The organism is Pantoea phosphatilytica, from assembly GCF_051025615.1.
Lineage (GTDB): Bacteria > Pseudomonadota > Gammaproteobacteria > Enterobacterales > Enterobacteriaceae > Pantoea.
Window position 1 is genome coordinate 168,824 of the sequence record NZ_JBPFDF010000006.1, and the last position, 57,453, is coordinate 226,276.

The following is a 57,453-nucleotide window of genomic DNA, read 5'->3' on the forward strand; positions in this document are numbered from 1 at the left end:
TCATGCGGCAGCCGGTAGCTGAGCACATAGGCGGTGTAGCCACTGGCGTTGAGCCAGCGCGCCACCGGCCAGGCTTCGCGTGCCATGCCGATCCAGCGATAGCCGCCGCCAGCGGCGATCAACACCGACTCGCCATTGGGATTCTCGGGCTTAAAACGCTGAATCGCCGGGCTGACGATATTCGACCATGAACCGGTACTGTTAATCCGCAGCTGACCCGATGGGCCGCCGCCGCCGGGCGGATCGTCCGGCCAGAGGGGAATAATGTCATCGCGGGCAAATAATTTGCCGGTGGTCATGGAGAGCCCAAGCGCTCCCGTGCCGAGAATAAAGCGTCGACGCGTAATCATAATGCCTGTTAAGTGATGCCAGAGTAATAAGCCAGCCGTTGCGGCGGGCTGAAGGAGAATCAACAGATGCAAGGCGGATGCCATGGCTGGCGATTATGTACGCAATGTCCCCTGAAAAGCCATAAAAAAACGCGCCCGGCAGGCGCGTTTTTCTCTGATGCAGCGCGGTTAATCTTCCTGCTGGAACTGCGCCATGACCGCCTGTTCACACTGCTGTTCATTGACGCGCAGTTTGGCGCGCTCATCGTCACCCAGCTGCAGCCAGGCGCTGGCGACTTCACGCGCCGACTCTTCATCAAATTCGGGCTGATTCATCGCCGACGGCGACTGGCTGCTCGCTACAGCCGACTTCATCTGTTCGACATAGTGATCCGCCGTCGCGACCTTTTTTTCGCCGCTGACGATGTGGCACAACTGGCTGGCATAGACATTCTGTTCTGTGTCAGCGTCGTCCGCCGCCAGCGCACTGCCGGACGCGAGGATGCTCAGCAGCACTATCTGAGTCACTTTCATTTTTTAACTCCTGTTCTTGCGGGTTAAGCCTTGCGCTGAAGGGCTTCAATGCGTTTCTGACGCCAGTTCAGCAGCGACGTCACGGTGGTGCCGTGGATCACCACGCTGCAGACCACCAGTGTTAACGCCATGTTCGTCATGATTTCCATCTGCGGGCCTTCCATGCCGTGCGTCCAGGCGTAGGCGATGTAGTTCAGGCTGCCTATCCCCCGGATGCCTAGCCAGCCGATCAGCAGGCGCTGCCCCAGCGGCAGCCCGGCGCGCAGCGTCACCAGCCAGACAGCCAGCGGCCGCACCACGACGAACAGCGCCAGCCCGAGCAGCACGCCGTAGAGATTCCAGTGCTGCGCCAGCGTCACGCCCAGCACCACCATCATGCCAGCCGCCAGCAGACGTTCAATAGTATCGCCAAAAGAGAGGGCGTCGCCTACCACAAACCCAATCGATTTCACCATATTGCTGTCGCCCTGATGCGCCAGCCGCTTGTTGGGATTGACCAGCGCCTCAGAGGGGAGCACCCGCTCGTCGTCGGAGAGATCGTCGGGCTGATGACGCCGGAAAACGCCCAGCTCCGCCCGGCGCAGCCCCAGCCCGGCGGCAAAGGCGGCCAGGAAGCCGGAAGCACCCAGCCACTCCACCAGCGAATAGCTCAGCGCGATCAGCGCCAGCGCCAGGAAATCGTTGGGGGCGACATCGCCATTGGCATTGCGCAGACGGGTCGCCAGCACGCCAATCAACTGCCCCAGCACAAACCCGATGATCAGCCCGCCGCCAATCGCCCAGATCACCTCGACCGCGCCCCAGTGCGCCAGCATCGCGCCGCTCAGGCTCTCGCCATTGAACAGCAGCAGCGCCAGCATCAGCAGCGGCAGCGCGGAGCCATCATTCATGCCCGCTTCGCTGGAGATCGCCACCCGCAGCGAATCATCATCCTGCGCATCATTCACCGAGATTAAGCTCGCCAGCACCGGATCGGTGGGCGCGACGATCGCCCCAAATGCCAGCGCGATCGGCCACGCTAATCCCACCACGTAGTGCGCCAGCAGGGTCATCGCCGCCACCGTCAGCAGCATGGCGGGAAATGCCAGCTTCAGCCCGGTGTGCCAGCAGTGATTCTGCAGCGGCAGGCGCAGCTTAAGGCCAGTAATGAACAGCGAGGCGGCCATGGTGATCTCGGTGATGTGCGCCACGGCTTCAGAGTGGGTAACGATATCGATATGGATAAGGTCAAAGCCCCACGGCCCGCAGAGTATCCCGGCGATAAGAAACAGGCCAAATGAGGTCACGGGTCCCCGGTGAATCCATCCGGAAGCCAGTGACATCAGCAGCAGAAGGCCGCCCGTCGCTGCTGTCCAGGCTAAAAAGTTCATAACACTCCAGATTATTTCGGGTTTATGAATAAGCCTGGCACATTTTTTGACGGGCGAGACGATCAGTTTTTCAGGTGACGACTGGCGAAACGCACCGCTACACTGGCGGCGCCGGCCAGGGTGGCGAGCGCAACCACTCCATTCCAGCCCCCGTGCGCCAGCGCCAGACTCCCGAGCGCGGCACCGCTGGCCATCCCGATAAACACTACGGTAAACAGCAGCGCGTTGAGACGGCTGCGTGCCTCAGGCGCCAGACCATAGACCAGCGTCTGATGTGCCACCAGCGTAGCCTGCACCCCTAAATCAAACCCGATGGCCGACAGGACGATCAGCGCCAGTTGCGCCGGCACCGGCAGCAGCGGCAGCAGAAACATCAGCGCAAAGGAGAGCGTCACCAGCCCTGCACCCACCAGCGTCACCCGCGCCGGGCCGATGCGGTCAGCGACACTGCCCGCCAGCGGTGCCGCCATTGCACCTGCTGCGCCCGCCAGGCCAAAGGCTCCGGCGATGGCACTGTCGAGATGAAAACGGTCGCTGAGCATCAGCGCCAGCGTTGACCAGAAGGCGCTGAAGGCGACGGAGAGCAGCCCCTGCGCCAGTGCGGCCCGGCGCAGCGTCTGGTGGTGACGCCAGAGATGCACCAGCGACAGCAGCAGACGCGGATAGCTCACCTGGGTGCCCGGCGCGAAGCGTGGCAGAATCCGCCGCAGCGTCAGCGTGATCAGCAGCACCGACAGCGCGGCGATCATATAGAGGGTGCGCCAGCCGAAATACTCCGCCACCACGCCGCTGACGACCCGCGACAGCAGGATCCCCACCAGCAGCCCGGTCATCACCGTACCGACTGTTTTCCCCCGGCTGCGTTCCGGTGCCAGCGCCGCCGAGGCGGGCACAATATCCTGTGCCACGGTGGCGGTCAGGCCGGTCACAAAGCTGGCGATCAGCAGCGCGCTGAGTCCGCCGGAAAAGCCGCACAGCAGCAGCGCCGCCACCAGCAGCAACCCCTTGATGAAGATGATGGTGCGCCGGTCATGACGGTCGCCCAGCGGGGCCAGCAGCAGAATACCCAGCGCATAGCCCGCCTGGGTCAGCATCGGCACCATGCCAACCGCGCCGATCCCCGCATTAAACTGCCGGTTGATGATCTCCAGCATCGGCTGGCTGTAGTAGATCGACGCGACGCTGAGTCCGGCCCCGGCGGCCAGGGTAAACACCAGCGGCGTGGCGAGCGGTTCATTGTGGGAGTGGGTCTGTATTGCTGACATGGTTCTGTTCCTCGCGATTTTCAGCCGCCATTAGAGCGCATCGCGTTTATACGCGGTAGACTGACATCAGGCAAAACCGTTATGCGTGGAGCGTATGAACAACCCGAACAGCAGCGATCGCATCGATCTGATGCAGACCTTTATCCGTATCGTCGAGAGCGGCAGCTTATCCGCCGCCGCCGCCCAGCTCGGCACTACGCAACCCACCGTCAGTCGTCGGCTGCAGTCCCTGGAGCAGCGGCTCGGCCTGAAGCTGATCCTGCGCACCACCCATGCCCTGAAGCTCACCGACGATGGCGAACGCTGCTACGCGCAGGCGCGGGAGCTGCTGGCAACCTGGCATGCGCTGGAGGATGCGCTGACCGATGCCAGTGCCGATCCGGTCGGAACGCTGCGGGTGCGCGCGCCGCACGCCTTTGGTCAGGATCAGCTGATCGCCCCGCTGGTGGATTACCTGAATCGCTATCCCCGGCTCAATATCGAGTGGATGCTGAATGACCGGACGCCGGACTTTATCGCGGAGAACGTTGACTGCGCGATTCAGGTGGGCGCACCAACCGATCCCTCCGTGGTGGCGATTCTGCTGGCCGAGGTGCCGCGCATCGTGGTGGCGGCCCCCTCGCTGCTGGCCCGACAGCCGCCGGTTGAAGCGGTCGGACAGCTGCGCGATCTGCCGTGGCTGGCCCTGACCAGTTTTTACCGCAATGAGGTGGCGCTACAGAGGATTGACGACGGCCAGCCAGTGAACCTGCCGATTACACCCCGGCTCGCCAGCGACAGCCTCTATGCGGTGCGCAAAGCGGCGCTGGCAGGCATGGGCGCGGCGATTGTCTCCTCCTGGGCGGTGCAGGCGGATCTGGCGGCGGGCAGCCTGGTACAGCTGGTCCCCGCCTGGCAGGCTCCGCCGCTGCCGGTGTGGCTGACCTATCCCTGGGCGAGTTACTACCCGGCCAGGCTGCAGCACTTTTTTTCCATGATCAAAGAGGTGATGCCGCAGCTGACAGGCACACGCCCGGCTTCGCCAGCGGGGTAATCAGAAAGGCAGGAAAACAGGGAGAGGCGGATAAAACAGGTGCCCGCGTCAGCGGGCTACCGGAGGCGTGAGGTTACTTTTTGTCGCTACGCGACAGCTTATCCAGCCAGCCCATCACAAAGGCGGAGAGCACAAAGGTCAGATGGATAATCACGTACCACATCAGCTTGCCGTTATCGACATTGCGCGCTTCCATAAACACCCGCAGCAGGTGAATCGAGGAGATCGCGACGATAGAGGCGGCCACTTTGTTCTTCAGCGAGCCGGAGTCCATCTTGCCCAGCCAGCTCAGCTTCTCTTTATCTTCGTCGATGTCGAGCTTAGAGATGAAGTTCTCATAGCCTGACAGCATCACCATCACCAGCAGGCCGCCCACCAGCGTCATATCCACCAGCGACAGCAGCAACAGGATCAGATCGTTTTCCGCAATGCTGAAAATGTTGGGCAGCAGGTGAAAAATTTCCTGGAAAAATTTAATGGTCAGCGCCAGCAATCCCAGCGAAAGTCCAATGTAAACCGGAGCCAGCAACCAGCGCGATGCATACATCAGGTTTTCGGTAAAACGTTCCATACAATCCCACACGTAATCAGACAGGTCCGGGAGTATAACCGATTCACTGTGAAGTTATTTCAGCCCTTCTTCAGAAATTTCAGGCGCGGGCGGCAGGGGCAGTGAGAGGCGGAAAGCCGCGCCGCCTTCGGCCCGGTTTTCCGCCCAGATCTGCCCGCCGTGGCTTTCGATAATGGTCTTACAGATCGCCAGCCCCAGGCCCACGCCCGGCACCGCCGACTCTTTATCACCGCGTGAGAACTTATCGAATATCCGGCTGAGATCCCCTTCCGCAATGCCCGGTCCGCCGTCCCAGACCGAAATCTCCAGCCGGGTGGCGGCGCGCCAGGCGCGGATACCACGCGGCGCGCAGTTACCGGCATACTTCAGGCTGTTCTCGATCAGATTGGTGAAGACCCGCTCCAGCAGCGTGCTGTCGCCCTTGATCAGCACAATGTCATCCGGCAGGTCGAGCTGAACCTCATGCCCTTTCAGCGACGGCGCCATACTGCTCAGCGCGCCGCCGATCACCTCCTCCAGCGCCAGCCACTCTTCCCGCAGATTCAGCCCGCCCGACTGAATGCGGGCCATATCCAGCATATTGCTGACCAGCCGGATCGTGCTCAGCGTCTGTTCGCGGATCTGACTCGCCTGCGGCACATACTTTGAGTTGTCACCGGCAAGGTCGAGCATCAGCATCTCCGCCTGACCAAACAGCACGGTCAGCGGCGTGCGCAGGTCGTGTGACAGCGCCGACAGCAGCGCGTTGCGCAGCTGTTCCCGCTCGGCCGCGAGCCGGGACGCCGCCTCGCTGTGCGACAGTGCCATCCGCTCCAGAGCGTTGGCGATCAGCACCGTGAAGGTTTCCACCAGCCGCTGCTGCTCGGGGATCATCAGCTGACGCAGGTTCTGCGGCTCCACCACCAGCAGGCCGCGGCAGTGCGCGCCGCTTTTCAGCGGCAGGATCTGATAAGGCACCGCCGGTAAGGTGTCGGTGCCCGCGCCCGCCGGCTGGCCTTTGCTGTAGCTCCATTTGGCAATCGCCCGATCCGGTTCGCTGGTGGGTAGCGCCTCGCCCACCGGCTGCAGCTCACCCTGCTCATCCGGCAGCAGCAGCAGGCAGCGCGCCTGCAGCGTGGCGTCGAGCACCCGCTGACTGGTGGCGGCGATATCCTGTGGCGTTAACGCACTACCCAGCGATTTCGCCATCTCATAGAGCTGACGCGCCCGCTGCTCACGGTAGCGGGCGACCCGCGCCTGATAGCGCACGCCCGCCGTCAGATTACCGACAATCACCCCTACCGCCAGCATCACACCGAAGGTCACCAGATATTGCAGGTCGGAGACCGCCACCGTGCCGGTCGGCGCGACAAAGAAGAGGTCAAAGGCGACGATATTCATCACCGTGGCGATTACCGAGGGCCAGCGGCCATAGCGCAGCGCCACGATCACCACCGCCAGCAGATAGATCATCACACAGTTGGCGGGATCGAAGTTGATCAGGACGGATTGCCCGGCGGCGGTAACGACGATGCAGAGCACCAGTGCCATCATCACGCCGCGCAGCTGCACCCGCCATTTTTCGCTGGTGGCACGGCCATCCGGCAGCGGATGCGGCGCATCCTTAAGCGGCTCATCCAGCGCCACCACCAGCAGATCAAGATCCGGCCCCAGCTGACCCAGCCGTTCGGCAAAACTGTCACGCCGCCAGCGCCGCAGCGGACGACGGCCGGTGACAATTTTGCCCAGGTTATGCTCGCGGGCGTAGCCCAGCACCGCCTCCGCCTCATCCGGTTCCGAGAGCGTAGCGGTTTCCGCGCCCAGCTCCTGCGCCAGCTGCAGGGTGCGCAGAATGGCCCGTCGCCGGGCTTCCGGCAGCCGATGCAGTCGGGGCGTTTCGACATAGACCGCGTGCCACTCGCTGCCGAGTCGGGCGGCCAGCCGGGCGGCGGTGCGCACCAGCTTTTCACTGCCACTGTCATCGCCAATGCAGAGCAGGATCGCGTCGCGGGTGTGCCAGACGCGATCCCGGCCCTGCTGGTCGCGCCAGGCACGCATCTGATCGTCCACCCGATCGGCCGTGCGGCGCAGAGCCAGCTCACGCAGGGCGAACAGGTTGCCTTTGCGGAAAAAGTTTTCGATGGCGCGTTCCGCGCGGTCGCCAATATAGACCTTGCCCTCTTTCAGCCGCTGACGCAGATCGTCGGGCGGCAGATCGACCAGCACCACCTCATCGGCGCTGTCGAAGAAAGGATCGGGCACGGTTTCACGCACCTGAATGCCGGTCACGCCGCCGACCACATCGTTGAGGCTTTCCAGATGCTGCACGTTCACGGTGGTCAGGACGTCGATGCCCGCTTCCAGCAGCTCTTCTATATCCTGCCAGCGTTTGGGATGGCGCGATCCCTGAACGTTGGTGTGCGCCAGCTCATCCATCAGGATTACGGCCGGATGGCGGGCCAGCGCGGCATCCAGATCGAACTCCGCATGGCGTGAACGCCCGGTCGCACGACGCGGCAGCAGGGTTAACCCTGTCAGCAGCTGGGCGGTTTCCGGTCGCTCATGGGTCTCAACCACCCCGATCAGGACATCCAGCCCCTGCGCACGCAGCCGCTGTGCCTCCTGCAGCATGGCGTAGGTTTTGCCCACGCCCGCACAGGCACCAAAGTAGATTTTCAGCCGTCCGCGATGCGTTTCGCGGTTAGCCTGCAGCAGCGCGTCAGGATCGGGACGCTGAGGTTCGTGGTTCATCGCTTTCTTAACACCCTTACAGTTCGTTGAGCGCCATATTCAGCTGCAATACGTTGACGGTCGGCGTCCCCAGGAAGGGCATCAGCGGACGGTGCGTCATCTTCTCAATCAGCGCCTCCACCTGCGGCAATGGCAGCTGGCGGCTGGCGGCGACACGGGGTGCCTGCCACAGGGCAGCCTGCGCCGAAATGTCGGGGTCCAGGCCGCTGGCGGAGGCGGTGACCAGCTCAACCGGCACCGCCGCAGACGCCTGCGGATTGGCGGCCCGCAGTGCTGCAACGCGCTCCGCCACCGCTTTATCTAGCGCCGGATTGCTGGCGGCCAGATTGCTGCCGCCGGAGGAGAGCGGGTTATAGGGCTTATCGCTGGTGGCGGAAGGACGGCCCCAGAAATCGCCGGGCCGGGTAAAGTTCTGGCCAATCAGCGCTGACCCGCGGGCGGCCCCCTCCTCTTCCAGCAGCGAGCCGCCAGCCTGGAAGGGAAACAGCCACTGCGCCAGTCCGGTAGTGAGGAAAGGATAAACCACACCGGTAACCAGTGTAAGCAGCAACAGCAGTAAAACGGCCGGACGTAACTGACTCATTTCTCTCTCCTCAGGCCATGCCTGATAACACTAACAGCAGATCGATCGCTTTGATGCCGACGAACGGCACCAGCAGACCACCCAGACCGTAAATCAGCAGATTGCGGCGCAACAGAGCGGCGGCGCTGAGCGGGCGATAGCTCACGCCTTTCAGGGCCAGCGGGATCAGGAAAACAATCACCAGCGCGTTAAAGATCACCGCCGACAGAATGGCGCTGGCGGGCGAGTGCAGCTGCATCACGTTGAGCATGTTGAGCTGCGGATAGGTCGCCGCAAAGGCCGCCGGAATAATGGCGAAATATTTCGCCACGTCATTGGCGATACTGAAGGTGGTCAGCGAACCGCGCGTCATCAGCATCTGTTTACCGATGTGCACCACCTCCAGCAGCTTGGTCGGGTTCGAGTCGAGATCAACCATGTTGCCCGCCTCTTTTGCCGCCTGCGTACCTGAGTTCATCGCCACCGCCACATCCGCCTGCGCCAGGGCTGGCGCATCGTTGGTGCCGTCACCGGTCATCGCCACTAACCGTCCCTCTGACTGATACTGACGAATCAGCGCCAGCTTCGCTTCCGGCGTCGCCTCAGAGAGGAAATCATCCACGCCCGCTTCTGCAGCAATCGCGGCGGCGGTCAGCGGGTTATCGCCGGTGATCATTACCGTTTTAATGCCCATTTTGCGCAGCTCGGCAAAGCGCTCTTTGATGCCGCCTTTCACAATATCTTTCAGCGCCACCACGCCCAGCACATTCGCGCCCTCGGCCACCACCAGCGGCGTTCCGCCGGTACGGGCGACCTCTTCCACCTGAGCGTTAACCTCGGCAGGGAAGCGGCCCTGATTCGCTTCGATGTGGCGACGCACCGCATCCACCGCGCCCTTGCGGATCAGGCGATCCTGCACGTTGACGCCGCTCATGCGGGTCTGGGCGGAGAACGGAATAAAGCTGGCCCCCATGCTGCTGAGATCGCGCTCGCGCAGATTAAACTGCTGTTTCGCCAGCACCACGATGCTGCGGCCTTCCGGCGTCTCATCGGCCAGCGAGGCGAGCTGCGCGGCGTCGGCCAGCTGCTCTTCGCTGACGCCCGGCGCGGGCAGGAACTGCGTTGCCTGACGGTTGCCGAGCGTGATGGTGCCGGTTTTATCCAGCATCAGAACATCCACATCCCCTGCGGCTTCGACCGCGCGGCCACTGGTGGCGATCACGTTGGCCCCCAGCATCCGGCTCATGCCCGCCACGCCAATCGCCGACAGCAGGCCCCCGATGGTGGTCGGGATCAGGCAGACCAGCAGCGCCACCAGCACCGTCACGCTGACCGGCGTGCCGCCCCAGGCTGAGAATGGCCAGAGCGTCACGGTCGCCAGCAGGAACACGATGGTCAGTGAGACCAGCAGAATGGTCAGGGCGATCTCATTGGGTGTTTTACGGCGTTTCGCGCCCTCGACCATCGCGATCATCCGGTCAAGGAAGGTTTCGCCCGGGTTGGCGCTACAGGTGATCACCAGCCAGTCTGAGAGAATACGGGTCCCGCCGGTGACGGAGGCGAAGTCCCCGCCCGATTCACGGATCACCGGTGCAGACTCACCGGTAATGGCGCTCTCATCTACCGAGGCGCCGCCCTCCACGACTTCACCGTCGCAGGGGATGATATCGCCCGCTTCCACCAGCACCGCGTCGCCTTTACGCAGCTGGTCGGCACCCACCTGCTGCCACTCAGCGCCATAGCGCGCCGCCGCAAGTTTTTTAGCAAAGCTGGTCTTTTTTACCCCTTTCAGGCTGCTGGCCTGGGCCTTACTGCGCCCTTCGGCCAGCGCCTCCGCCAGGTTGGCGAACAGCACGGTAAACCAGAGCCAGAGCGCGATCGCGCCGGTAAAGCTGGCGCTGCCGCCGACACGGCCAGCCAGCATCGCCAGCGCCAGCAGCGAGGTCAGAATGCTGCCGAGGTAGACCACAAACATCACCGGGTTACGAAACTGTACCCGCGGATCGAGCTTTTTCACCGCATCCCAGGCCGAGGTGCGCAGCAGGGCTGCGTCAAATAATGCCTGTTGTTGACGACTCATGAGGATTGTCCCTGAACAAGTTGCAGATGCTCAGCCACCGGGCCGAGGGCCAGAGCAGGAATAAAGGTCAGTGCACCCACCAGCAGAACGGTGCCGATCAGCAGCGCAATAAACAGCGGGCCGTGCGTCGGCAGCGTGCCGTTACCCACCGGCTGCACTTTTTTCACCGCCATCGCCCCGGCAATCGCCATCACCGGGATGATGATGCCGAAGCGGCCCAGCAGCATGCAGACGGCCAGTAACAGGTTCCAGAATGGGGTGTTAGCACTCAGTCCGGCAAAGGCACTGCCGTTGTTGTTGGCCGCCGAGGAGACCGCGTAGAGCACCTCGCTGAAGCCGTGAATGCCAGGATTCGCCATGGCGCTGCGTCCGGCGTCCGTCATCATCGCCAGCGCGGTGCCGATCAGCACCAGCGCCGGAGTGACCAGAATCGCCAGCGCGGTCATCTTCATCTCCCACACATCGACTTTTTTGCCCAGGAACTCCGGGGTTCGGCCAATCATCAGCCCGGCGATAAACACCGCCAGCAGCACAAACAGCAGCATCCCGTAGAGGCCCGCACCGACACCGCCAAATACCACCTCGCCCAGCTGCATCAGCCACATCGGCACCATCCCGCCCAGCGCGGTAAAGGAGTCGTGCATGGCGTTCACCGCGCCGCAGGAAGCTGCCGTCGTAATCACTGCAAACAGGCTGCTGTTGAGGATGCCGAAGCGCGTCTCTTTGCCTTCCATGTTGGCGGCGCTGTCTGCGCCCATCTGCAGGAAGTGCGGATTGCCCTGCAGTTCAGCCCACATCACCACCGCCACGGCCGCGACAAACATCAGCGTCATCGCCCAGAGCAGCATGTGGCCCTGACGGCGGTCACGCACGCTTTCACCGAACGCGAAGCAGAGCGCCGCCGGGATCAGAAAGATGCTGAGCATCTGCACCAGGTTAGTCAGCACGGTCGGGTTCTCAAACGGATGGGCAGAGTTGGCGTTGAAGAAGCCTCCTCCGTTGGTGCCCAGCATTTTGATCGCCTCCTGCGATGCCACCGGCCCCATCGACAGCGTCTGCTGCACCCCTTCCAGCGTGGTGAAGTTGTGGTAGGGCGCAAAGTTCTGAATGCTGCCCTGGCTGACAAAGAACAGCGCCATCAGCAGGCTGATGGGCAGTAAGACGTAGAGCGTGATGCGCGTCAGGTCGCGCCAGGCGTTACCCAGCGAAGCCGAGCTGCGATTCGCGAAGCCGCGGATCAGGGCAAACGCCACGGCGATACCGGTCGCGGCAGAGAGGAAGTTCTGCACCGTCAGGCCCACCATCTGACTGAAATAGCTCAGGGTGCTTTCGCCGCTGTAGGACTGCCAGTTGGTGTTGGTCACGAAGCTCACAGCGGTGTTCAGCGCCAGATGCCAGCTCAGGCCCGGCAGCTGCTGGGGATTCAGCGGCAGCGAACCCTGCATCAGGAGGATAGCCAGCAGCAGCACAAAGCCCAGCGCATTGAACAGCAGGATCGCCAGCAGATAGTGCGGCCAGCGCATCTCCGACTGCTGCGCGCCCAGCAGTCGCCACAGTGGCGCTTCCAGACGGGCAAAGAGCGGTTTGTCCGCCACCAGGGATGCCAGCCCCCGACCCAGCGGTTGCGCCAGCAGCATCAGCAGCACCAGATAGAATGCGATGAGTAAGAAAGCATTGGCCGCCATCAGAAGGCCTCCGCATTTAACAGGGCATAGATCAGATAGCCCAGTAACAACACCACCAGCACGATGCCGGTTATTACGCCCACGCTCACAGGAACCTCCAGAGGATTGGATTTATGGCTTAGCTTGCGCGGCGGCGTATAAAGAAGGGGTTAAAATGCAGCGGGCGGGCGTAAAAATAGTGTAAAAATGGCGAAAAATCAGGCGACTTCCAGCGCCCAGATGCGGTTCAGATCGACGTTGCTCCAGAGCGTGCTGTCTTCAGCGCCCACAATGCTGTCGGTGCAGAAACTGTCACCCAGGTCGAGCTCCTCCGGTTTCACCTCACGCTGAGCATGCAGCGACCAGAAGACATGCACACAGGGACGCATCAGCGACTTTTCACCCGCTTTCACCACCAGCGCCACCCGGCCGGAGGCCAGACGCACCAGCGAGCCCACCGGATAGATGCCGATAGTGCGGATAAAGGTGTGCAGCAGGCCCGGATCGAAGTGGCCGCGCCAGCTCAGCATCTGATGCATCGCCTCTGCCGGTGTCCAGCCGTTACGGTAGGCGCGGGTCGAGGTCACGGCATCATAGACGTCACACACCGCCGACATGCGGGCGTAGAGCGAAATCGCCTCACCTTTCAGCCCATGCGGATAGCCGCTGCCATCATATTTTTCATGATGATGCAGGGCGATATCGATCAGATCGCTGTCGGCGTTGCACTCGATCAGGATCTGCGCGCCCACCACCGGATGCTGACGCATCACTCTCAGCTCCTCTTCCTCCAGCCTGCCGGCTTTATTCAGGATCGCCAGCGGCACGGCGGCTTTACCGACGTCATGCAGTAAACCGCCCATGCCAACCCGGCGCAATGCACGCTCCTCCAGACCCAGTTTTTTACCCAGCGCAATCATGAGTCCGCAGACCGCCATCGAATGCAGATAGGTATAGTCATCATGATTTTTAAGCCGTGCCACGCTGAGCATGGCGGAGGGTTCACGCGTAATGGAACCGGCGATCTCATCCACCAGCTCCATCATGTAATCCAGCTTCAGGCTGTTGCCCAGCCGGGCCTCATTGAACATCGCCTGTATTTTGGGTTTGCCCTGCTGAAAGATCTGCTGTGCCAGATCCAGCTCCTGAAAAAATGGCGTCCGGGCGACAGGTTTCGTGGCGTTCGGGGTCGCGATCGGCGCCTGCACCGATCGATCGAGATCGATCCAGAGCTGACGGATCCCTTCATTGCGTAACAGGTCAATTTGTCGTGGATCGGCGATCAGCATCTGATTATGAATGCGCTGGTCCTTTATCCACCAGACTTCCAGCTTGTGGATAAACATACCCGGACGCAGTTCATCGATAGTAATCAGCTTTATCACGCTATCACTCCTTACTCTCTGCGGGTGGTAAGGTGATATCGGCAGCTGGACAAATTTTCTTCAGGCTGTTTTATGCGAAGCAGGTGGCCGGTTGTGTGGTCAGAGGAGCGCGCGCGTTGATTGACTGCTGTTGAGGTTTTGCGCTTCGTCCTGTGTTATTGCTGCGTAATCATCAGGCGTCACGGCAGAGCCCTGAGTAAGTAGTAGCGGAGGCCATAAATATTTAGATTACACGGATAGTTTTGATTATTTATTAACCGGCGTATGATGTTCTGGATTTAGCCACACTGAACAAAAGGAATTGTTATGGCATTAAAAGGAGCATTTCTCTATCACCTGGATAAAACTACCTGCGGCGGACGTATCATTGCTGGCGCACCTGATGAAACTTATGAAATCGGCGGCATTGTCCGGCAACAGGCCAGAGAAGGCGATCCCGTTACCTGCGGTGCTCATGAAGGCCGATTCCGCATCTGTGGTGGCATGGGCGACACCTACTCCTTTGACGGCGTTATAAAAGAGTGGGCAGGTTCTATTGAAAGTTACAGTTCCTGCCCATGCCGGGCAAGGTTTGTGCCTTCTGTCAGTACACACACCTATGACTACAACTGCAATACAGGCCTGGCAGCGATACGAGAGGAGACGAGGCGGAAGGAGAAGCTGATTGAGGCAAAAAAAGAGGGGCTTGAACCTCTAACTTTGCCCGTAATGATTTATAAGACAATCCGGCACATGAATGACTATCAGGCCAGTGATATGCACTATGGCGATATGGATATTCTGTCGTTGCGTAATCGAATGCGCATAAACGTGGATAATGTATCCGCCAGAGTGAATCCGTGCACGCTTGAGCTCAAGCCTGAACCATCGACAGCAACATTATATTCACCTTATGCGATGCAGAATCTTGATAAGCATATGTCTTTTGTCAGCCGGAATGAGAGTGCCGATATTATGTTTGATGAGTTCCGTGAACTGGCAAAAACGTATTCCTTCCACGGTCCGTATAAAAATGTCATCACTGAGATGATCACGCATATGCAGGAAAACAGTGGTACTCCCTACTCTAACCCTTTACTGGACAAAGCTCTGAAAGAGCAGATTCTGAGCGACCATTCAGAAAGAAGTTCTTTGCTGGTCATTAAAGATTTTATACGTCGGACAATAAACTATGAGTATGGCTTTATTGCATTAGAAAATAAGAGCGATTTCTTTGATGAAAACAATAATCTCAATGAGATCAGAAATACTATATTGCCTAAGTTTGATCGTCTCATTGATCGCATAAATGGGCTGGGAATCGCCATTCATGACACATGGGCTACGCATATTACACTGGAGTCGGTAAAATTATCCGGAGACAGCTATCAGGCAAGAGTGAATTATCGGGTTCAGGATCATTTTGGGCTGGATGAGGCTGACATTCAGCATAAAGTCTTTCGTCAGTTCCGTATATTCCGGCTGTGGTTTGTTTTGCAGCGCTGGCAAGAATATGGCTATAAGCCCTTCATAACAGAAATGAATGCCACCCTGGAAATCAGTGGTGAGCAAAGTGAATAAACGACTGATAGCCTGGTTGATTGCGGTTGCCACCAGTGGTTACGTGCTATGGCTGACTCTGACGCCAGTGAAGATTATGGCCGTACATGATGGTAATACGATACTTGTCAGGAATTTTCCTTATCTAAAAAATCGTCAGATTGCCTGGTGGGAAGCAAACCGAGGTATGATACAAGCTAAATATGGCATACCGCATAAAAATGGGAATGGCTATTATAGTGTGGTCATTATGGACTTTGGTGATGGGTATCATATTGACGATGGCAAAGAGCATGATTCAGATCTGCTTTGTTTTAACGAAATGGTCACTCACGCTCGCTGCATCAAAAAAAATCCTCTCCTGTGGATTATGTCCAGCCAAAACACCGGCCTTTTTTATCGGTAACCTTGCTTTAAGATCACTCTGGTTGTGATCTCTGAATGCAATTTCTCTTTGCCGCAGAATGTGTGTCATAGAATAGGCTTTACAGGCGGGGGGGATACCATGAGGCAGAGATGTGGTTAGACAAACCGAGCAGGTTCGGAACTTTATCAATGCTGACGAGGAGTCAACCAGATTGACTCCGTTAATACTCTTCCCTGACAAAACTGGCGCAGCAGCTGATGAAAGGTCAGAAGGTCGACTCACATCAATGGATCCCGTTTGAACTGGTCACGCCGCAGAACATGCAGCACTACAGCAGTCAGAAGCAGTCAGAATCCGTAGCACAATGCGGAGCGGCAGCGCCGCCGCTCCGTTTCTCATTTCTCGTGCAGCAGCTTCGCCATGATCACCACATCACGTAACTGACCATCGCGCAGGGCAGCCTCACGCATTACCCCTTCCCGCTCGAAGCCCAGCCGCTCATAGAGCCGCAGCGCCCGGTCGTTATCGTGAAATACCTCCAGCTCCATGCGGGTAATGCCCAGCCAGTTGCGGGCATAGTCGAGCGCGGTGCGGATCAGACGCTCACCAACGCCGCGTCCGGCAAAATCGGGATGCACACCCAGTCCGAAGCTGATGCAGTGACGGGTGCGCGGCTTGTTATTCACAAACAGCGTCAGCTCACCGGCCAGCGCGCCCTCGATCTCTGCAACGAAAGCGATAAACCCTTCGGCATCCATTCTGTCGAATTTTTTCTCCCAGGTGGCCACGCTGGGAAACGGCAGTTGCAGCGTCCAGGGATAGACATCGGGATGACTGTATAGCCGTTGATAGGCCGCTGCGTCCTGCGGTTCCCGTGCCCGAATGGTGATTTCCATATTTTCTCCTTTTAGCTCAACTGGGTTCATGCACTAAGCTGTAGCTCTTTACCGGACGGAAAGAGTATCGCTATGTTGTATCGCCGTTTTGAACGCTTTATCAATATTTTTCATGACGCGCCTACCGATTCGCCCCCTTCAACGGTCTGGTCGTTCTATTTCTACTATCTGCGGCAGGTCTGGCCGAGCTTTGCGGCCCTGCTGGTGGTGGGCCTGGCGTCAGCCCTGATCGAAGTGTCGCTGTTCAGCTATCTGAGCCGCATTATCGATATGGTCAATCACTCCACGCCCGCGACCCTGTTCCGGGATAACTGGCCGCTGCTGCTGTGGATGGCGGCGGTGGCGCTGATCCTGCGGCCGCTGTTTATCGGTCTGCATGACATGCTGGTTCACCAGAGCATCAGCCCCGGCATGACCAGCATGATCCGCTGGCAGCATCATAATTACGTGCTGCGCCAGAGCCTCAACTTCTTCCAGAGCGACTTTGCCGGGCGTATTGCGCAGCGCATTATGCAGACCGGTAATTCACTGCGCGACTCGGCGGTGCAGCTGGTGGACGCCATCTGGCATGTTCTGATCTACGCCGTCACCTCGCTGGTCCTCTTTGCCGGTGCCGACTGGCGACTGATGATCCCGCTGATTCTGTGGATGGTCGCCTACAGCGCCTCGCTGCGCTTCTTTGTGCCGCGCGTCAAGGCGCGCTCGGTGATCTCCTCGGAGGCCCGTTCCAGGCTAATGGGGACGATCGTGGATGGCTACACCAATATCGCCACCATCAAACTGTTTGCGCACAGCGACCTGGAACGTCAGTACGCCCGCCAGGCGATTCAGGAGCAGACCGATAAAACCCAGTACGCCAGCCGCATGGTCACCAGCATGGATCTGACGCTCTCGGCCCTGAACGGGCTGCTGATTGTCTCCACCTCCGGGCTGGCGCTGTGGCTGTGGAGCCAGTCGTTAATCAGCGTCGGCGCGATTGCGCTGGCAACCGGCCTGGTGATCCGCCTGGTCAACATGTCCGGCTGGATTATGTGGGTGGTCAATGGCATCTTCGAGAATATCGGCATGGTGCAGGATGGGCTGGAGACCATCGCGCAGCCGCTGAGCGTGCAGGATGCGCCACAGGCGACACAGCTTAAGGTCACGCGCGGCAATATCCGTTTTGAGGATGTGCGCTTCGATTATGGCGGCGGCCGTCAGGTAATCGACGGGTTTAACCTCGACATTAAACCTGGCGAGAAGATCGGTCTGATCGGGCCGTCGGGCGCCGGGAAATCGACGCTGGTTAACCTGCTGCTGCGGCTCTATGACCTGAACAGCGGGCGCATTGTGATCGACGATCAGGACATCGCCTCCGTGACGCAGGAGAGCCTGCGCAGTCAGATTGGCATGATCACCCAGGACACCTCGCTGCTGCACCGCTCCATCCGCGAAAACCTGCTCTACGGACGTCCTGACGCCAGCGATGAGGCGCTGCAACTGGCGATGAAACGCGCCCGCGCCGATGAGTTTATTCCGTTGCTCTCCGACTCGCAGGGCCGCACCGGGCTGGACGCGCACGTCGGCGAACGCGGCGTGAAACTGTCAGGCGGTCAGCGTCAGCGCGTGGCGATAGCCCGTGTGCTGCTGAAGGATGCGCCGATTCTGATCATGGACGAAGCGACCTCGGCGCTCGACTCTGAAGTGGAAGCGGCCATTCAGGAGAGCCTGGAGTCGTTAATGCAGGGCAAAACCGTGATCGCCATTGCACACCGCCTCTCCACCATTGCGAAGATGGATCGGCTGGTGGTGCTGGATAAAGGCGGCATTGCCGAGATGGGCAGCCATCACGAACTGCTGGCAAAAAACGGCCTCTACGCCCGGCTCTGGCAGCATCAGACCGGAGGATTTGTCGGCGTCGATTAATCGCCGCGTCGATAGGGCAAGGCGTCGCGGGCTTCTTCCGCCCAGCCGCGCACGCCTTCCCGCTCCTGCACCAGAAAATCAGCGACAGCATCACGCAGGCCGGGATGCAGCAGATAGTGCCAGGAGCGAGTGATCTGCGGCTCAAAGCCGCGCACCAGCTTGTGTTCACCCTGCGCACCCGCATCGAACCGCGTCAGCCCTTCCTCAATCGCCAGCTCCATTCCCTGATAGAAACAGGTTTCGAAGTGCAGCCGGTCAAACTCCGCCAGGCAGCCCCAGTAGCGGCCGTAGAGCGTCTCGCTGTCCCGCAGATAAAAAGCCATCGCCGCCGGTTGCTGCTGTAAGCGGGCAATGACTACCACTATGTTCTGCGGCATCCGTTCCGCCAGCAGGCTGAAAAAGTCGCGCGTCAGATAGGGCCGCTGACCACGCACTGCATAGGTGTTGGCGTAACAGGTGTAGACAAAATCCCACTGATCTTCGCGTAACTGGTCGCCGCCATAGCGGTCAAACACAAAGCCGCTCTGCGCCACCTGTTCGCGCTCTTTTCGCAGCTGTTTGCGCTTGCGCGACATCAGCGTATCCAGGAAATCCTGAAAATCGCGGTAGCCGCGATTGTGCCAGTGATACTGACAGCCGAGCCGCGACAGCCAGTCGGGCTGATCGGCCAGCAGCTGGTCAGCCTGTGCATCGGTGAAGTTGATATGCGCCCCGCTCAGGCCATGCTGCAGCAGGCTTGCTGGCAGGGCCGACAGCAGTTGTGCGGCGGCCGCAGGCTCCCCCAGCAGGCGCGCGCCGCTGACCGGGCTGAAGGGGATCGCCCCCAGCCATTTCGGGTAGTAGCGGATACCGGCGCGCTGGCTGGCATCCGCCCAGGCGTGATCGAAGACATACTCACCCTGCGAATGGTATTTCTGGTAGCCCGGCAGCGCGGCGCGGGTGACGCCCTTTTCCTGCCACAGCAGATGATCGGGCTGCCAGCCTGACTCAGGCCGGACGCTGCCGCTCTGCTCTAAGGTGAGCAGAAAGGCGTGGCGCAAAAAGGGCTGGTCATCGGGCAACAGTGCATCCCACTCGGCGGCCGGGATGGCTGCCAGTGACGTCAGGTGAATCAGCGACATGAAATACTCCAGACAGCGTCGGGCAGAGCGTCAGTCAAGCAGGTTTTCCGCCGCAGCGAAAGGGTTAAGGCACACAAAGTGAAGGCTGCATCCCCTGCACACAGCCTTTATACTGCGACTTTACCTCTACAGGGCTTCGCGATGGATCGACTCGATTGTGACCGGATGTTTGTCACGGTGCTGGAAACCGGCAGCTTTTCAGCGGCGGCGCTGCGTCTTGGCACCAGCAGCAGTCAGGCCTCCAAGCTGGTATCGAAGCTGGAGCAGCAGCTCGGTGTGCAGCTGTTCAAGCGCAGCACGCGCGCCCTGTCGCCGACCGATGTTGGCCGCAGCTACTATGAGCGGGTAAAACACCTGCTGGATGCCTTTGAGACGCTGGATGCCAGCGTGCGCGAAAGTGCCACCACCCCCACCGGCAGGCTGAAGATCAGCGCCCCCGGCTCCTTCGGCACGGCGGTGCTCTCGCAGGTGCTGGTCGCCTTTGCGCGGCGCTATCCGCTGATTGAACTGGATGTCAGCTTTTCCGATCGGGCGGTCAACATCGTCGATGAGGGCTTCGATATGGCGATCCGGATCGGCAACCTCAGCGACAGCAGCCTGGTGGCCCGCAAGCTGGGCGAGGTGCATGTGCGCATCGCCGCCTCGCCGGTCTATCTTGAACAGTTCGGCACCCCGCAGCACTGGCGTGACATGGCGCAGCACCAGTGCGTTATCGACACCAATTTTCGCGATCCCTGGCACTGGCCGTTCAGCGGCGGTGATGACAACCGCGAGATCGTCACGGTGCCGGTCCGGGGCCGTCTGCGCTTCGCCAATACGGAGGCCTGCCTGCAGGCGGCGGTCGCGGGTCTGGGGATTGCGCGCCTGCCCGGTTTTATCGCGGCCCCTGCGCTGCAGCGTGGCGAAATTGTCCGCCTGCTGGAGAACTTCGACACCCCGCCATTGGGCCTGTTTGCGGTCTATCCGCCTGCCCGCCATCTGGCCCATCGGGCGCGCCTGCTCATCGACTTCCTGGTCACCCACTTCACCCGCCATCCGCCCGCGTGATTTCTTCCATAATGGAATAAATGATTGTCTTTGTGACCGGATTATCAGCCGTTTAGTCATCAGTTAAGCTGCGGCTCAAATCACAGAGGAGTCGCGCGATGTTAGTAGAAGGCAAATGGAGTAGTGACTGGCATCCGGTGCAGGCTACCGATAACCAGGGCGGTTTTGTTCGTCAGGCGTCCGGTTTCCGGCACTTTATCAGCAGCGATGGCTCCACGGAATTTGCTGCCGAACCCGACCGCTACCATCTCTATGTGGCACTGATCTGCCCGTGGGCGTCACGCGCCCTGATCGCCCGTAAACTCAAAGGGCTGGCGTCGCTGATTAGTGTCACCGTCGTCGAGCCACAGCTCGGCGCGCAGGGCTGGCGCTTCGGCAACTATCCTGGCGCACAGCCCGATCCGCTGAATAACGCGCAATACCTGCATGAGATCTACACCCGCACTGCGCCCGATTACACAGGCCGCGCCACCGTGCCGGTGCTGTGGGACAAGAAAACCGGCACCATCGTCAGCAACGAATCGGCGGACATTGTGCGCATGTTTAACAGCGGCTTTGGCGATCTGGCCGACAACCGCATCGACCTCTATCCAGCGGCGCTGCGTGCGGAGATTGATGCGCTGAACGAGAGCCTCTATCCGCGTCTCAACAATGGTGTTTACCGTGCGGGCTTTGCCACCACGCCGGTGAGCTATCAGGCGGCGTTCAGTGACGTCTTCAGCCAGCTCGATGAACTGGAAGCCCTGCTGAGCGATGGTCGCACCTTCCTGCTGGGTGAGCGGCTGACGGAAACCGATATCCGGCTGTTCGTCACCCTGATCCGCTTTGACGCAGCCTATCATGGCCTGTTCAAATGCAATCTGCGGCGGATACGCGACTACACGCTGCTGAATCGCTATCTTAAGAGCGTGCTGTCGGTTTCTGGCATACGCGAAACGGTCAATATCGACCATATCAAACAGGGTTACTATTCAATCAAGGCGCTGAATCCGAACGGGATTGTTCCGGCAGGCCCCGATCTGAGTGAATACGGTTTTTAAAGGAGCAACGATGGCAAAGGCACTGGTGATTTTTCTGCATGGCGTGGGCAGCAACGGCGACGATCTGGCGCCGATTGGCCGTCACTGGGCGACGCTGTTGCCGGATGTGGTGTTTGCCTCACCCGATGCCCCGGAACCTTTTCCCGTTGGCCTGGGTTATCAATGGTTCAGCCTGACGGACGTGACGCCGGAGAACCGGCCGGGCCGGGTGCGGGCGGCACGGGCGGCGTTTGACGCGACGCTGAGCAGGGTTATGGCGCAGCACGGCTTTGCCGACCGCTGGCAGGATGTGGTGCTGGTGGGCTTCTCCCAGGGGTCGATTATGGCGCTGGATGCGCTGGCCTCCGGCCGTTATCCGCTGGCGGGCGTGGTCGCCTTTTCCGGCCGTCTGGCGGTTGACGGCGAACTGACGCCGCAGGCTCATCTGCCTGCGCTGCTGATCCACGGTCAGGCCGATGAGGTGATCCCGTGGCAGGAGAGCGAATCCGCCGCTGCCCGGCTCCGGGCCGCCGCGGTGCCGGTCGAGGCGCGTTTTGAACCCGCGACCGGCCACACCATCTCCGCCCAGGGCGCGATGCACGCCGCCGCGTTTATCGCGCAGTGCTTACAGGATTAACCCCAGCAGCGGGTTAACGCCTGCCAGGCCCTGCTGGCCGCGACGTCGGGCGGCAGGCGTTTCAGGGCATCATTAAAGACTTCAATGCCTACCGGCCCCTGATAGCCCGCGCTTTTCAGCTTATCCACGAAGCATTCAACGTCGATAATCCCCTCGCCGGGCAGCAGGCGCTGGTGCTTCGCCATCGCCATCAGGCTCTGCTTATCCTGCGCGGGAACGGCGGCCATATCGCAGAGCTGCACTTCATAGATGCGATCGGCGGGAATACCGTCGAGCTGCGATGCGTCACCACCCCGCGCGCAGATATGAAAGAGATCGACCACCAGCCCGATATTGGGCTGATCGAGCCGCTGCAGCCGCTGCCAGGCCAGCGGCAGCGTGTTATCTACGCTGCACCAGGCCATGGGTTCATACATGATGCGCATATTGTGACGCGCAGCTTCCGACGCCATCCAGCGCAGGTCATCATCAATCTGATCGGCGCAGCAATCTTCGCGGGTCGTGGCTGGCGCCTGAATGGTGTCGCAGCCCAGCGCCTGAGCCATCTGAATAAACTGACGCAGCTCTTCGCGCTTCTGCGCGCGCAGTTCACCGGGCGCACCACTGAAATCACGCAGCACCTGAAGATTGGTAAAACCTGGACCCTGCCGGGCGGCGATCTCCGCCAGCGCCGCCGCGCCGCCACTGCACGCCTCAACATCTTCGCGCCAGATCTCAACCTGATCGAAACCGGCGTTTCGCGCCGCCTGCAGCTTCTGACTGGGTTCACCGCTCAACAGCACCAGGTTAAGGAAGGTCGGTTGGGTTCGCATGGCTCTGCTCCTTCGTCCGGAATAATCGGCGAGTTCAGGTGACGCGCAACCTGCGCGTCACCTGAATCCTTCCCGATCTCTGGCGCGTCGCGGCTCGCTGACCTGCGGTCAGCTCAGCAGCGTCACCAGCGCAAAACCGGCAAACGCCATCAGCAGCGAGCCAATCACATGCACCAGCGCACTGGCCATCGCCCAGAGATACTTCCCTGATTGTAGCAAGCCCATTAATTCTGCCGTGAAAGAGGAGAAAGTCGTCAGCCCGCCGCACAGGCCGGTGACGATCAGCAGCTTCCAGACCGGGTCGATATCGGGATGGCGGACAAACCAGGCCATCGCCCCGCCGATCACCAGACCGCCGATCAGATTCACCAGCAGGGTGCCGGGCGGCAGATTAGGGAAGAGCGCATTAAAGCGCACCGAGAAGAACCAGCGCAGCACACAGCCAGCCGAGCCGCCGATCATCACAGCCAGTAAAGGTTTCAACATATTCTGCTCCTGATTGCAGATTCACGCCGGGCTGAGGGGAAAGGCAGAGGTAAACAGCGCCTGACACCTCAGCTCCCGCGAAAGGATTGAGTGTCAGGCGTCATCAGCCGGTGTTTAGCTCACCGGCGGTTGGGAAAGGTGGCACGCCATCACCTTGCGCCGCTGATAATACGACGCCCGTCTGCGGCTGGCAAGCAGGCGCTCTGGACGGCTGAATCACTTGACGCCTGCGCGTCTGACGGGGTAATGCTGGTGCTTTACAGCCTGTTGCGGAGACCCCATGCGTACCCTGATTTTTGACACTGATATCGGCGTGGATGACGCCTTTGCGCTGGCTTACGCGGCGCGGACGCAGCATCTGCTGGGAATTACCACGGTATTCGGTAATGTGCCGGTGGGTCAGGCGGTGAAAAACGCCCGGCTGTTCTGCGGGAAAATGGCGATTGAGGCGGAGGTTTACCGCGGCTGTTCACGACCGCTGGCGCTGGCACCCTCTGCCCCCGCCGCACTGCACGGTCAGGACGGGCTGGGCGATGCCTTTGAAAATGAGTACAGCGATCGGGCACCGGGCGCGGTGCAGTTTATTATCGACAGCGTTCGGGCGCAGCCGCATCAGATCACACTGGTGGCGATAGGGCCGCTGACCAATATCGCCACGGCCATCAATCAGGCGCCGGATATCATTCCGCTGGTGAAGGAGCTGGTGATGATGGGCGGTGCGTTTGGCACCGATGGCCACAGCGGCAACGTGACCCCCTTCAGTGAATTTAATATCTGGAAAGATCCGCACGCCGCCGATCAGGTGCTGACGTCGGCGCTGAAGGTGGTGGTGATCCCGCTGGATGTCACGCATAAGGTGTTAATCAGCGGTGAAGAGGTGCAGCGCCTGAATCAGCCGGTGCTGAGTGCGATCTGTCGCCCTTATCTGGCTTACAGCCTGGCGAAAGAGGGCTTCAGCGGCATGGCGCTGCACGATACCCTGGCGGTGGCGTGGCTGACGCTGCCCCAGGCCTTCACCCTCACCGACAGCCCGCTGCGGGTCATCACGGAGGGGATCGCCTGCGGCCAGACGGTGCGTAAACTGAGCGCGCTGGCCTCGCGCCAGGATCCGTTTGCCGGTCTGCCCGCCCAGCGTGTCGCGCTCGGGGTGGATGCTGACGCGGTGCGGGCGCACTTCTTTGCTACCCTGACCGCGCCCTGAAGTCCGTTAGCGATCGAAATGAATCACGCCTTTAATCAGTTCGCGGTTGTTAATCACCTGCGCTTCAAAGGTCTGATCCAGCGTGGAGAAGGCCAGATGGTGATTGAGCATCATGTCAGCGCGTAACTGGCCACTGGCCATCAGCGCACACACCCGGTCGAAATCCTCGCGGGTGGCGTTGCGGCTGCCCATCAGTGTGGTCTCTTTCTTGTGAAACTCACTGTCCGGGATTACCAGATCGCCTTTATGCAGGCCGACATAGACGATGGTGCCGCCGTGCCGCATCAGGTTAACCGCATTGTTCATCGCGGCCGGATTGCCGGTAGCGTCGATCACCTTCAGCGCCAGCCGGCCGCCAAACTGGTCGCGCAGCGCCGTGGTAAAGGTCACCTCAGCCGGATCGAGTGCGGCCAGGCCAAGTCGATCGGCGACATGCTGACGACGAAATGCGCTGGTGTCGGCTACCACTACCTGTGCGCCGCTGGCGGCCGCAATCGCGGCAACGCCCAGTCCGATCGGCCCGGCACCGACTACCAGCACCTGCTCATCCGCCGCCACCGCCGCACGCCGCACCGCATGGGCGCTGATAGCAAACGGCTCAATCAGTGCGGCCGCCTCCGGTGCCACCTCATCCACCGCCAGTAATGTACTGACCGGCACGCTCAGGTAGTCGCAGAAGCCGCCATCCTGATGCACGCCTATCACGGAAATCTGCTCACAGCAGTTGGTCCGGCCGCTCTGGCAGGCGTCACACTGCAGGCAGGAGATATAGGGCATGAGCGCCACCCGCTGGCCTGGCTGAACACCCTCTGCGTCACTGCCCAGCGCCACCACTTCCGCACAGATTTCGTGACCCAGCACGCGGGGATAGCTGAAAAATGGCTGATTGCCGGACCAGGCATGAATATCCGTGCCGCAGATCCCGGCGGTCAGGATCTTAATCAGCGCCTCGCCTGTGGCGGGTGTCGGCAGGTCGCGGCTGGCCCATACCATTCTGCGGGGTTCTGCGATGAGCAGTGCTTTCATTGTTGTCATGATGATTCTCCGGTTGTCCTGCAGGCAGTTAGGGCGAATCCGTCAGGCCGCGCAGCGTTGATCGGCGGGAACTGTGAAGCACGACGATTTTTTTGGGCTTTGAATGGTTTTTAATGCATAAAAAACCGGAGGGTGCGATGAGCCGCAGCCAGAATTTGCGTCAGAACGTCATTAACCAGATGCTTGAGAGCATTGCGCAGCATCACATCCGTTCTCCCCTGCCACCGCAGGCGGCGCTGGCCGAAATGTTCAATATCAGCCGGACCACAGTGCGCCATACCCTGCACTATCTGCATCAGCGTGGCGTACTCGACAAGGTGGATCAGACTTATGTGATCGTACGCGAACCGCGCGAAGATGACCGCTTCAGCGCCTTAACGCCGCCGATTGAGCAGCAGGCCAGCCACGTCGAGCAGATGTTTTTTAACCTGATTAACCAGCGGCAACTGGTGCCCGGCGATACCTTCAGCGAGCTGCAACTGGCGCAGCAGGTCAACGTCAGTCCGGTGGTCGTTCGCGAGTTTCTGCTGCGTTTTATGCGCTATGACCTGCTGGAACCGGTCCGGCGGGGTCAGTGGCGGATGAAAAAATTCACTCAGGATTACGCCGAGAAGCTGTTTGAACTGCGCGAGATGCTGGAAACCCACGCCCTGAGCCGCTTCCTGAATCTGCCCGCCGGCGATGAGCGCTGGGTGCAGGCGCGGGATCTGCTGGATCGTCATCGATCGATGCGCGACACCATCGCCAGCAACTACCGCCACTTTGCCGCGCTCGATCGGCAGATGCACTCGCTGATCCTGTCTGCCGCCAGCAACCCGTTTTTCAACCAGTCGCTGGAGATTATCTCGGTAATCTTTCACTCGCATTATCAGTGGGATGAGAGCGATCTGAAGCAGCGCAACATCGTGGCGCTGGAGGAGCATATGGCGATTCTGACCGCGCTGATTGGCCGTCAGGATATCGACGCGCTCTGTGCCTTACACAGCCATCTGGCGACCGCCAAGACCTCTATGGTGCGCTCCATCAGTCAGTACAATTAAAAACCGATTAAAAACCGCAAAGCATTAGCTTCCGCACGGTTCAGAAACATCTTTGCAACATCCTTATCCCTTTGCTCTTAGTCTCGACTGCAACGTCACGGCGGCCTTTTGCCGCTGCGCGCTACCCCTTCTCACCATAACGATAAGTACCCAGTTTCGGGAGAGTGCAATGGAAAAGACCTCAGTAACCGGCCGCGACCGCGCATCCGGTGAGATGACACCAGACCAGGATTTTGTGCCGATGCGCAGCGACGTGGTACGTTCTCCGCGTATCCGCAAGGTGCAGATAACGGCGATGCTGCTGCTGCTGTTCGCGGCCATCATCAACTATCTGGATCGCAGCTCGCTCTCCGTGGCGAACATGACGATTCGCGATGAGATGGGACTGAGCGCCACCGAAATCGGCGTGCTGCTCTCCGCTTTTTCGCTGGCCTATGGCCTGGCGCAGCTGCCGTGCGGCGCGCTGCTGGATCGCAAAGGGCCGCGCATTATGCTCGGCATCGGCATGTTTATCTGGTCGCTGTTCCAGGCGGCCTCCGGCCTGGTGCATAACTTCACCCAGTTCGTGCTGGTGCGCATCGGCCTTGGCATTGGTGAAGCGCCGATGAACCCGTGCGGCGTGAAAGTGATTAATGACTGGTTCAACATCAAAGATCGCGGTATGCCGATGGGGATGTTTAATGCGGCGTCGATGATTGGGCTGTCGGTGGCGCCGCCGATCCTGGCAGCGATGATGCTGGTGATGGGCTGGCGGGGCATGTTTGTCACTATCGGTATCCTCGGCATGTTCCTCGCCATCGGCTGGTACATGATCTACCGCGACCGCGACAACAACACGCTGAGCGCCGAAGAGATCCACTATCTGCAGGCGGGCAGCGTGGCGTCACGTAAAGAGCCGATCAGCTTCAGAGAGTGGTGCGGCCTGTTTAAGCAGCGCACCATGTGGGGCATGATGATTGGCTTCAGCGGCATCAACTACACCGCGTGGCTCTATATCGCCTGGCTGCCGGGTTATCTGCAATCCACCTATCACCTCGATCTGAAAAGCACCGGTCTGCTGGCGGCGATTCCGTTTCTGTTTGGTGCGGCGGGGATGCTGCTGAATGGCTATGTGGTGGATTCGCTGGTGCGTCGCGGCTTTAACGCGGTGAAAACCCGTAAAGTCTGCATCGTCAGCGGGATGCTGCTCTCGGCCGGATTCACCGCTGTGGTGACCCGCGCCACCGACACCACCAGCGCCGTGACGCTGATCGGGATGGCGCTATTCTGCATCCACTTCGCTGGTACGTCGTGCTGGGGGCTGATCCACGCCAACGTCACCGCCCGTATGACCGCGTCGGTCGGCAGCATCCAGAACTTCGCCAGCTTTATCTTCGCCTCGTTCGCACCGGTGATCACCGGCTGGGTGCTCGACACCACCCAATCCTTCAGCCTGGCGCTGATGATTTGCGCCTGCGTGACGCTGGTGGGCGCACTCGCCTACCTGCTGCTGGTGCGCCAGCCGATTACCGACGGCGAATAATCGCCGCTGACGGCGCGGCGCTACGTCAGCGCCGTCAGGGTCACGCCATATTTCGCCCCGTAGCGTTTAATCCCGGCCATCACCTTCTCCGTGCTGAGCGGCGGCGGCGGTGGCAACAGCGCGGCCCGTTCACGCAGCGCCGAGTCGAAGCGGGAGAAGGTCGCGAAATCACGCGGGAACCGCTCTTCATCCACTCCGATAAAGACCCCCTCGTCGCGGGCATGGGCGAGCAGCGCCCGCCAGCGGTCGATCTCCGCCAGCCCGATGCTCTCCGTGCCGTGAGAAAAGAGCATCATGTCGATATTGCGGAACGGTGGCTGTTTTTCGAGGAAACGTTGCAGCGCCGCGGCGGAAGGTTCAGTGCAGAACACCAGCCAGAACGGGATCGCCTGCTGCTGCTGCGTACACCACGGGTCCATCAACAGGAAGCTGTCCACCGTCAGCCGGGTCGGTAAAATGCCTGCCGCCAGATACCAGTCGCGGTAGATCTCCGCTACCACATAACTCATCGCTTCCGGGTCGTCGTAACGGATCTCCATCAACGTCCAGCTCTGCGCCGCCGCCAGTTTTTTCAGCGGCGAGATGAGGTAGCCATCCAGTCCCCACTCCGCTTCCGGTACATGATCGGTGATGGCGGGCGGCGTCCAGCGTTCCCGGTCAACGCCGTAACGCGCCAGATATTCCGCCACTCTCGGCCCGCCCTGCAGATACTCTTTTTCGCTGGCGCCGCCCAGCGCGCCAAACTGGAAGAACGAGCGATCGCTGGTGCGCGTCACCGGCCACTGACGGGTGCAGTGATTGATAAACAGCGTTGACCCGGCAGGCAGGCTGCCCATCAGAAACTCGTTGAAGGCCAGCGGCAGGTCGCGCAATTTCAGCCGGAAATAGCGCATCTGGTCCAGCATCAGGCGATCCTGATTCGGGTCGTGCATATGGTGAACGGCCAGGCGCGGCCAGGCGGCCAGCAGGGCAGCGGCAATCTCTTTGCCCTGCTCAAAACTCGCCATTGCATCATCGGGATCGCTGCCGGTCGCCCGGACCGGACAGAGAAAGGTCTGCGGCAGCCAGGGGACGCCCATCGCCGACGCCAGATGCACCAGCGCCCCGTTCGACGAACCGATAAAGGCTGCCGGATACGCCTGCTGCGGGTACTCACTCACCATCCACTCGGCGATCCCTTCCACATCCAGTTCGCCCGCCTGACGCAGGCTGATCCCCTCCGCCAGGCCGCCCAGCGCATAGCCCCACTCGCGTAGCCCGGTGGGCAGCCGGTTCAGCGAAGGCAGCAGGCGGTCCAGCGTCGGTGACTGGCTGGGACTGGTAAAAGGACGATCGTGAAGCGCGTTGGCCAGCGCCAGCAGCATGGCGGCCGCAGAGTCAAAACGGGCAATGCCTTTAGGCGGTTTACTCATGCTGATTCTCCTGCTGGATCCGCGCCAGGAAGGGACGGATGGCGTTGCAGAAACTCCACGGATAGACGTAGTGCAACGTGTGGGTGCCGTCGCGCAGCGTCAGACGTTCACTGCGCGGCATCAGTGCGGCGAGTTCATCCAGCCAGCGCGCCGGACAGATCGGATCGCGTGAGCCGCGCAGCAGCAGCGTGGGGGCGCTGATGTAGGTAAGGCGATGCTCAATATGATCCCGTATCATAGCGCGCATTGTGCCAAAGGCACGCCACAGCCCCGCTTTTGCATAATCGATGCGGGCCAGCGGCCCCGGCGGCCGGCGCGTTTCCAGCCGGCCATTACGCCAGCTACGCCAGAGCTGGCGCGGCAGGCTGCGGGCGTGACGATCGACCGTCGGCCCCTGCAGCACCAGCCCCGCCACCGCCTGCGGATGTTTTACCGCCAGCGCCGCCAGAATCTGGCAGCCAGACGAATTACCGATCCAGATGGCACGCTGAAAGCCGTTGTGCTGCAGCCAGAGCCAGAGCACATCGGCCTGCTGATCCACCGACATTATCGGGGCTGAGGCTGGCAGCGCACTGGCCCCGAAACCCGGCAGATCCGGCACCAGTACGTGATAGTCGCGAGCCAGCGCCAGTGCCAGCGGCTCCATAGCCCGGCCCGACATCACCAGACCATGAATCAGCACCACCGGCAGGCCCTGATCGTCGTTTGGCGTGACGCGGGTAAACATGCGCCAGTCGCCCACCTGCTGGAAGTAACCGGCCAGTCCGGCATGATGACTGCGCGGCGACACCGGCGGCGTCTGCTTCAGCGCCTGCCAGCGTTTCATGCCCCACAGCGTTGCCGCCACACCCAATCCCACGCCTGTCACAATCGCTGCCTGTTTTCGTCGATGCTTCTGGATCATCCGCTGCTCCTGATTTGGGGAGAATAATTCAGTGTAGGACGGTATCAGGCCGGAGGCGGGTTAATGGTGACAACTAAAGTGCGCTACTTACCGATTTACGCAATAACAACTTTAGACTCAGGTTATCTGCAGTTAGCAAAAAAACGGGCCTATCGAACCTAAATTCGAAAAGCCCGAAATTAAAATTATCTTTTCTTTATATCAAAAACAAGGCCATATACCGCTCAAGCCACCATAATAACTAAGGAGAAGTAATTTTATTTTTGAATATATCGAACACAGTAGCATTGAAAGTTCTAGTAGATTTAGCTAAAGAGTTAAACGTACTTACTACTTGTTCTATTTCATTCTGGTTCTTTAACCCGTTAACTATAGCGGGATTTAGTTGCTCGATAAAAGGAATAAGCGCATCGATTACAGGCTTCCAGTTCTCCATTGACTTAGTTGGGCTGCATTTTGACCCGAATGATATTCTAAATAAATTTGGAACCGAACGATCCAAAATTGTTTCAAGGCAATAAGAGAATGCATATGTTGCTAAGAATATTGCACCTCGCTGACGAAGAAAACTGAGAGACTTTTCATCGTCGCGAGTTAAATTAGTTTTAGTTTGAAGTTGCTTTTTCTTAGCCTCCACAGCTCTAACCAAACCATAGCAACAAACAATATGGGCAGCCTTAGTACTATCATTAAACAACTTATCGTATATCTTATTGTTAATCCAAATGCCAGCCTTTTTATTATAAGCTGTTATGGGATCTCCATGAAATGCAGCCAGAACTTGCCCGACTGTATATGAACCTAACAAGTTAGGCCTACGACGAATCACATCACTAGAGCTACCGCGCCTTCCACCTTCATATTCAGCTTCGGGTATTAAACTGAACTCCTCTTTGAGTCTTTTTTGTATTTTATCAGTACTACGAAAATCGGCCGCCTCGACTTTATTTTGGCTATTATTATACCGAATAATATTTTCTATTAAATATTCAGATGAACTATCCACTGCAATAAATCGAGCTTGCACCATCGCTTGTTCATCTGGCAATCTTTTTAAAGAACCAATGGCACCAGTTGTTTGGGCTCCATTTACAATAGATAGCCCTTTTACCTCAACTGAATTTTCCCCAATCTGATAGTTATGAGTTAATACCGTTAACCCGTTGTTGAAGGCCCAAAAATCACAAGCATCGTTTTCCACAGTTTGCTTAATACCATGATTTATATTTGAATCTGATTTTCTCGATCCCAAATAATCACGAATGTTTGCCGAGAAAATTTTTGTTTTATGCTTTTTATACAGTTTTGCCAGATCTCTTGCTTGAATAGCTGTAGAATATGATGTCCAGCCTTTGCCTGATATCTCATAGCCGCCAATAGTATTTAAAGAAACTGTTTCACTCATTAAAATTGGCGTTCTGCAATCTTCATACCATTCTTGTAAGGTATTAGATCCTACTTCCTTATAAAAAGTATCAACTTTAGCCTCAGGGTACTCACGTTTTAACAGTGAAATAGCTGTTTGCTGCACAGTAATCAATTCACTCTCTACATGAATCGATTCTGGAAGATTGTGAACATACCACAAATAAATATTTTTTATTTTACCATCCTTTATACCTTGGCGAAGATTTATAGCTGCAGGCTTTATTCTATCAGGCACATCTTCTATAGCTCTTTGAAGTAACCATGCTACCCCAGTATTCAAATCGCTTGCTTTATTAGAAGGCGCAGTTAACTTTACCTTCTCGGTAAAATAACATTGTCCTACAACTGCATATTCTTCTTCAGTGTTAATAAACACAATATCAAGTTTTTTGTCATCGGAGCCGTCGGTTACTGCATCTACTCCGATACTTGATAAATCGTCTAATCCAAAGCGCAGACCTAAAGCAAATAGCCCTAAAGCATTATCATTATAATCAGAAAGTTCCTCTAACCCATCATAAGCTGACTTCCAAGTATCCATAACATTCCTTATTGGTAACCAATCATTTTATCCCAACTATCCAAGTTAAGGTTACGTTTTAAAAATATTAAAATCAACAGAGATTTTTACCATAGTAATTTTAAAACCGTAAACTCATCTTTATTTTAAATAAAAAATAATTGAAAATTAGTAAAAAATGAGTATTTAGCAGGTTTATTTTTATCAATATACTTGTACCAACATAATCTATCGATAGGAGAAAACGTACGAATTCACAAAAGAGATCATTTAATCATCGATTCATACGCAAAAAGTAAGGATTAGTGAGACAATTATAGAAACTACTTTCAAGCTAAATTCTCAGAAGCAGATCTAAACAGCGGGAAGTAAAAAGCGGAAGGTGATAATCACCGGTCTGTCCCTGACCGCGATTATCGAGGGTTTTCTGCGGGGTGTTTAGTTCATGGCACCCGGCGGGACGTGTCTGAACGTCTCAACGTAAGCGCGGAACACGTATCTGAAAATGCGTTTCATGCAGCACCTGATTCAAATTTAGTTGAAGATATACTGAAAAAGTATAGCTGCTGCGCGTTTTAACAGCAAATAAATTTGAACCAGATCACAAAATTGCCACTTTGGCGCGGGCGCCTCAGGCTATATAGCCGAGGTGCTCTAACAGGATGGTAGAGCCGATAGCGATCAGCACCACGCCGCCCAGCACCTCCGCCCATTTGCCCAGAACCGGACCGATGAAGCGTCCCACCAGCACCCCGGTCGTCGCCATCACGGTAGTCGCGGCGCCGATGGTCAGTGCGGTGGTAATGATGTTCACCTGCAGGAAGGCCAGGCCGACGCCGACAGCCAGCGCATCCAGGCTGGTCGCGACAGCGGTGGTCGCCAGCACCATAAAGCCGTGGCTTTGCGGGGCTTCGCAGGGCTCTGCAACGGCAGTCTGCCGTAAACCTTCCAGCATCATACGCCCACCAAGGAACGCCAGCAGGCTGAAGGCCACCCAGTGATCCCACGCCATAATGTAACGGCTGGCGGCCAGGCCAAGCGCCCAGCCAATCAGCGGAGTCAGCGCTTCAATAGAGCCGAAAATCAGACCGGTACGCAGTGCTTCCTTAAAACCGGGACGATGCAGAGTCGCACCTTTGCCCAGGGCAGCAGCAAACGCGTCCATCGACATGCCAAGCGCAAGAATCAGAGTAGCAATAAAGGTCATGATTTATTCACCTGGGGCGAAAAAGCGGCAATTCACGCTAAATTCACCACACAAAGTGTTCAGTTATGAAAAAGTGGGCGCAGTCTACCATGCAAACCGGAAGATAAAAAGACAGTAAAATCATGGATTTAAGTATAGCAAAGGCTATAACTCTTATCATTCGCTATATATGCCGCTAAGTCGATGGCAGCAAAGCCTTTTCTGATCTTCCTCCGCCTGCTGTGACCCGCCTGTGGCGCTGATCCGCTACGCCGCCATTGAACCGCGTCGACGATTGCCGGAAAATGCCGGGCTGATAAATATGGGATACCGGTTATGAATAACCCTTTTGAGACGTTGATCGTGCCGGGTGGCATTTTGCTGCTGGGCTTTCTTTCGGCACTGCTGCTGCCTGCGCCCGCTTTCAGCCTGGCGGTGGCACAGCATCTGTTGCAGCTGTTCCATCTGCAGGATCTGAATCAGCTCTACACGGTAGTGTTTTGCGTCTGGTTTTTACTGCTCGGGGCACTGGAGTTTTTTGTGATCCGTTTTGTCTGGCGTCGCTGGTTCAGGGTCTGATGACCCGGGCATCGACCAGCGTCCTGAGCCGTCCGGCGCTGCGCGCTTAACCCTCTAGCAACAGTTTCTCCACCTGGCAGCAGACCCGCAACGCGCTGTCGGGTCTGCTATGCCGCACTCGCGCGACGCTCAATGGAACAAGATCGCCAGTCCGGACATCGCGACCGGGATGATGAACGCCCGAAACGGCATGGCGATAAGTCTGAAAAAGCGCCCTGCCAGCGCGACGCCGTCATAAGTGAAACCGATGCGTGCATTGCTTTACACGCATTTTCAGACTCACAAAAATGTAACATTGTTTTTACACAACCAGCCGATCGGCACCCTCTGCGCCTATTCCCGTTATTCCTTTTTGCATAATAAATCGCTAAATTTCAGCGAATTAAATAATTCCGCACGGTTAGCACGCATACAGGCGTTGCACCAGCATGGGGCTTTTCCGCAACATAGTTTTTCAGTTAACCTACTGACTTAACGATAAAAAATCGCTAATACACCATTGCGCGTGATGATTAATTCTTATGCTGAATCATTTCTGCATTTAAAAAATAAACAAATGTTTAATTCAGATGCGAGAATGTTATATTCAGATGACAAAGCATAACGTGCAGTTAACGCGTTATCACCGCTTTAACCTATACCTGAGACTTAACCTTTGAGAAATAGCGCAACGCGCTCGTCAGAAGCGTGACTATTTCGCCTGCGAAACTGTTGGGCTTCAGGTCAACAGAAGAGGAGATGTCGCCTCATGTGCAATTCAGCTGTAAACCTTGCGCTCGCGATGAGTGCCATGGCAAAGGACACCACTACCGCGCAGGAGCGCAAAGACGTTGACGTGCTGCTGATTGGCGCAGGTGTGATGAGCGCTACTCTTGGCGCATGGCTGCAGGATTTAGAACCGGACTGGTCCATCGAAATGGTGGAGCGGCTGGATAGCGTGGCCGAAGAGTCATCCAACGGCTGGAATAACGCCGGGACCGGTCATGCGGCGCTGGCCGAGCTGAACTATACGCCTCAGCAGGCGGATGGCAGCATCGACATCTCCAAAGCGGTGACGATTAACGAATCGTTCCAGATTTCCCGTCAGTTCTGGGCCTGGCAGGTTCAGAAAGGCAATCTGTGCAACCCGAAAAGTTTTATTCACAGCACGCCACATATGAGCTTTGTCTGGGGCGACGACAACGTCGATTTCCTGCGCAAGCGCTATAAGGCGCTGCAGAAAAGCACCCTGTTCCGCGGTATGGCTTACTCTGAAGATCCGCAGCAGATTGCCCGCTGGATCCCGCTGGTGATGAATGGGCGCGATCGCAACCAGAAAGTGGCCGCGACCTGGACGGAGATGGGCACCGACGTCAACTTCGGTGAAATCACCCGTCAGCTGATCGCCGCCTTAGAGAAGAAAGCGAACTTCCGGCTACGCCTGCGTCAGGAAGTGCGTGAGCTGAAGCAGCTCGCCGACGGGCGCTGGCAGGTGACCCTGCAGTGTCTGAACAGCGGCACACGTCGTACGCTGACCGCAGGCAAAATCTTTATCGGCGCAGGCGGCGCGGCGTTACCGCTGCTGCAGAAGGCCGGTATCCCGGAAGCCCACGGCTACGCCGGTTTCCCGGTGGGAGGTTCCTTCCTCGTTACCGAGAATCCGCAGGTTGTGGCACAGCACATGGCCAAGGTCTACGGCAAAGCCAGCGTCGGTGCGCCACCGATGTCCGTGCCGCACGTCGATACCCGCGTACTGGATGGCAAGCAGGTGCTGCTGTTTGGCCCGTTTGCCACCTTCTCGACCAAATTCCTGAAGCAGGGTTCGCTGATGGATATGTTCACCTCGCTGAACAGCAGCAATATGCTGCCGATGGTGAAAGTGGGCCTGAAAAGTTTTGATCTGGTGAAATACCTGATGGATCAGGTGCTGCAGAGCGATCGCGACCGGATGGACGCCCTGCGCGCCTATGTGCCGCAGGCGAAGCAGGAGGACTGGCGCCTCGTCACGGCCGGTCAGCGTGTGCAGATCATCAAAAAAGATGAGAAAGAGGGCGCGGTATTGCGCCTGGGCACCGAAGTTGTCGCCTCACAGGATGGCACCATCTCTGCCCTGCTGGGTGCCTCACCCGGCGCCTCTACGGCGGCACCGATCATGCTGGAGCTGCTGCATAAGGTCTGTCCTGAGCAGATGAAGACGCCGGAATGGCAGAATAAGATCCGTGCCGTGATCCCCTCCTGGGGACGCAAGCTCAACGGCGACGTGGCACTGACCGAGAAAGTGTTAGCCGAAACCAGCCGTATTCTGCAGCTCGACTATTCGCCGGTTACCCCGATGGCGGCCAACGACGAAGGACGGGAAACCGCGTTCGTGGTCGGCAAGTAATTCAGCGCCATCCAGAAAAAGGCTCCGCACTGCGGGGCTTTTTTATTGGCCGGTTGCCTGGTCGTCCTGACTATTCTCTATTAGGGTTAAGGCATCTTTTAGCTGAACGCTCAAGAGGAAACGGCATGTCTTACTCCCCTGCGTCATCGGAATTTACGCTGCTCGACCGCTACTGGCGGGCGGCGAACTATCTCTCCGTCGGACAGATCTACCTGATGGATAACCCGCTGTTACGCGAGCCGCTCAGACCGGAGCACATCAAACCGCGCCTGCTGGGCCACTGGGGCACCACGCCAGGGCTGAATTTTATCTACGCCCATCTCAATCGCGCGATCCGTAAACACGACCTGGCTATGATCTACCTCTGCGGACCGGGACACGGCGGCCCCGGCATGGTGGCCAATACCTGGCTGGAGGGCAGCTACAGCGAGATCTATCCGCAGGTTTCACAGGATGCGGCGGGCATGCAGCGCCTGTTTAAGCAGTTCTCTTTTCCCGGCGGCATCCCCAGCCACGCGGCACCGGAAACACCCGGCTCGATCAACGAAGGCGGTGAGCTGGGCTATTCGCTCTCCCATGCTTTCGGGGCGGCCTTCGACCATCCCGACCTGATCGTGCCATGCGTGATCGGCGACGGCGAGGCGGAAACCGGGCCGCTGGCCTCCAGCTGGCACGGCATCAAATTCCTCAATCCTGAACGTGACGGTGCGGTGCTGCCGATTCTGCATCTTAATGGCTATAAGATTGCCAACCCGACGCTGCTGGGCCGCAGCAGCGACGAGGATCTGCACCAGCTGTTCAGTGGTTACGGCTATGAGCCGCTGTTCGTCTGCGGACATGAACCGGAAAAAATGCATCCGCTGATGGCGGAGATCCTGGATCGGGCGCTGGCGAAAATCGCCGCTTATCAGCGTGAGGCGCGCAGCGGTAAGGCCAGCGCCGAGGTGCCGCGCTGGCCGATGATCATCCTGCGCAGTCCCAAAGGCTGGACCGGCCCCAAAACGGTCGACGGCAAAAAGGTGGAAGATTTCTGGCGGGCCCATCAGGTGCCGGTCGCGGCCTGCCGTGAAGATGAAGGGCATCGCCAGATCCTTGAGAACTGGATGCGCAGCTACCAGCCCGACGATCTGTTTGATGAACAGGGTCGGCTCAGGCCGGAGCTGCAGGCGCTGGCACCCGAGGGCGACAGGCGGATGGGGGCATCACCTTATGCCAACGGCGGCCTGCTGCGCCGTGAGCTGGATACGCCAGCGATCGCAACATTCGCCTGCGAGGTCAGCGAACCTGGCGCGCAGATGGCGCAGGCCACGGAACATCTGGGGCGCTATCTCAGCGCACTGTTCGAACGTAACCGCGATAATTTCCGCCTGTTCGGACCCGATGAAACGGCCTCTAACCGTCTGACGCCGGTCTTCGATGTGACCAGCCGCACCTGGCTGGAACGCACCGAGCCTTATGATGAACAGCTGGCGCGCGATGGCCGGGTCATGGAAATCCTCAGCGAGCATCAGTGTCAGGGCTGGCTGGAGGGCTATCTGCTGACCGGCCGCCACGGGCTGTTCAACTGTTATGAAGCCTTTATCCACATTGTCGATTCGATGTTTAACCAGCACGCCAAATGGCTGAAGGTGTCGCGTAAGCTGGGCTGGCGTAAGCCCATCTCGTCGCTTAACTATCTGCTCTCCTCCCACGTCTGGCGGCAGGACCATAACGGCTACAGCCATCAGGATCCGGGCTTTATGGATCACGTTGCCAACAAGAAAGCGGACATCGTGCGCATCTATCTGCCGCCCGATGCCAACACGCTGTTGTGGGTGGGCGACCACTGCCTGCGCACCTGGGACCGCATCAACGTGATCGTGGCGGGCAAGCAGCCTGCGCCGCAGTGGCTGGATATAAGCAGCGCGGTGACCCATTGCGAAGCGGGCATGGGCGAATGGCGCTGGGCGGGCACCACGCCGGATAATACAGAGCCGGACGTGGTGATGGCCTGCGCCGGTGATGTGCCGACGATGGAGACGCTGGCGGCGGTCGATCTGCTGCGCGGGATGCTGCCTGAACTACGCATCCGCGTGGTCAACGTGGTTGATCTGCTGGCGCTGCAGCCGCAGGACCAGCATCCGCACGGCAAATCGGATGAGGCATTTGACGCGCTCTTTACCCGGGATAAACCGGTGATCTTTGCCTTCCACGGCTATCCGGCGCTGATACATCGCCTGACCTACTCGCGCACCAATCACCGCAACTTCCATGTGCGCGGCTTTAACGAAGAGGGCACGACCACTACGCCGTTTGATATGACAGTGCTGAACGAGCTGGATCGCTATCATCTGGCGCAGGAGGCGATTCTGCGCGTACCGGGGCTGGCTGAGGCCCATCCGGAACTGCTGGAGAATTTACAACAGCGGCTGGCTGAACATCATCGCTATGTCCGTGAACATGGTGAAGATCTGCCGGAGGTGCAGAACTGGAAATGGCCGTCGGCCACCGCGCCGGGTGCGCCCGATTAAGCGGCCAGCAACGCGTCGGTCAGCATCCAGATGGTGGTCGCCACCAGCGACAGGGCCATCAGGCTGTTGAAGAGCTGACGCTTCCAGGCAATCTGCAGATGGCTGCGCAGGCGATCGCCCAGCGCAGCCCAGATCAGGATGCAGGGCAGATTCAGCAGCATAAAGCCAGCCATCACCGTCAGCACCCCACTGCTGGCGCTGTAGAGCAGTGCGACGTTGGTCGCCATCAGCCAGGCCTTGGGGTTGATCGCCTGGAAACAGGCACCGCCCACCAGCGTCATCGGCTGCGGCCGGTTTCGCACTTCGGGTGCCGCGGCGCGAAAAATTTTCCAGGAGAGCCACAACAGATAGGTGCAGCCTGCCAGCGTCAGCGGCAGGCGAACCGCCGCCATCCCTTGCAGCAGCAGCTCCAGCGCCATCCCGGCAATCAGCGTCTGAAGTGCGCAACCGACTAAAATGCCGAAGACCATCGGCAGGGTTCGCCGCATACCAAAATTGACGCCGGAGGTCGCCAGCAGCAGATTGTTCGGACCTGGCGTAATAGACATCACGGTGACGTAACTGAAGAAAGAGGGGTCAAGCATTATGGCGCTCCTGAAAAACAGACAGAGCCTTATGCTACGGCGGGAAAAGAGATGGTAACAGTAACACAAAATCACTATTGTTATGGTTACAGTTCCTGTTAATCACAATTGTACCCATCACATCCGGAGGCGACTGTGTCCCTTGTTCCCCCATCCGATCGGCCCCTTTATCAGCAGCTTGCCGAGAGCTTCGCCGGGGCCATTCATCAGGGCACGCTGAAACCCGGCAGACGCCTGCCCGCGATCCGGCGCGTGGCCCAGTCCCATCAGGTGAGCGTCAATACGGTGCTGAATGCCTGGCAGATGCTGGAAGATCGCGGGCTGATTGAGGCGCGGCCGCAGTCGGGCTATTACGTGCGCGGGGTCCTGCCCGCCGTGATCCGGCATGGCGAACACAAAACCCGGGTGCGCGATCCCGGCAGCGGCAAGCTCGAACTGATCGATAAGGTCTTTGCGGCCCAGAATCATCCTGACTACATCAACATCTCCCTGGCCTGTCCGCAGGACAGCGAACTCTTTCCTGCTGCGCGCCTCGCCCGGATTACCGCCTCATTGCTGCGTCGCCAGCCCGGCATCATTGGACGCTATGCGCTTCCGCCCGGTAGTGAGCGCTTACGGGAGGAGATCGCCCGACGGGCACTGCACGCCGGGCAGACCCTGACAGCCGATGAGATCACCCTGACCCACGGCTGTATGGAGGCGCTGCAGCTGGCCCTGCGGGCGGTGACACAGCCGGGTGACTGCGTCGGGCTGGAGTCACCCACCTACTTCTTCCTGTTTCCCCTGCTGGCCTCGCTGGGCCTCCGGGCGCTGGAAATCCCCACCGACCCGCAGCAGGGGCTGTCGCTGGACGCGCTGGAGATGCTGCTTCAGGAGCAGCGCATCCAGGCGCTGATTGCCATGCCGGGCGTGCAGAATCCGCTGGGCTGCGGCCTGTCGCTGGAGAATAAGAAGCGACTCGCGAAGTTAGTGAATACTTACAACGTCCCGCTGATTGAAGATGGGCTGTATGACGAACTGCAGTTCGACTGGCCGCTCTCGCCGCCCGTTAAAGCGTTCGATCGCGATGGCTGGGTCATTTACTGCACCAGCTTTACCAAAACCGTCGCGCCCGATTTTCGCGTTGGCTGGACTGCCGCAGGCCGCTTTCATGATGCGATCGCCCGCCTGAAAGCGGTGTCGTCGATGGCCGAATCCGCCCTGCTCTCGGAAACCCTGGCAGAGTTTCTGGCCTCCGGCGGTTACGACCACCATCTGCGCACCCTGCGTCGCCGCTACGCGGCTAATCTGGATGAGGCACGCGGATTGATCGCCCGCTATTTTCCGGCGGGCACCCGCGCGACGCTGCCGCGCGGCGGCTTCGTTTTCTGGGTTGAGCTGCCGGGTAGTGTGAATACCACCGGGATGTTTGACCGGCTGCTGCAGGAGAAGATTTGCGTCACGCCCGGCGCGCTCTACTCCCTGAGCGAGCGCTATAACCATGCGCTGCGCCTCTCCTGCTGCTATCCGTTCGACGAACGTTACACCCAGGCGATTAAGCGCGCGGGCGAGATCGCCTGTGAGCTGGCGGGACTGCCAGCCGGCGGGGATCAGGGCGTGCCGTTGCGCCCCCAGACGGTATAGCCGCGGCGTTCAGTCAGGCGTTCATAATAGGTGCGCACCGCCGGATAGTCGGGGTGGTCGAGCGGGGTCTCAAACCAGCGGTTGACCGCCAGGCCGATGGGAATATCCGCCAGAGTGAAATTTCGTCCGGCCACATAGCGCCCGGTTTTTTCCAGCTGCTGGTTGAGAATGTTCATGGTATGCGCCCAGCCTTTGCAGGCGGCGGCCAGCAGACGCGGGTCCTGATGAGCCGGAGAGTTTCGCACCAGCGACATAAAGGCGTAGCGCCAGGAGGTGTTGAGTTCGGTGGATTGCCAGTCCATCCACTGATCAACAGGCGCGCGAGTCTGCGGATGAAGAGAATAGAGCCACTCACCGCCATAGGCATTCGCCAGATAGCGCAGGATGGCATTGGACTCCCACATCACGAAATCATCATCCTTCAGGACCGGCACCATCGCATTCGGATTCAGCGCCATGAATTCCGGCAGGTGCGTGGAGCGGAAACCATCGCCCCACTCTTCGCGCTCATAATCCAGATCCAGCTCGTCACACAGCCATAACAGTTTGCGCACGTTGATTGAGGAGGCGCGTCCCAGGATCGTTAGCATTCACAGTCTCCGACAAAACCTTTAACTTATTGATAACGCTGTTGGCGGTGATAAGCAATCTTCCGGCAGAGAAAAGGCCACACTGAACCCAGAGCAAGGAGTCACCATGCAGGTCGCGTTTAAGCAAGTCGATGTGTTTACCTCATCTGCCTTTAACGGCAATCCGCTGGCGGTGATTATGGATGCGCAGGGGCTAAGCGACAGCCAGCTGGCAGCGATCGCCCGCTGGACAAATCTGTCGGAAACCACCTTTGTCCTGCCGCCGCAGCACGAAGAAGCGGACTACCGGGTGCGTATTTTTACCGTGGAAGGTGAGCTGCCTTTTGCCGGACATCCGACGCTGGGCACGGCGCACGCCCTGCTGGAGGCGGGCTGGCCGACCCGGACGCCGGGGGTCATCGTGCAGGAGTGCGGTGTCGGTAACGTGACGGTAAAGAGTAACGAATCGGGCGAACTGGCGTTTGCGGCCCCGGCCGCGACCCTGATGCCCTGGCAGGATGCGCTGCTGGGCAGGGCATTAAACAGTGATGCGTTCGATCTGACGCAAAGCCCGACCGTGGTGGATATGGGCATTCGCTGGCTGCTGGTACCGATGGTCAGCGCCGAAGCCGTTCTGGCACTGCAGCCCGGCGTCAGCGATCTTCAGCAGCTGATTCACCAGGCGGGCGTTTCGGGTGTGATGCCCTTTGGACGTCTGCCCGCGGGCGAGTCTGAGCAATATGAAGTGCGGGGGCTGCTGGTCGAGCATGGCAGCCTGACCGAAGATCCGGTGACCGGCAGCGCCAACGCCTGTCTGGCACGCTACCTGGCGATGACGGGGCAGACGACGCCGTATCGCGTTCGTCAGGGCACGGCGCTGCAGCGTGCCGGCCGGGTGAGCGTGACCTTTGCCGGGGAGACGATCTGGATCGGCGGCCATAGTCTGACCGTTATTGACGGCACGATCACGCTGTAAAACATGGCGGCGTCCGCAAAGGGGTCTGCGTGACGCCGCCCGCCGTTAAATTCCCTGCCCGCCTGACGCTTCGATACGCTGCGCGTTGATCCAGCCGGTTTCGTCACTGAGGATCGCACTGATGGCGTCGCCGATATCATCCGGCAGGCCAACGCGGCCCAGCGCCGTCAGCCCGGCGATCTGCTCGTTGATCTCGCGGGTGTCACGAACCCGGCCACCGCCGAAATCGGTCTCTATCGCCCCCGGTGCCAGGATATTGACCCGGATGCGCCGTTCGCCCAGCTCTTTGGCCTGATAGCGCGTCAGCACCTCCATTGCCCCTTTCATCGACGCATAGGTGGCAGAGCCAGGATAGACCAGCCGGGTCAGCCCGCTGGAGATATTCAGGATGCGTCCTCCGTCAGCGATCAGCGGCAGGAGTTTCTGCGTCAGGAAGTAAGGCCCCCTGAAATGGACATTCATCAGCGCATCAAATTCAGCCTCGGTGGTGTCGGTAAAGGGTTTATAGTGTCCATGTCCGGCATTGTTCACTAAATAGTCAAAGGTGTGACGCTGCCACTGCTGTTGCAGCACCGTTTTCACCTCGCCGGCAAAGCGATCGAACTGCCCGATTTCGCCGACATCCAGCGCCAGCGCGACCGCACGCCTGCCCAGCGCCTCAATATCTCTCACCACCGCCTGCGCTTCATCCGCGTGGCTGCGGTAGGTCAGAATGATATCGGTGCCTCTGGCGGCCAGTTTTAACGCGCCATTACGGCCTAAGCCACGGTTTGCACCGGTAATTAATGCGACTTTTTGATTCATCTCTCATACCTGTTGAAAAATTGAACACGATTTAAGGATATTCATCCGTCGCTGATCTATAAACAGGGTTAAGCGCGCATCACTGTTTCAATAAAAACAACAATCGGTGAACAACATGGACAAAATTCACGCAATGCAGGTGTTTGTGCGGGTGGCCGAAATGGGCAGTTTTACCCGTGCAGCGGAAAGTCTGGGCATCCCCAAAGGCAGCGTGTCACGCCAGATCCAGGCGCTGGAGAACCAAATGGCAACACGTTTGCTGCATCGCACTACACGCCGGGTGCAACTCACGCAGGATGGGCTGGTCTATTACGATCGCTGCCTCGACCTGCTGTCGATGATTGATGATATGGACAGCCTGTTCCAGCATGAGCCCGCCTCGCTCAGCGGCAAGCTTCGGGTGGATATGTCGGTGGCGATGGCGACCGGTTTTATCCTGCCGCGGCTGCCTGAGTTTTTGCAGCACTACCCCGGCATTGAGATTGAGCTGAGCAGCAGCGACCGCCAGGTGGATGTGATCCGGGAAGGTTTTGACTGCGTGATTCGGGTCGGCGAACTCAAAGACTCCGGGCTGATTGCGCGAAAAATTGGTACCCATACCTTGATCAACTGCGCCAGCCCTGGCTACCTTTCGCGTTTCGGCATGCCGACCCGGCTGGAAGAGCTGTCGCAGCATGCGATGGTGCACTACAGTCAGCAGCTCGGCCAGGCCTCGCCCGGTTTTGAATATTATGATGGCCGCCAGTGCCACTATGTTCACACCGGTGGCGTAGTGACCGTGAACAGTACGGAGACCTATCGCGCCGCCTGCCTGGCCGGTCTGGGGATTATTCAGGTGCCCGCCGCCGGGATTCAGCCATTACTGGAGAGCGGTGAGCTGGTGGAGGTGCTGCATCGCTTCCCCGCCCGGCCCATGCCGATTCATCTGCTCTATCCGCACCGGCGCAATGTGGCGCGTCGCGTACGGGTTTTTATGGAGTGGCTGAGTCAGGTGTTACAGGAGTACGTCACCTGAGCGGCTATACTTTGATTTTAATGATAAACAGGACAGTGAAGGTCTATGACAGACAAGCAGGAAAACCCACAGGAAACGTCGCCGGAAAAGCCGCTTATCGACTTCAAAACCGGTAATCACACCGTGGATAAATCGATCGTTCGCGTGTCGCGTTTCGTCAGCTGGTTTCAGTCTATTCCGGCCGTGGCGCACTTTATCCGTGCTCTCGATCGCTTCAACGACCGGCTCGGCAGCCAGTTTGGCGCGGCCATTACCTATTTCTCTTTTTTATCGCTGATCCCGATCCTGATGGTGTCGTTCGCAGCCGTAGGTTTTGTGCTGGCATCGAATCAGGATCTGCTGACCGATATCATCAACAAAATCGTCAGCAGCATCAGCGACCCGACGCTGGCCACCACGCTGAAGAATACGGTGAACACTGCGATTCAGCAGCGCGCTACGGTGGGGATTACCGGTTTGCTGCTGGCGCTCTACTCCGGTCTGAACTGGATGGGGAATCTGCGTGAAGCGATTCGCGCGCAGTCGCGCGACGTCTGGGAGCGGCAGCCGGATGACAAAGAGAAGATCTGGAAACGCTATATCCGCGACTTTCTGTCGCTGACCGGCCTGATGCTGGCGCTGGTGATTACGCTGTCGCTGACCTCGGTGGCTGGCTCTGCGCAGGCGACCATCGTGAGCGCACTGGGGCTGGATGGCATCGACTGGCTGCGGCCTGCCCTGACCATTATCGCCACCTCGATTTCCGTCATGGCTAACTACCTTCTGTTCCTCTGGATTTTCTGGATACTGCCGCGTCATAAGCCGCGCAGGAAGGCGCTGTTTCGCGGCACCCTGCTGGCAGCCATCGGTTTTGAGGTGATTAAGTTTGTGATGACGCTGACGCTGCCGAAGCTGGCGACCTCGCCTTCAGGGGCGGCATTTGGTTCAGTGCTGGGCCTGATGGCGTTTTTCTACTTCTTCGCCCGTCTGACGCTCTTCTGTGCCGCCTGGATCGCCACGGCTAAATATAAAGACGATCCGCAGATGCCTCAGGCGGGCAGCGCAAAACAGAAAGCATCGTAATCGGTTAACAACAGCGGAAAATGTCTCCCCTCAGCTACTTTTTAATCAGATAACAGGATGAATAGCTGAGGGGTCACTTTTATTTAGCCCTTTCTCAGAGTATCCCGCCAGATATCACCCGGTTTTCCCCGGTATCGCCCGGCATTCGTCGCACCACAGAAATTATCCTCTTTTTGCCCGCTGAAGCCAGACGTGGCGCGGGTTTTCATCATTGAATGCACCCTGGCAGATGCGTAAGATTCTTTGTCTGTATTTACAAATAAGAAACAGTTATGCAAGCCTCCCTCACAGACACACTCGACAAACAGCAGGACCCCACACCCGTTAACTCACGCAGTAAAGTGGTGATTGCGTCGCTGGTCGGAACGGCCATCGAATTCTTCGACTTTTACATTTACGCCACGGCTGCGGTCATTGTTTTCCCGCACATTTTCTTCCCGCAAGGGGATGCCACGGTCGCTACGCTCCAGTCGCTGGCTACGTTCGCTATCGCCTTTGTGGCGCGTCCGATTGGCTCGGCGGTGTTCGGCCACTTCGGTGATCGCGTAGGGCGCAAGGCCACGCTGGTGGCATCGCTGCTGACCATGGGGATCTCTACCGTGGTGATTGGCCTGCTGCCGGGCTATGAAACCATCGGCGTGATGGCGCCACTGCTGCTGGCGCTGGCGCGTTTCGGTCAGGGGCTGGGGCTGGGCGGTGAATGGGGCGGTGCGGCGCTGCTGGCTACCGAGAATGCGCCCGCGAAGAAGCGTGCGCTTTATGGCTCCTTCCCTCAGCTGGGTGCGCCGATTGGCTTTTTCTTCGCAAACGGGACCTTTCTGCTGCTCTCCTGGCTGCTGACCGACGAGCAGTTTATGCAGTGGGGCTGGCGCGTGCCCTTTATCCTCTCCGCCGTGCTGGTGCTGATTGGCCTCTATGTGCGCGTGTCGCTGCATGAGAGTCCGGTGTTCGCCAAAGTGCAGAAAGAGAAGAAGCAGGTCCGGGTGCCGATTGCCGCGCTGCTGCGTCAGCATCTGACCGCTACTATTCTCGGCACCTTTATTATGCTGGCGACCTATACGCTGTTCTACATCATGACTGTCTACTCAATGAGCTACGGGACCACACCCGCACCTGCCGGTCTGGGTATACCGCGTAACAGTATGCTGTGGATGCTGATGCTGGCGGTGATTGGCTTTGGGGTGATGGTGCCGATTGCCGGGCTGCTGGCGGATCGCTTTGGTCGTCGCAAGACCATGATCACCATTACGCTGATGATTATCGCGTTTTCGTTCCTGTTCCCGGCGATGCTCGGTTCCGGTTCACAGGCGCTGGTAATGGTGTTCCTGCTGCTGGGGCTGAGTATTATGGGCCTGACGTTTGGCCCGATGGGCGCGCTGCTGCCGGAGCTGTTCCCGACGGAAGTGCGTTACACCGGTGCTTCGTTCTCCTATAACCTCTCCTCCATTCTGGGTGCCTCGGTAGCGCCTTATATCGCGACCTGGCTGAATGCGCACTATGGCCTGCAGGCAGTGGGATTCTATCTGGCGTCGATGGCGGTGCTGACGCTGATTGCACTGCTCGCCTGTAAAGAGACGCGTCATCAGACGCTGTATGACGTGTAATCCCGCGGGATGAAGGTCAGCGAAACCCGGCAGCCGCCGGGTTTTTTTATGGGTTTCGCGCAGCGCCCGGGTGATCAGATGAACACGGCGGAGCGGGGAGTACGGGAACGGCATCCGCTCTGAACATCGCCCGGCGATCGGGCGAGAGGCGCAGGGAGCGTTGCTGAACAACGCAACGCGTTGGCCCGCCGCTCAGGGATGAGGGGCGTAATCGCGCGGGCCGGGTGGACAGGGAGTGGCTTAAGCGCCTTTCCGGACTGACCGTACTCCCCTGGCAGGCACGGTCAGGCACCGTTTACAAATAAAAAAACCCCGGCAAGCCGGGGTCTGTTTTGCTGAAAAGGGTGTTGCCGGTGATTAGCCCGCGACAGCGATACGCTTCATATCGGTCATGTAGCCACGCAGCTTGCGGCCCACGGTTTCAATCGGATGCTGACGAACGGCTTCGTTGACGTCACGCAGCTGCGCGTTGTCGACCTGTGTGCCTTCAATCGCTTTACCCAGATCGCCAGGCTGCAGCGTGGTCATGAACTCTTTCAGCAGCGGCACCGCCGCGAAGGAGAACAGGTAGTTACCATATTCAGCGGTGTCGGAGATCACCACGTTCATCTCATACAGGCGTTTACGGGCAATGGTGTTTGCGATCAGCGGCAGCTCATGCAGCGACTCATAGTAAGCTGACTCTTCGATGATGCCTGCGTCAACCATGGTTTCAAACGCCAGCTCAACGCCCGCTTTAACCATCGCCACCATCACCACGCCTTTGTCGTAGTACTCCTGCTCTTCGATTTTGCCTTCGTACTGAGAGGCCGTTTCGAACGCGGTCTGGCCGGTCTCTTCACGCCAGGTCAGCAGTTTTTTATCATCGTTGGCCCAGTCTGCCATCATGCCGGAGGAGAATTCGCCGGAGATGATGTCATCCATGTGCTTCTGGAACAGCGGCGCCATGATGGTTTTCAGCTGCTCTGACAGCGCATAGGCGCGCAGTTTCGCCGGGTTAGAGAGGCGATCCATCATCAGGGTGATGCCACCAAACTTCAGCGACTCGGTGATGGTTTCCCAGCCGAACTGGATCAGTTTCTCTGCGTAAGCCGGGTCGGTGCCTTCCGCCACCAGCTTGTCGAAGCAGAGCAGTGAACCGGCCTGCAACATGCCGCACAGGATGGTCTGCTCGCCCATCAGGTCAGATTTCACTTCGGCAACAAACGAAGATTCCAGTACGCCAGCGCGGTCGCCACCGGTCGCAGCAGCCCAGGCTTTGGCAATCGCCATGCCTTCGCCTTTTGGATCGTTTTCCGGGTGAACCGCGATCAGGGTCGGCACGCCGAAGCCACGCTTATACTCTTCACGGACTTCCGTACCCGGGCACTTCGGTGCCACCATGACGACGGTGATATCTTTACGGATGCTTTCGCCCACTTCGACGATGTTGAAGCCGTGAGAGTAGCCCAGTGCAGCACCATCTTTCATCAGCGGCTGAACAGCCTGAACCACAGCAGAGTGCTGCTTGTCCGGCGTCAGGTTGACCACCAGGTCCGCCTGCGGGATCAGATCTTCGTAGGTGCCCACTTTGAAACCGTTATCGGTCGCTTTACGCCAGGAAGGACGTTTTTCCGCAATCGCTTCAGCACGCAGTGCATAGGCAACATCCAGACCGGAATCGCGCATGTTCAGACCCTGGTTCAGGCCCTGTGCGCCACAGCCAACGATAACGACTTTTTTGCCTTTCAGGAAACTGGCACCGTCTGCAAATTCGTCGCGAGCCATGAAGCGGCATTTACCTAATTGCGCTAACTGGTTGCGCAGATTCAATGTGTTGAAATAGTTAGCCATGGGAACTCCGGTAAGGTTGTGTTTGCTTTTTTTGTTCAGGAACGGCGTGTCATGCAACGCCGCGAATGACCCCATCATATGACAGGAATTCTGTTGCTTAAATTGATATATTAACAACGTCACATTGCAATAAATGCAACACCACTCAGAGGCGACGCGCGCATGGATTTACGGGATCTGAAACTGTTTCTTCATCTGGCAGAAAGCTGCCACTTCGGGCGCAGCGCGCGGGCGATGCATGTCAGCCCCTCCACGTTGTCGCGCCAGATTCAGCGGCTGGAGGAGGATGTCGGTCATGCGCTGTTCCTGCGCGATAACCGCACCGTGACGCTGACGGAGGCGGGTGAACGCCTGCGCCAGTTTGCCCAGCAGACGCTGTTGCAGTATCAGCAACTGCGCCATGTGATGGATCTGAATGGCCCGTCGCTGAGCGGCGAGCTGCGCCTGTTCTGCTCGGTGACGGCGGCCTACAGCCATCTGCCGCCTATCCTCGACCGCTTTCGTGCGGAACATCCGCAGGTCGAGATCAAACTGGATACCGGCGATGCCGCAGATGCGGTGGAAAAAGTGCACTCCGGCGATGCCGATTTAGCGATAGCGGGTCGCCCTGAAACCCTGCCCGCCAGCATCGATTTTATGCCCCTGGGGCTGATTCCGCTGGTGCTGATCGCGCCCGCTCTGCCCTGCGCCGTGCGCACCCAGGCCACGCAGCCACAGCCCGACTGGTCAAAAATTCCCTTTATCCTGCCCGTGCAGGGCCCGGCGCGGCGGCGTATCGACCTCTGGTTCCGCCGTCATCGCATCCCGAATCCGTTAATTTACGCCACGGTGTCGGGGCATGAAGCGATTGTCTCGATGGTAGCGCTGGGCTGCGGCATTGCGCTACTGCCAGATGTGGTGCTGGAAAACAGCCCGGAACCGGTGCGTAACCGCGTGCTGATGCTGGAGAATGTGGAGTCTGTCGCGCCGTTTGAGCTGGGCATCTGCGTACAAAAAAAGCGGCTCGGTGAGCCGCTTATCAGTGCGTTCTGGAGCCAGCTGTAATCAGCTGCCTGACAGGAAGAAGCGGAATGCCGGGTTCTGGCTTTCGTCGTGAAAGTCGTAACCCAGATCGGTGAGGTGCTCTTCAAACCGTGGCTCATCGCTGCCAAGTTCAAACGCGGCCAGCACCCGGCCATAATCGGTGCCGTGGCTGCGGTAGTGGAACAGCGAGATATTCCAGTGGGTGCCGAGCGTCTGCAGGAACTTCAGCAACGCGCCCGGCGCTTCCGGGAATTCAAAACTGAAAAGCCGTTCACGCAGCGGTTTGGTCGGACGGCCGCCGACCATGTAGCGCACATGCAGTTTCGCCATCTCATCATCGGAGAGATCGACCACCTGATAACCGCCACAGGTCAGCTCGCCGATGATTTCGCTGCGCTCTTCCATACCCCGGGTCAGTCGCACACCCACAAAGATGCAGGCTTTGTCCGCATCGGCGTAGCGATAGTTGAACTCAGTGATAGACCGTCCGCCCAGCGTCTGGCAGAAACGCAGGAAACTGCCCTGCTGTTCCGGGATGGTGACGGCCAGCAGTGCTTCACGCTGTTCGCCCAGCTCGCAGCGCTCAGAGACGTAACGCAGGCCGTGGAAATTGACGTTGGCACCGGATAACACATGCGCCAGCCGCTCGCCTTTGATCTCATGCTGCTGGATATACTTTTTCATGCCCGCCAGCGCCAGCGCACCCGACGGCTCCGCCACAGCACGAACATCTTCAAACAGATCTTTCATGGCCGCACAGATCGCATCGCTGTCGACCGTGATGACTTCGTCGATGTAGGACTGACAGAGCCGGAAGGTTTCGCTGCCAATCCGTTTAACCGCAACGCCCTCAGCAAACAGCCCGACGCGCGGCAGGTCGACCGGATGACCCGCCTCCAGCGCCGCTTTCAGACAGGCGGAGTCCTCTGACTCCACCGCGATCACTTTGATCTGCGGCATCAGCTGCTTGATCAGCACCGCAACGCCGGCCGCCAGGCCACCGCCGCCCACCGGGACAAAGACCCGGTCAAGGTGCGCATCCTGCTGCAGCAGCTCCATGCCCAGCGTGCCCTGCCCGGCAATGACGGCCGGATGGTCAAACGGCGGAACGAAGGTATAGCCGCGCTGTTCAGAGAGTTCAATCGCTTTGGCTTTCGCCTCGTCAAAGTTGGCCCCGAACAGGAAAGCCTCACCGCCAAATGCGCGTACCGCATCAACCTTGATGTCTGCGGTTGCCAGCGGCATCACAATCAGTGATTTGATGCCCAGTTTCGTGGCTGAGAGCGCCACGCCCTGCGCGTGATTTCCGGCTGACGCCGTTACCACGCCGCGCGCTTTCTGCTCTTCATTGAGGCCGGCAATCATCGCGTAAGCCCCGCGCAGCTTGAAGCTGTGCACCGGCTGACGATCTTCCCGCTTCACCAGAATGGTGTTGCCGAGACGCGATGAGATTTTTTCCATAACCTGCAGCGGCGTCACCTGTGCCACTTCATACACCGGTGAACGCAGTACTGCGCGCAAATACTCCGCGCCGCCTGGCGCGTCGGGTAGCGGTTGAGACTCGGCCACGGTTAGCCTCCCAGCTTGCTCTTATCGCGGACCGCACCTTTGTCGGCGCTGGTCGCGAGTGATGCGTAAGCACGCAGCGCAAAGGAGACTTCACGCTGACGATTGACCGGCGTATAGGCCGCATCGCCACGCGCCTGCTGCTCTTCACGACGGGCGTGCAGTTCGTTGTCCGGCACGGCGAGTTTAATGCCGCGATTAGGGATATCGATCTCGATGGTGTCACCATCCTTGACCAGCGCAATGGTGCCGCCGTTGGCCGCTTCCGGCGAGGCGTGACCGATTGAGAGGCCGGACGTGCCACCCGAGAAGCGACCGTCGGTGATCAGGGCACAGCTTTTGCCCAGGCCCATCGATTTCAGGTAGGTGGTCGGATAGAGCATCTCCTGCATACCCGGCCCCCCTTTTGGCCCTTCGTAGCGGATAACGACCACGTCGCCCGCCACCACTTTGCCGCCCAGAATCGCTTCTACCGCGTCATCCTGGCTTTCATAGACTTTGGCCGGGCCGGTAAAGGTGAGGATCTCTTTATCTACGCCTGCGGTTTTCACGATGCAGCCATCTTCCGCAATGTTGCCGTAGAGCACGGCCAGACCGCCATCCTGCGAATAAGCGTTTTCGCGGGTGCGGATGCAGCCTTCAGCACGATCGTCATCAAGCGTATCCCAGCGGCAGCTCTGCGAGAACGCCTGGGTGGTACGGATACCGGCAGGGCCCGCGCGGAACATATCTTTTACCGCCTGATCCTGAGTCAGCATGATGTCGTACTGATCCAGCGTTTCACGCATGGTCTGCTGCAGGATGTTGCGGGCGCTGCTGTCAAACAGGCCAGCGCGATCCAGCTCGCCGAGAATCGCATAGACGCCACCCGCACGGTGCACATCTTCCATGTGGTATTTCGGGGTGCTGGGTGCCACTTTACAGAGCTGAGGCACTTTGCGTGACAGGCGGTCGATGTCAGAGATGTTGAAGTCGATATCGCCCTCCTGCGCCGCCGCCAGCAGGTGCAGGACGGTATTGGTGGAGCCGCCCATCGCGATATCCAGCGTCATCGCATTTTCAAACGCCGCCTTACTGGCGATATTTCGCGGCAGGACGTTTTCGTCATCCTGCTCGTAGTAACGTTTGGTCAGGCTGACGATACGCTTACCGGCATTGATGAACAGCTCTTTACGGTCGGCGTGGGTGGCCAGCAGCGAGCCGTTGCCCGGCTGCGACAGGCCGAGAGCTTCGGTCAGGCAGTTCATGGAGTTAGCGGTGAACATACCAGAGCAGGAGCCGCAGGTCGGACAGGCAGAGCGTTCGATCTGCTCGCTGTCGGCATCGCTGACGTTGGGGTTCGCCCCCTGAATCATCGCATCCACCAGATCCAGTTTGATGATCTGGTCGGACAGTTTGGTTTTACCGGCCTCCATCGGGCCGCCGGAGACGAAGATCACCGGGATGTTCAGGCGCAGTGACGCCATCAGCATTCCCGGCGTGATCTTGTCGCAGTTCGAGATGCAGACCATGGCATCGGCACAGTGTGCGTTGACCATGTACTCGACAGAGTCAGCGATCAGCTCACGCGAAGGCAGGGAATAGAGCATGCCGCCATGGCCCATGGCAATACCGTCATCCACCGCGATCGTGTTGAACTCTTTGGCTACGCCACCTGCCGCTTCAATCTGCTCAGCAACCAGCTTACCCAGATCGCGCAGATGGACGTGGCCCGGCACAAACTGGGTGAAGGAGTTGACGACGGCGATAATCGGTTTGCCGAAATCGTCGTCGGTCATTCCTGTTGCGCGCCAGAGGGCACGGGCACCCGCCATGTTGCGGCCGTGGGTGGTGGTAGCGGAACGGTACTTAGGCATGCTCTTTACTCCAGTGAAAATAAGTTCGCGGACATCCAGCGATATCCGCGCAAGGTCTGGTTACGCGTTAACCGGGTCCAGCCAGCCCCATTTGTCTTCGGTCTCGCCGGTGAACAGGCCAAAGAATGCCTGCTGAATGCGTTTGGTGACCGGGCCGCATTTGCCTTCGCCGACCTGAATACGGTCCACGCTGCGCACAGGGGTGATTTCTGCTGCAGTACCGGACATGAAGACTTCGTCGGCCAGGTAGAGAGATTCACGCGACAGCGTCTGTTCGCGCACTTCGATACCCATATCACGCGCCAGCGTGATGATCGCATCGCGGGTGATGCCCGGCAGTGCCGAAGAGGTAAATGGCGGGGTAAAGAGCACGCCATCTTTGACTTCAAACAGGTTTTCGCCTGCGCCTTCTGAAATCAGACCATTGGTATCCAGCGCGATCCCTTCCTGATAGCCGTGACGACGGGCTTCGCTGCCCACCAGCAGTGAGGAGAGATAGTTTCCGCCCGCTTTCGCGGCGGTCGGCAGAGTATTTGGCGCAACGCGGTTCCATGAGGAGACCATCGCATCAATTCCGTTCTCCAGGGCTTCAGCGCCCAGGTATGCGCCCCACGGGAATGCGGCGATAATCACATCGGTGGTGAAACCGTCTGGCGGGTTTACGCCCAGGCCTACATCGCCGACAAAGGCCAGCGGACGGATATAAGCACTTTTCAGTTTGTTTACGCGGATGACTTCGCGGCACGCTTCCATCAGCTCATCAACGCTGCTTTTAATCGGGAAACGGTAGATTTTGGCGGAGTCGTGCAGACGTTGCATGTGTTCACGATGACGGAACACAACCGGTCCTTTGTGAGAGTCGTAGCAGCGCACGCCTTCAAATACCGACGTACCGTAGTGCAACGCGTGGGACATAACGCTGACCTTCGCCTCTTCCCACTTAACCATCTCGCCATTGAACCAAATAAAGTCTGCTTTCTTCGTGCTCATTGTTATTCCCTCTCGCGGCTACGCGCGAATTTGTTGTGTTGTCTGTTGTTGAATCTGAACGCATGCGACGTCGATCAATTTGCTTAACTGCGAAGACAGTAAATCGACGGAACGCTGGCTGGCAACGGTCATTTCAATATTAATATTTTCTGCATTGGCGACGGAGGCCATGTTCATGGAACAGACCTGAAAACCGCGATGACGCACGACACGCAGAATGCGCTCCAATATTTCAGGACGGAATCGGGCTTCGATAGACAATTGATGCTGGTTCATACGGTTTTCTCCATCATGTTTGCATTGCTGGCACCCGGCGGTACCAGTGGCCAGACGTTTTCATGCTCATCAATTGCAACATGCAGGAAGTAAGGACCTTCGCTGTTCAGCAGAGCATCAAGGGCGGCGTCGACCTGATCTTTACGGGTAATACGCTGGCCGGGAATATCAAACGCACTTGCCAGCGTGAGGAAGTCGGGGTTGTCAGAGAGATTGGTTTCGCTATAGCGACCGTCGAAAAAGAGCTGCTGCCACTGGCGCACCATGCCCAGACGCTGGTTATCCAGCAGCAGGATCTTCACAGGCAGCCTGCCACGCTTGATGGTGCCCAGCTCCTGAATATTCATCATAATGGAGCCGTCACCTGAAACGCAGATGACGGTGTCTTCCGGGCGGGCCACCTGAGCGCCGATGGCGGCGGGTAAGCCAAAGCCCATGGTGCCTAAACCGCTGGAGGTGATGAAGTTCTCAGGTGCGCTGAAAGCCATGTGCTGCGCGGTCCACATCTGGTGCTGTCCAACATCGGTGGTCACTACGGCATCGGCGGATTTGCGATCCGAGAGCTGCTTCAGCAGCAGCGGGGCATAGATCGCCTCGCCTGGATGGTCATAGCGCCAGGCGTGGCTGGCTTTCATCGCCTTCACTTCGTCACGCCAGGCGTCGATTTGCAGCGGCTGACTCAGCGCGGGCAGCAGATCGTTAAGATCGCCCTGCAGTGAGACATGCGCGCGACGCAGTTTGTTTAATTCTGCCGGATCGATGTCGAGATGAATGACGCTGGCGTGCGGGGCAAAGGTATCCAGCTTGCCGGTCACACGGTCATCGAAACGGGCACCGACTGCAATCAGCAGGTCACACGCCTGTACGGCGAAGTTGGCGGCTTTGGTACCGTGCATCCCCAGCATACCGAGATAAACCTCGCTGTGAGGATCCACGCTGCCCAGCCCCTTTAAGGTTGCGACGGCCGGAATACCGGTCTCTTCTGCCAGCGCACGCAGTGCCGGGACAGCCTGCGCCAGACCCACGCCGCCGCCGATATACAGCATCGGTTTTTTAGCCTGCGCCATCAGGGCTCGTGCCTCGTGGATCGCCTGATGTGGCAGAGTGTTGTCCTCTTCGACCGACATTAGATGCGGAGCAGGTTCACCCTGTGCAACCTGAATATCTTTTGGGATATCAACCAGTACCGGACCCGGGCGACCCGACTGTGCCAGCGCAAACGCCTCGGCCATGATGGCGGGCAGCTCATCCAGCGACTCTACCAGGAAGCTATGTTTAGTGCAGGCCAGCGAAAGGCCGAGCACATCGATCTCCTGAAATGCATCAGTGCCGATGAAGGCAGAGTTGACCTGCCCCGTTATCGCCACAACCGGGACGGAATCCATCATCGCATCCGCCAGACCCGTGATCAGGTTGGTCGCGCCAGGACCCGATGTCGCGATGCAGACGCCGGTTTTGCCGGTAGAGCGCGCATAACCAATCGCCGCCATCACCGCGCCCTGCTCATGACGACACAGAAGGTGTTCCACGCCGCCATCATAGAGCGCGTCGTATACCGGCATGATTGCGCCGCCCGGGTAACCAAATACGGTATTCACACCCTGCGCGCGTAAAGCCTGAACTACCCACTGTGCACCTGTCATCGCTATTCTCCTGTGTCCTGACCGGAACAACAGAATTTTATGCTACTGTTCATTGTTTGTTCCTTGTGGATTTGCTGATATTTCCTCGGCTCGAAAAAAAACCCCCGGACCTTTCGGTGCGGGGGTTTTTCGGATTCGAGGCTTGATTTTTAAGCCTTTCTTTCTCCAAGCGTTGCCCCGCACGGTAGGTTAATAACCACCACCACGCTAATCACGACCAGGCTAATCACTTGTAGAAGGGCTTTCATGTATTGTTCAATTCTTTTACGTGTTCGAAGTAATGCCTACAGAGTTATCATAGTCAGGGGTAATGATACAACTTTTTTTGCAGCTTTTTTTTCGTGCCTGCGGGCGGAGTCGCACCTATCAATCTGTAATAAAAGAAATAATTACGTGATGATAATTATTCATCACTTTAGTGACGTAATGATATTCTGGTGAATTTGCGTACAGCTTCGCAGCGTTCTGATACAGCATTGAAACAGGGCTGACAGGTTGTGCATTGCTCCGAAGCATGAAAATGCTGCCCTCGCTTTCCTGTTATGTCGTGCTCAGAATGACGGCCATAAGGAGCGACTATGTCATTATCAAAAGTTCTGACCCGGGCAGCGTTGGGAGTGGAAGCCCCGCTGGTGACCATTGAAGCCCATATCAGTAATGGCCTGCCCGCCTTAACGCTGGTAGGGCTGCCTGAAACCACTGTGAAAGAAGCGCGCGAGCGGGTGCGTAGCGCCATTATCAACAGCGGATTCACCTTCCCGGCAAAGCGTCTCACCATCAATCTTGCCCCGGCAGATCTGCCCAAAGAGGGCGGGCGGTATGACCTGCCGATGGCCATCGCTATTCTGGTCGCCTCTGAACAGCTTCCGGCCGATAAACTGGCGCACTATGAGTTTCTTGGTGAACTGGCGCTTGACGGTGCGCTGTGCGGGGTACAGGGCGCGATTCCGGCAGCAATGGTAGCGATTCAGGCAGGAC

The 57,453-nt window shown here is 58.5% G+C and carries 51 protein-coding genes, 1 pseudogene and 1 riboswitch (2 of these 53 only partly in view); of the genes and pseudogenes, 21 read left to right on the plus strand and 31 right to left on the minus strand.

What is annotated here, in order from left to right; all coding sequences use genetic code 11:
* From ACR6AS_RS18700 to ACR6AS_RS18715, 4 genes are all read right to left on the minus strand, one after another.
* Positions 1-350 carry the beginning of an alpha/beta hydrolase gene (locus tag ACR6AS_RS18700; protein WP_111139298.1) on the minus strand. 547 nt of this gene lie to the left of the window's left edge, so only the first 350 of its 897 coding nucleotides appear in the window; its start codon is at positions 348-350; its stop codon lies beyond the left edge, outside the window.
* A gap of 168 nt (positions 351-518) precedes the next feature.
* The gene (locus ACR6AS_RS18705; RefSeq protein WP_111139299.1) at positions 519-863 is read right to left on the minus strand and encodes a hypothetical protein; all 345 of its coding nucleotides are present in this window, start codon (positions 861-863) and stop codon (positions 519-521) included.
* Positions 864-886: 23 nt separating this feature from the next.
* A complete protein-coding gene (locus ACR6AS_RS18710) occupies positions 887-2,233 on the minus strand; it encodes a cation:proton antiporter (protein WP_293773212.1) in 1,347 nt (448 codons plus the stop codon).
* Positions 2,234-2,295: 62 nt separating this feature from the next.
* The gene (locus ACR6AS_RS18715) at positions 2,296-3,498 is read right to left on the minus strand and encodes an MFS transporter (RefSeq protein WP_111139301.1); all 1,203 of its coding nucleotides are present in this window, start codon (positions 3,496-3,498) and stop codon (positions 2,296-2,298) included.
* Between the two features lie 94 nt (positions 3,499-3,592).
* Here ACR6AS_RS18715 and ACR6AS_RS18720 point away from each other — a divergent pair, with 94 nt between their 5' ends.
* Positions 3,593-4,531, plus strand: a complete 939-nt coding sequence (locus tag ACR6AS_RS18720) for a LysR family transcriptional regulator (RefSeq protein WP_434163476.1) — start codon at positions 3,593-3,595, stop codon at positions 4,529-4,531.
* A 73-nt stretch (positions 4,532-4,604) separates the two neighbouring features.
* Here the strand turns inward: ACR6AS_RS18720 and ACR6AS_RS18725 are convergent, their stop codons facing one another.
* From ACR6AS_RS18725 to ACR6AS_RS18755, 7 genes are all read right to left on the minus strand, one after another.
* Complete coding sequence (locus ACR6AS_RS18725; protein WP_111139303.1) at positions 4,605-5,102, minus strand: TIGR00645 family protein; 498 nt, start codon at positions 5,100-5,102, stop codon at positions 4,605-4,607.
* 54 nt (positions 5,103-5,156) lie between these two features.
* Positions 5,157-7,832: a two-component system sensor histidine kinase KdpD gene (gene kdpD / locus ACR6AS_RS18730; protein ID WP_111139304.1), complete on the minus strand. Its 2,676-nt coding sequence runs from the start codon at positions 7,830-7,832 to the stop codon at positions 5,157-5,159.
* Positions 7,833-7,848: 16 nt separating this feature from the next.
* Complete coding sequence (gene kdpC / locus ACR6AS_RS18735; protein WP_293773199.1) at positions 7,849-8,415, minus strand: potassium-transporting ATPase subunit KdpC; 567 nt, start codon at positions 8,413-8,415, stop codon at positions 7,849-7,851.
* Positions 8,416-8,425: 10 nt separating this feature from the next.
* Positions 8,426-10,474: a potassium-transporting ATPase subunit KdpB gene (gene kdpB, locus ACR6AS_RS18740; RefSeq protein ID WP_111139306.1), complete on the minus strand. Its 2,049-nt coding sequence runs from the start codon at positions 10,472-10,474 to the stop codon at positions 8,426-8,428.
* A complete protein-coding gene (gene kdpA, locus ACR6AS_RS18745; protein ID WP_111139307.1) occupies positions 10,471-12,159 on the minus strand; it encodes a potassium-transporting ATPase subunit KdpA in 1,689 nt (562 codons plus the stop codon). The genes kdpB and kdpA overlap by 4 nt, the downstream gene beginning before the upstream one ends.
* Positions 12,159-12,248, minus strand: coding sequence for a K(+)-transporting ATPase subunit F (gene kdpF, locus ACR6AS_RS18750; RefSeq protein WP_010253443.1), 90 nt, complete (start codon positions 12,246-12,248; stop codon positions 12,159-12,161). Before kdpF ends, kdpA begins: the two co-directional genes overlap by 1 nt.
* A gap of 108 nt (positions 12,249-12,356) precedes the next feature.
* Complete coding sequence (locus ACR6AS_RS18755; protein WP_434163478.1) at positions 12,357-13,523, minus strand: HD-GYP domain-containing protein; 1,167 nt, start codon at positions 13,521-13,523, stop codon at positions 12,357-12,359.
* A gap of 306 nt (positions 13,524-13,829) precedes the next feature.
* Here ACR6AS_RS18755 and ACR6AS_RS18760 point away from each other — a divergent pair, with 306 nt between their 5' ends.
* The 3 genes and pseudogenes from ACR6AS_RS18760 to ACR6AS_RS18770 all read left to right on the plus strand — a co-directional run.
* Complete coding sequence (locus tag ACR6AS_RS18760) at positions 13,830-15,083, plus strand: PAAR domain-containing protein (RefSeq protein WP_434163480.1); 1,254 nt, start codon at positions 13,830-13,832, stop codon at positions 15,081-15,083.
* Positions 15,067-15,468 carry a DUF943 family protein gene (locus tag ACR6AS_RS18765; protein ID WP_233498971.1) on the plus strand — a complete coding sequence of 134 codons (402 nt, stop codon included), beginning with the start codon at positions 15,067-15,069 and terminating at the stop codon, positions 15,466-15,468. Before ACR6AS_RS18760 ends, ACR6AS_RS18765 begins: the two co-directional genes overlap by 17 nt.
* A 203-nt stretch (positions 15,469-15,671) precedes the next feature.
* A pseudogene (locus ACR6AS_RS18770) lies at positions 15,672-15,761 on the plus strand (hypothetical protein); the annotation flags it as partial.
* Positions 15,762-15,824: 63 nt separating this feature from the next.
* On the opposite strand, the gene ACR6AS_RS18775 reads toward ACR6AS_RS18770, so the two are convergent.
* Entirely contained in the window at positions 15,825-16,325 is a 501-nt protein-coding gene (locus ACR6AS_RS18775; RefSeq protein ID WP_111139310.1) for a GNAT family N-acetyltransferase, read from the minus strand.
* Between the two features lie 72 nt (positions 16,326-16,397).
* Here ACR6AS_RS18775 and ACR6AS_RS18780 point away from each other — a divergent pair, with 72 nt between their 5' ends.
* Complete coding sequence (locus tag ACR6AS_RS18780; RefSeq protein ID WP_367395911.1) at positions 16,398-18,230, plus strand: ABC transporter ATP-binding protein; 1,833 nt, start codon at positions 16,398-16,400, stop codon at positions 18,228-18,230.
* Here ACR6AS_RS18780 and ACR6AS_RS18785 read toward each other — a convergent pair.
* The gene (locus tag ACR6AS_RS18785) at positions 18,227-19,351 is read right to left on the minus strand and encodes a GNAT family N-acetyltransferase (RefSeq protein ID WP_434163483.1); all 1,125 of its coding nucleotides are present in this window, start codon (positions 19,349-19,351) and stop codon (positions 18,227-18,229) included. The genes ACR6AS_RS18780 and ACR6AS_RS18785 overlap by 4 nt on opposite strands.
* 141 nt (positions 19,352-19,492) lie before the next feature.
* Here ACR6AS_RS18785 and ACR6AS_RS18790 point away from each other — a divergent pair, with 141 nt between their 5' ends.
* The 3 genes from ACR6AS_RS18790 to ACR6AS_RS18800 all read left to right on the plus strand — a co-directional run bounded on the left by ACR6AS_RS18790 (position 19,493) and on the right by ACR6AS_RS18800 (position 22,054).
* Entirely contained in the window at positions 19,493-20,398 is a 906-nt protein-coding gene (locus tag ACR6AS_RS18790) for a LysR family transcriptional regulator (RefSeq protein WP_111139313.1), read from the plus strand.
* Positions 20,399-20,496: 98 nt separating this feature from the next.
* Positions 20,497-21,438: a glutathione S-transferase family protein gene (locus ACR6AS_RS18795; RefSeq protein WP_434163484.1), complete on the plus strand. Its 942-nt coding sequence runs from the start codon at positions 20,497-20,499 to the stop codon at positions 21,436-21,438.
* Positions 21,439-21,448: 10 nt separating this feature from the next.
* Positions 21,449-22,054 (plus strand): alpha/beta hydrolase, encoded by a 606-nt coding sequence (locus ACR6AS_RS18800; RefSeq protein WP_293773178.1) that lies wholly within the window; start codon positions 21,449-21,451, stop codon positions 22,052-22,054.
* Here the strand turns inward: ACR6AS_RS18800 and ACR6AS_RS18805 are convergent.
* Together ACR6AS_RS18805 and crcB are read right to left on the minus strand one after the other, a co-directional pair.
* A complete protein-coding gene (locus ACR6AS_RS18805) occupies positions 22,051-22,866 on the minus strand; it encodes a sugar phosphate isomerase/epimerase family protein (RefSeq protein ID WP_293773175.1) in 816 nt (271 codons plus the stop codon). The two genes, ACR6AS_RS18800 and ACR6AS_RS18805, sit on opposite strands and share 4 nt — an antisense overlap.
* A 108-nt stretch (positions 22,867-22,974) precedes the next feature.
* The gene (gene crcB, locus ACR6AS_RS18810; RefSeq protein ID WP_111142119.1) at positions 22,975-23,352 is read right to left on the minus strand and encodes a fluoride efflux transporter CrcB; all 378 of its coding nucleotides are present in this window, start codon (positions 23,350-23,352) and stop codon (positions 22,975-22,977) included.
* An 87-nt stretch (positions 23,353-23,439) separates the two neighbouring features.
* Positions 23,440-23,515: riboswitch (Fluoride riboswitch) on the minus strand.
* A gap of 117 nt (positions 23,516-23,632) precedes the next feature.
* On the opposite strand from crcB, the gene ACR6AS_RS18815 reads away from it, so the two are divergent.
* Positions 23,633-24,553 carry a nucleoside hydrolase gene (locus ACR6AS_RS18815; RefSeq protein ID WP_293773171.1) on the plus strand — a complete coding sequence of 307 codons (921 nt, stop codon included), beginning with the start codon at positions 23,633-23,635 and terminating at the stop codon, positions 24,551-24,553.
* A gap of 6 nt (positions 24,554-24,559) precedes the next feature.
* On the opposite strand, the gene ACR6AS_RS18820 is transcribed toward ACR6AS_RS18815, so the two are convergent.
* On the minus strand, positions 24,560-25,588 hold the full coding sequence (locus ACR6AS_RS18820; protein WP_434163487.1) for a zinc-binding alcohol dehydrogenase family protein: 1,029 nt from the start codon (positions 25,586-25,588) through the stop codon (positions 24,560-24,562).
* A 137-nt stretch (positions 25,589-25,725) separates the two neighbouring features.
* On the opposite strand from ACR6AS_RS18820, the gene ACR6AS_RS18825 reads away from it, so the two are divergent.
* A complete protein-coding gene (locus tag ACR6AS_RS18825) occupies positions 25,726-26,628 on the plus strand; it encodes a GntR family transcriptional regulator (protein ID WP_418799560.1) in 903 nt (300 codons plus the stop codon).
* Between the two features lie 169 nt (positions 26,629-26,797).
* Positions 26,798-28,150: an MFS transporter gene (locus ACR6AS_RS18830; protein ID WP_434163489.1), complete on the plus strand. Its 1,353-nt coding sequence runs from the start codon at positions 26,798-26,800 to the stop codon at positions 28,148-28,150.
* Between the two features lie 20 nt (positions 28,151-28,170).
* On the opposite strand, the gene ACR6AS_RS18835 is transcribed toward ACR6AS_RS18830, so the two are convergent.
* From ACR6AS_RS18835 to mntP, 5 genes are all read right to left on the minus strand, one after another.
* Positions 28,171-29,562 carry a hypothetical protein gene (locus tag ACR6AS_RS18835; protein WP_111142124.1) on the minus strand — a complete coding sequence of 464 codons (1,392 nt, stop codon included), beginning with the start codon at positions 29,560-29,562 and terminating at the stop codon, positions 28,171-28,173.
* On the minus strand, positions 29,555-30,466 hold the full coding sequence (locus tag ACR6AS_RS18840) for an alpha/beta fold hydrolase (RefSeq protein ID WP_434163492.1): 912 nt from the start codon (positions 30,464-30,466) through the stop codon (positions 29,555-29,557). The genes ACR6AS_RS18835 and ACR6AS_RS18840 overlap by 8 nt, the downstream gene beginning before the upstream one ends.
* 241 nt (positions 30,467-30,707) lie before the next feature.
* Complete coding sequence (locus ACR6AS_RS18845; RefSeq protein ID WP_434163494.1) at positions 30,708-32,435, minus strand: AIPR family protein; 1,728 nt, start codon at positions 32,433-32,435, stop codon at positions 30,708-30,710.
* A 417-nt stretch (positions 32,436-32,852) separates the two neighbouring features.
* Positions 32,853-32,930, minus strand: coding sequence for a hypothetical protein (locus ACR6AS_RS20545; protein WP_491565902.1), 78 nt, complete (start codon positions 32,928-32,930; stop codon positions 32,853-32,855).
* Between the two features lie 115 nt (positions 32,931-33,045).
* The gene (gene mntP, locus ACR6AS_RS18850) at positions 33,046-33,621 is read right to left on the minus strand and encodes a manganese efflux pump MntP (RefSeq protein WP_111142258.1); all 576 of its coding nucleotides are present in this window, start codon (positions 33,619-33,621) and stop codon (positions 33,046-33,048) included.
* A 315-nt stretch (positions 33,622-33,936) separates the two neighbouring features.
* On the opposite strand from mntP, the gene ACR6AS_RS18855 reads away from it, so the two are divergent.
* The 3 genes from ACR6AS_RS18855 (at position 33,937) to ACR6AS_RS18865 (ending at position 39,051) form a co-directional block, all read left to right on the plus strand.
* Positions 33,937-34,179, plus strand: a complete 243-nt coding sequence (locus ACR6AS_RS18855; protein WP_111142257.1) for a DUF1158 domain-containing protein — start codon at positions 33,937-33,939, stop codon at positions 34,177-34,179.
* A gap of 748 nt (positions 34,180-34,927) precedes the next feature.
* Positions 34,928-36,541, plus strand: coding sequence for a malate dehydrogenase (quinone) (gene mqo, locus ACR6AS_RS18860; RefSeq protein ID WP_434163497.1), 1,614 nt, complete (start codon positions 34,928-34,930; stop codon positions 36,539-36,541).
* Positions 36,542-36,666: 125 nt separating this feature from the next.
* Positions 36,667-39,051 (plus strand): phosphoketolase family protein, encoded by a 2,385-nt coding sequence (locus ACR6AS_RS18865; RefSeq protein ID WP_293773153.1) that lies wholly within the window; start codon positions 36,667-36,669, stop codon positions 39,049-39,051.
* On the opposite strand, the gene ACR6AS_RS18870 is transcribed toward ACR6AS_RS18865, so the two are convergent.
* The gene (locus ACR6AS_RS18870; protein ID WP_111141122.1) at positions 39,048-39,635 is read right to left on the minus strand and encodes a LysE family translocator; all 588 of its coding nucleotides are present in this window, start codon (positions 39,633-39,635) and stop codon (positions 39,048-39,050) included. The two genes, ACR6AS_RS18865 and ACR6AS_RS18870, sit on opposite strands and share 4 nt — an antisense overlap.
* A 135-nt stretch (positions 39,636-39,770) precedes the next feature.
* On the opposite strand from ACR6AS_RS18870, the gene ACR6AS_RS18875 reads away from it, so the two are divergent.
* The gene (locus ACR6AS_RS18875) at positions 39,771-41,258 is read left to right on the plus strand and encodes an aminotransferase-like domain-containing protein (RefSeq protein ID WP_434163500.1); all 1,488 of its coding nucleotides are present in this window, start codon (positions 39,771-39,773) and stop codon (positions 41,256-41,258) included.
* Here the strand turns inward: ACR6AS_RS18875 and ACR6AS_RS18880 are convergent.
* Complete coding sequence (locus tag ACR6AS_RS18880; RefSeq protein ID WP_111141119.1) at positions 41,225-41,848, minus strand: glutathione S-transferase family protein; 624 nt, start codon at positions 41,846-41,848, stop codon at positions 41,225-41,227. The genes ACR6AS_RS18875 and ACR6AS_RS18880 overlap by 34 nt on opposite strands.
* Before the next feature lie 106 nt (positions 41,849-41,954).
* Between ACR6AS_RS18880 and ACR6AS_RS18885 the strand changes: the two genes are divergently transcribed.
* Positions 41,955-42,803: a PhzF family phenazine biosynthesis protein gene (locus ACR6AS_RS18885; RefSeq protein WP_111141117.1), complete on the plus strand. Its 849-nt coding sequence runs from the start codon at positions 41,955-41,957 to the stop codon at positions 42,801-42,803.
* A 45-nt stretch (positions 42,804-42,848) separates the two neighbouring features.
* On the opposite strand, the gene ACR6AS_RS18890 is transcribed toward ACR6AS_RS18885, so the two are convergent.
* On the minus strand, positions 42,849-43,607 hold the full coding sequence (locus ACR6AS_RS18890; protein ID WP_434163502.1) for an SDR family NAD(P)-dependent oxidoreductase: 759 nt from the start codon (positions 43,605-43,607) through the stop codon (positions 42,849-42,851).
* Between the two features lie 115 nt (positions 43,608-43,722).
* Here ACR6AS_RS18890 and ACR6AS_RS18895 point away from each other — a divergent pair, with 115 nt between their 5' ends.
* The 3 genes from ACR6AS_RS18895 to ACR6AS_RS18905 all read left to right on the plus strand — a co-directional run bounded on the left by ACR6AS_RS18895 (position 43,723) and on the right by ACR6AS_RS18905 (position 47,288).
* The gene (locus tag ACR6AS_RS18895; protein WP_111141113.1) at positions 43,723-44,622 is read left to right on the plus strand and encodes a LysR family transcriptional regulator; all 900 of its coding nucleotides are present in this window, start codon (positions 43,723-43,725) and stop codon (positions 44,620-44,622) included.
* A gap of 45 nt (positions 44,623-44,667) precedes the next feature.
* Positions 44,668-45,684, plus strand: a complete 1,017-nt coding sequence (gene yhjD, locus ACR6AS_RS18900; protein ID WP_111141111.1) for an inner membrane protein YhjD — start codon at positions 44,668-44,670, stop codon at positions 45,682-45,684.
* Between the two features lie 272 nt (positions 45,685-45,956).
* The gene (locus ACR6AS_RS18905; protein WP_111141109.1) at positions 45,957-47,288 is read left to right on the plus strand and encodes an MFS transporter; all 1,332 of its coding nucleotides are present in this window, start codon (positions 45,957-45,959) and stop codon (positions 47,286-47,288) included.
* A gap of 357 nt (positions 47,289-47,645) precedes the next feature.
* Here ACR6AS_RS18905 and ilvC read toward each other — a convergent pair whose 3' ends face one another.
* Positions 47,646-49,121: a ketol-acid reductoisomerase gene (ilvC, locus tag ACR6AS_RS18910; RefSeq protein ID WP_111141107.1), complete on the minus strand. Its 1,476-nt coding sequence runs from the start codon at positions 49,119-49,121 to the stop codon at positions 47,646-47,648.
* A 162-nt stretch (positions 49,122-49,283) separates the two neighbouring features.
* On the opposite strand from ilvC, the gene ilvY reads away from it, so the two are divergent.
* On the plus strand, positions 49,284-50,165 hold the full coding sequence (gene ilvY / locus ACR6AS_RS18915; RefSeq protein ID WP_111141105.1) for an HTH-type transcriptional activator IlvY: 882 nt from the start codon (positions 49,284-49,286) through the stop codon (positions 50,163-50,165).
* Here the strand turns inward: ilvY and ilvA are convergent, their stop codons facing one another.
* From ilvA to ilvL, 6 genes are all read right to left on the minus strand, one after another.
* A complete protein-coding gene (gene ilvA / locus ACR6AS_RS18920; RefSeq protein ID WP_418804037.1) occupies positions 50,166-51,713 on the minus strand; it encodes a threonine ammonia-lyase, biosynthetic in 1,548 nt (515 codons plus the stop codon).
* Between the two features lie 2 nt (positions 51,714-51,715).
* Positions 51,716-53,566, minus strand: a complete 1,851-nt coding sequence (gene ilvD / locus ACR6AS_RS18925) for a dihydroxy-acid dehydratase (protein WP_111141101.1) — start codon at positions 53,564-53,566, stop codon at positions 51,716-51,718.
* 60 nt (positions 53,567-53,626) lie between these two features.
* Positions 53,627-54,556, minus strand: coding sequence for a branched-chain amino acid transaminase (locus ACR6AS_RS18930; protein ID WP_111141100.1), 930 nt, complete (start codon positions 54,554-54,556; stop codon positions 53,627-53,629).
* A gap of 18 nt (positions 54,557-54,574) precedes the next feature.
* On the minus strand, positions 54,575-54,832 hold the full coding sequence (gene ilvM / locus ACR6AS_RS18935) for an acetolactate synthase 2 small subunit (RefSeq protein ID WP_008926359.1): 258 nt from the start codon (positions 54,830-54,832) through the stop codon (positions 54,575-54,577).
* Positions 54,829-56,475, minus strand: a complete 1,647-nt coding sequence (gene ilvG, locus ACR6AS_RS18940) for an acetolactate synthase 2 catalytic subunit (protein ID WP_434163503.1) — start codon at positions 56,473-56,475, stop codon at positions 54,829-54,831. Before ilvG ends, ilvM begins: the two co-directional genes overlap by 4 nt.
* A gap of 149 nt (positions 56,476-56,624) precedes the next feature.
* Positions 56,625-56,723: an ilv operon leader peptide gene (gene ilvL / locus ACR6AS_RS18945; RefSeq protein ID WP_072101316.1), complete on the minus strand. Its 99-nt coding sequence runs from the start codon at positions 56,721-56,723 to the stop codon at positions 56,625-56,627.
* Positions 56,724-57,053: 330 nt separating this feature from the next.
* On the opposite strand from ilvL, the gene ACR6AS_RS18950 reads away from it, so the two are divergent.
* On the plus strand, positions 57,054-57,453 hold the beginning of the coding sequence (locus tag ACR6AS_RS18950) for a YifB family Mg chelatase-like AAA ATPase (RefSeq protein ID WP_418799584.1). 1,121 nt of this gene lie beyond the right edge of the window; 400 of the gene's 1,521 nt are visible here — the first part of the coding sequence; the start codon lies at positions 57,054-57,056; its stop codon lies beyond the right edge, outside the window.

Coding starts and splice junctions, on each gene's coding strand:
- mntP (WP_111142258.1), bottom strand. CDS start 33,621: ATGACCTTTATTGCTACTCTGATTCTTGCGCTTGGCATGTCGATGGAC.
- ACR6AS_RS18880 (WP_111141119.1), bottom strand. CDS start 41,848: ATGCTAACGATCCTGGGACGCGCCTCCTCAATCAACGTGCGCAAACTG.
- kdpB (WP_111139306.1), bottom strand. CDS start 10,474: ATGAGTCGTCAACAACAGGCATTATTTGACGCAGCCCTGCTGCGCACC.
- ACR6AS_RS18720 (WP_434163476.1), top strand. CDS start 3,593: ATGAACAACCCGAACAGCAGCGATCGCATCGATCTGATGCAGACCTTT.
- mqo (WP_434163497.1), top strand. CDS start 34,928: ATGTGCAATTCAGCTGTAAACCTTGCGCTCGCGATGAGTGCCATGGCA.
- ACR6AS_RS18790 (WP_111139313.1), top strand. CDS start 19,493: ATGGATCGACTCGATTGTGACCGGATGTTTGTCACGGTGCTGGAAACC.
- crcB (WP_111142119.1), bottom strand. CDS start 23,352: ATGTTGAAACCTTTACTGGCTGTGATGATCGGCGGCTCGGCTGGCTGT.
- ACR6AS_RS18780 (WP_367395911.1), top strand. CDS start 16,398: ATGTTGTATCGCCGTTTTGAACGCTTTATCAATATTTTTCATGACGCG.
- ilvD (WP_111141101.1), bottom strand. CDS start 53,566: ATGCCTAAGTACCGTTCCGCTACCACCACCCACGGCCGCAACATGGCG.
- ACR6AS_RS18785 (WP_434163483.1), bottom strand. CDS start 19,351: ATGTCGCTGATTCACCTGACGTCACTGGCAGCCATCCCGGCCGCCGAG.
- ACR6AS_RS18885 (WP_111141117.1), top strand. CDS start 41,955: ATGCAGGTCGCGTTTAAGCAAGTCGATGTGTTTACCTCATCTGCCTTT.
- kdpD (WP_111139304.1), bottom strand. CDS start 7,832: ATGAACCACGAACCTCAGCGTCCCGATCCTGACGCGCTGCTGCAGGCT.
- ACR6AS_RS18870 (WP_111141122.1), bottom strand. CDS start 39,635: ATGCTTGACCCCTCTTTCTTCAGTTACGTCACCGTGATGTCTATTACG.
- ACR6AS_RS18830 (WP_434163489.1), top strand. CDS start 26,798: ATGGAAAAGACCTCAGTAACCGGCCGCGACCGCGCATCCGGTGAGATG.
- ACR6AS_RS18805 (WP_293773175.1), bottom strand. CDS start 22,866: ATGCGAACCCAACCGACCTTCCTTAACCTGGTGCTGTTGAGCGGTGAA.
- ACR6AS_RS18930 (WP_111141100.1), bottom strand. CDS start 54,556: ATGAGCACGAAGAAAGCAGACTTTATTTGGTTCAATGGCGAGATGGTT.
- ACR6AS_RS18890 (WP_434163502.1), bottom strand. CDS start 43,607: ATGAATCAAAAAGTCGCATTAATTACCGGTGCAAACCGTGGCTTAGGC.
- ilvL (WP_072101316.1), bottom strand. CDS start 56,723: ATGAAAGCCCTTCTACAAGTGATTAGCCTGGTCGTGATTAGCGTGGTG.
- ACR6AS_RS18845 (WP_434163494.1), bottom strand. CDS start 32,435: ATGGATACTTGGAAGTCAGCTTATGATGGGTTAGAGGAACTTTCTGAT.
- ilvM (WP_008926359.1), bottom strand. CDS start 54,832: ATGAACCAGCATCAATTGTCTATCGAAGCCCGATTCCGTCCTGAAATA.
- yhjD (WP_111141111.1), top strand. CDS start 44,668: ATGACAGACAAGCAGGAAAACCCACAGGAAACGTCGCCGGAAAAGCCG.
- ACR6AS_RS18840 (WP_434163492.1), bottom strand. CDS start 30,466: ATGATCCAGAAGCATCGACGAAAACAGGCAGCGATTGTGACAGGCGTG.
- ACR6AS_RS18865 (WP_293773153.1), top strand. CDS start 36,667: ATGTCTTACTCCCCTGCGTCATCGGAATTTACGCTGCTCGACCGCTAC.
- ACR6AS_RS18905 (WP_111141109.1), top strand. CDS start 45,957: ATGCAAGCCTCCCTCACAGACACACTCGACAAACAGCAGGACCCCACA.
- ACR6AS_RS18710 (WP_293773212.1), bottom strand. CDS start 2,233: ATGAACTTTTTAGCCTGGACAGCAGCGACGGGCGGCCTTCTGCTGCTG.
- ACR6AS_RS18820 (WP_434163487.1), bottom strand. CDS start 25,588: ATGACAACAATGAAAGCACTGCTCATCGCAGAACCCCGCAGAATGGTA.
- kdpC (WP_293773199.1), bottom strand. CDS start 8,415: ATGAGTCAGTTACGTCCGGCCGTTTTACTGCTGTTGCTGCTTACACTG.
- ACR6AS_RS18725 (WP_111139303.1), bottom strand. CDS start 5,102: ATGGAACGTTTTACCGAAAACCTGATGTATGCATCGCGCTGGTTGCTG.
- ACR6AS_RS18855 (WP_111142257.1), top strand. CDS start 33,937: ATGAATAACCCTTTTGAGACGTTGATCGTGCCGGGTGGCATTTTGCTG.
- ACR6AS_RS18800 (WP_293773178.1), top strand. CDS start 21,449: ATGGCAAAGGCACTGGTGATTTTTCTGCATGGCGTGGGCAGCAACGGC.
- ACR6AS_RS20545 (WP_491565902.1), bottom strand. CDS start 32,930: ATGAAACGCATTTTCAGATACGTGTTCCGCGCTTACGTTGAGACGTTC.
- ilvY (WP_111141105.1), top strand. CDS start 49,284: ATGGATTTACGGGATCTGAAACTGTTTCTTCATCTGGCAGAAAGCTGC.
- ACR6AS_RS18775 (WP_111139310.1), bottom strand. CDS start 16,325: ATGGAAATCACCATTCGGGCACGGGAACCGCAGGACGCAGCGGCCTAT.
- ACR6AS_RS18835 (WP_111142124.1), bottom strand. CDS start 29,562: ATGAGTAAACCGCCTAAAGGCATTGCCCGTTTTGACTCTGCGGCCGCC.
- ACR6AS_RS18795 (WP_434163484.1), top strand. CDS start 20,497: ATGTTAGTAGAAGGCAAATGGAGTAGTGACTGGCATCCGGTGCAGGCT.
- ACR6AS_RS18705 (WP_111139299.1), bottom strand. CDS start 863: ATGAAAGTGACTCAGATAGTGCTGCTGAGCATCCTCGCGTCCGGCAGT.
- ACR6AS_RS18895 (WP_111141113.1), top strand. CDS start 43,723: ATGGACAAAATTCACGCAATGCAGGTGTTTGTGCGGGTGGCCGAAATG.
- ilvC (WP_111141107.1), bottom strand. CDS start 49,121: ATGGCTAACTATTTCAACACATTGAATCTGCGCAACCAGTTAGCGCAA.
- ACR6AS_RS18825 (WP_418799560.1), top strand. CDS start 25,726: ATGAGCCGCAGCCAGAATTTGCGTCAGAACGTCATTAACCAGATGCTT.
- kdpA (WP_111139307.1), bottom strand. CDS start 12,159: ATGGCGGCCAATGCTTTCTTACTCATCGCATTCTATCTGGTGCTGCTG.
- ACR6AS_RS18715 (WP_111139301.1), bottom strand. CDS start 3,498: ATGTCAGCAATACAGACCCACTCCCACAATGAACCGCTCGCCACGCCG.
- ACR6AS_RS18815 (WP_293773171.1), top strand. CDS start 23,633: ATGCGTACCCTGATTTTTGACACTGATATCGGCGTGGATGACGCCTTT.
- ilvG (WP_434163503.1), bottom strand. CDS start 56,475: ATGACAGGTGCACAGTGGGTAGTTCAGGCTTTACGCGCGCAGGGTGTG.
- ACR6AS_RS18760 (WP_434163480.1), top strand. CDS start 13,830: ATGGCATTAAAAGGAGCATTTCTCTATCACCTGGATAAAACTACCTGC.